Origin of the sequence: Shewanella zhangzhouensis, from assembly GCF_019457615.1 — a bacterium.
Lineage (GTDB): Bacteria > Pseudomonadota > Gammaproteobacteria > Enterobacterales > Shewanellaceae > Shewanella > Shewanella zhangzhouensis.
In genome coordinates this window covers 2969109-3026779 of record NZ_CP080414.1, presented here as the reverse complement: position 1 = coordinate 3026779, position 57671 = coordinate 2969109, and the positions used below count along the sequence as shown (strand labels likewise).

The 57671-nt window shown below is 53.4% G+C and carries 43 protein-coding genes (2 of these 43 cut by a window edge); 26 read left to right on the top strand and 17 right to left on the bottom strand.

Annotated elements, in window-relative coordinates:
* Positions 1-1551 carry the 3' portion of a GGDEF domain-containing protein gene (locus K0H63_RS13215; protein ID WP_220065077.1) on the top strand. The gene continues 399 nt to the left of window position 1, outside the view, so 1551 of the gene's 1950 nt are visible here — the last part of the coding sequence; its start codon lies beyond the left edge, outside the window; the stop codon is at positions 1549-1551.
* Between the two features lie 96 nt (positions 1552-1647).
* On the opposite strand, the gene K0H63_RS13210 is transcribed toward K0H63_RS13215, so the two are convergent.
* Positions 1648-1860: a hypothetical protein gene (locus K0H63_RS13210; RefSeq protein WP_220065076.1), complete on the bottom strand. Its 213-nt coding sequence runs from the start codon at positions 1858-1860 to the stop codon at positions 1648-1650.
* Between the two features lie 1131 nt (positions 1861-2991).
* Between K0H63_RS13210 and aceB the strand changes: the two genes are divergently transcribed.
* The 3 genes from aceB (at position 2992) to K0H63_RS13195 (ending at position 7749) form a co-directional block, all read left to right on the top strand.
* Positions 2992-4623: a malate synthase A gene (gene aceB / locus K0H63_RS13205; RefSeq protein ID WP_220065075.1), complete on the top strand. Its 1632-nt coding sequence runs from the start codon at positions 2992-2994 to the stop codon at positions 4621-4623.
* Between the two features lie 78 nt (positions 4624-4701).
* Positions 4702-6021 (top strand): isocitrate lyase, encoded by a 1320-nt coding sequence (gene aceA, locus K0H63_RS13200; RefSeq protein WP_011760492.1) that lies wholly within the window; start codon positions 4702-4704, stop codon positions 6019-6021.
* Between the two features lie 261 nt (positions 6022-6282).
* Positions 6283-7749 (top strand): HDOD domain-containing protein, encoded by a 1467-nt coding sequence (locus K0H63_RS13195; RefSeq protein WP_220065074.1) that lies wholly within the window; start codon positions 6283-6285, stop codon positions 7747-7749.
* On the opposite strand, the gene K0H63_RS13190 is transcribed toward K0H63_RS13195, so the two are convergent.
* From K0H63_RS13190 to K0H63_RS13165, 6 genes are all read right to left on the bottom strand, one after another.
* Positions 7743-8213 (bottom strand): nuclear transport factor 2 family protein, encoded by a 471-nt coding sequence (locus K0H63_RS13190; protein WP_220065073.1) that lies wholly within the window; start codon positions 8211-8213, stop codon positions 7743-7745. The two genes, K0H63_RS13195 and K0H63_RS13190, sit on opposite strands and share 7 nt — an antisense overlap.
* A 37-nt stretch (positions 8214-8250) precedes the next feature.
* Positions 8251-9075, bottom strand: a complete 825-nt coding sequence (locus K0H63_RS13185; RefSeq protein ID WP_220065072.1) for a M90 family metallopeptidase — start codon at positions 9073-9075, stop codon at positions 8251-8253.
* Between the two features lie 48 nt (positions 9076-9123).
* On the bottom strand, positions 9124-10869 hold the full coding sequence (locus K0H63_RS13180; RefSeq protein ID WP_220065071.1) for a GGDEF domain-containing protein: 1746 nt from the start codon (positions 10867-10869) through the stop codon (positions 9124-9126).
* Between the two features lie 5 nt (positions 10870-10874).
* Positions 10875-12314 carry an ABC transporter substrate-binding protein gene (locus K0H63_RS13175; RefSeq protein ID WP_258405579.1) on the bottom strand — a complete coding sequence of 480 codons (1440 nt, stop codon included), beginning with the start codon at positions 12312-12314 and terminating at the stop codon, positions 10875-10877.
* Positions 12315-12498: 184 nt separating this feature from the next.
* Positions 12499-12870 (bottom strand): CopG family transcriptional regulator, encoded by a 372-nt coding sequence (locus K0H63_RS13170; protein WP_220065070.1) that lies wholly within the window; start codon positions 12868-12870, stop codon positions 12499-12501.
* Complete coding sequence (locus tag K0H63_RS13165; RefSeq protein WP_011760485.1) at positions 12830-13573, bottom strand: AAA family ATPase; 744 nt, start codon at positions 13571-13573, stop codon at positions 12830-12832. The genes K0H63_RS13170 and K0H63_RS13165 overlap by 41 nt, the downstream gene beginning before the upstream one ends.
* 434 nt (positions 13574-14007) lie before the next feature.
* Between K0H63_RS13165 and K0H63_RS13160 the strand changes: the two genes are divergently transcribed.
* Both K0H63_RS13160 and K0H63_RS13155 read left to right on the top strand, forming a co-directional pair.
* The gene (locus tag K0H63_RS13160) at positions 14008-14223 is read left to right on the top strand and encodes a DUF3820 family protein (RefSeq protein ID WP_220065069.1); all 216 of its coding nucleotides are present in this window, start codon (positions 14008-14010) and stop codon (positions 14221-14223) included.
* Between the two features lie 92 nt (positions 14224-14315).
* A complete protein-coding gene (locus K0H63_RS13155; protein ID WP_220065068.1) occupies positions 14316-15278 on the top strand; it encodes a GNAT family N-acetyltransferase in 963 nt (320 codons plus the stop codon).
* A 9-nt stretch (positions 15279-15287) separates the two neighbouring features.
* Here K0H63_RS13155 and K0H63_RS13150 read toward each other — a convergent pair whose 3' ends face one another.
* Positions 15288-17009 carry a bifunctional metallophosphatase/5'-nucleotidase gene (locus tag K0H63_RS13150; RefSeq protein ID WP_220065067.1) on the bottom strand — a complete coding sequence of 574 codons (1722 nt, stop codon included), beginning with the start codon at positions 17007-17009 and terminating at the stop codon, positions 15288-15290.
* Positions 17010-17051: 42 nt separating this feature from the next.
* Positions 17052-18122 (bottom strand): CNNM domain-containing protein, encoded by a 1071-nt coding sequence (locus tag K0H63_RS13145; RefSeq protein ID WP_220065066.1) that lies wholly within the window; start codon positions 18120-18122, stop codon positions 17052-17054.
* A 148-nt stretch (positions 18123-18270) separates the two neighbouring features.
* Here K0H63_RS13145 and rlmN point away from each other — a divergent pair, with 148 nt between their 5' ends.
* The 8 genes from rlmN (at position 18271) to der (ending at position 27184) form a co-directional block, all read left to right on the top strand.
* Positions 18271-19392, top strand: coding sequence for a dual-specificity RNA methyltransferase RlmN (gene rlmN, locus K0H63_RS13140; RefSeq protein ID WP_011760480.1), 1122 nt, complete (start codon positions 18271-18273; stop codon positions 19390-19392).
* 32 nt (positions 19393-19424) lie between these two features.
* Positions 19425-20213 (top strand): type IV pilus biogenesis/stability protein PilW, encoded by a 789-nt coding sequence (gene pilW, locus K0H63_RS13135; protein WP_220065065.1) that lies wholly within the window; start codon positions 19425-19427, stop codon positions 20211-20213.
* Positions 20210-21217 (top strand): RodZ domain-containing protein, encoded by a 1008-nt coding sequence (locus K0H63_RS13130; protein ID WP_220065064.1) that lies wholly within the window; start codon positions 20210-20212, stop codon positions 21215-21217. The genes pilW and K0H63_RS13130 overlap by 4 nt, the downstream gene beginning before the upstream one ends.
* 27 nt (positions 21218-21244) lie before the next feature.
* Complete coding sequence (gene ispG / locus K0H63_RS13125) at positions 21245-22363, top strand: flavodoxin-dependent (E)-4-hydroxy-3-methylbut-2-enyl-diphosphate synthase (RefSeq protein ID WP_011760477.1); 1119 nt, start codon at positions 21245-21247, stop codon at positions 22361-22363.
* A 143-nt stretch (positions 22364-22506) separates the two neighbouring features.
* Complete coding sequence (gene hisS / locus K0H63_RS13120; protein ID WP_220065063.1) at positions 22507-23781, top strand: histidine--tRNA ligase; 1275 nt, start codon at positions 22507-22509, stop codon at positions 23779-23781.
* A gap of 36 nt (positions 23782-23817) precedes the next feature.
* Entirely contained in the window at positions 23818-24438 is a 621-nt protein-coding gene (locus tag K0H63_RS13115; protein ID WP_220065062.1) for a tetratricopeptide repeat protein, read from the top strand.
* Between the two features lie 11 nt (positions 24439-24449).
* Positions 24450-25637 (top strand): outer membrane protein assembly factor BamB, encoded by a 1188-nt coding sequence (gene bamB / locus K0H63_RS13110; protein WP_220065061.1) that lies wholly within the window; start codon positions 24450-24452, stop codon positions 25635-25637.
* A gap of 80 nt (positions 25638-25717) precedes the next feature.
* On the top strand, positions 25718-27184 hold the full coding sequence (gene der / locus K0H63_RS13105; RefSeq protein WP_220065060.1) for a ribosome biogenesis GTPase Der: 1467 nt from the start codon (positions 25718-25720) through the stop codon (positions 27182-27184).
* A 125-nt stretch (positions 27185-27309) separates the two neighbouring features.
* Here der and xseA read toward each other — a convergent pair whose 3' ends face one another.
* Entirely contained in the window at positions 27310-28653 is a 1344-nt protein-coding gene (gene xseA / locus K0H63_RS13100) for an exodeoxyribonuclease VII large subunit (RefSeq protein ID WP_220065059.1), read from the bottom strand.
* 120 nt (positions 28654-28773) lie between these two features.
* On the opposite strand from xseA, the gene guaB reads away from it, so the two are divergent.
* Together guaB and guaA are read left to right on the top strand one after the other, a co-directional pair.
* Entirely contained in the window at positions 28774-30240 is a 1467-nt protein-coding gene (guaB, locus tag K0H63_RS13095; RefSeq protein ID WP_220065058.1) for an IMP dehydrogenase, read from the top strand.
* 96 nt (positions 30241-30336) lie between these two features.
* On the top strand, positions 30337-31914 hold the full coding sequence (gene guaA / locus K0H63_RS13090; protein ID WP_220065057.1) for a glutamine-hydrolyzing GMP synthase: 1578 nt from the start codon (positions 30337-30339) through the stop codon (positions 31912-31914).
* Positions 31915-32355: 441 nt separating this feature from the next.
* On the opposite strand, the gene K0H63_RS13085 is transcribed toward guaA, so the two are convergent.
* Positions 32356-36915 (bottom strand): NACHT domain-containing protein, encoded by a 4560-nt coding sequence (locus K0H63_RS13085; RefSeq protein WP_220065056.1) that lies wholly within the window; start codon positions 36913-36915, stop codon positions 32356-32358.
* Between the two features lie 334 nt (positions 36916-37249).
* Between K0H63_RS13085 and K0H63_RS13080 the strand changes: the two genes are divergently transcribed.
* Positions 37250-37630, top strand: a complete 381-nt coding sequence (locus tag K0H63_RS13080; protein WP_220065055.1) for a VOC family protein — start codon at positions 37250-37252, stop codon at positions 37628-37630.
* A gap of 93 nt (positions 37631-37723) precedes the next feature.
* On the opposite strand, the gene K0H63_RS13075 is transcribed toward K0H63_RS13080, so the two are convergent.
* On the bottom strand, positions 37724-38590 hold the full coding sequence (locus K0H63_RS13075) for a GGDEF domain-containing protein (protein WP_220065054.1): 867 nt from the start codon (positions 38588-38590) through the stop codon (positions 37724-37726).
* 105 nt (positions 38591-38695) lie between these two features.
* Between K0H63_RS13075 and tadA the strand changes: the two genes are divergently transcribed.
* Positions 38696-39214 (top strand): tRNA adenosine(34) deaminase TadA, encoded by a 519-nt coding sequence (tadA, locus tag K0H63_RS13070; protein WP_220065053.1) that lies wholly within the window; start codon positions 38696-38698, stop codon positions 39212-39214.
* Between the two features lie 35 nt (positions 39215-39249).
* Here the strand turns inward: tadA and K0H63_RS20115 are convergent, their stop codons facing one another.
* Positions 39250-39372 carry a hypothetical protein gene (locus K0H63_RS20115; RefSeq protein ID WP_258405383.1) on the bottom strand — a complete coding sequence of 41 codons (123 nt, stop codon included), beginning with the start codon at positions 39370-39372 and terminating at the stop codon, positions 39250-39252.
* Between the two features lie 141 nt (positions 39373-39513).
* Complete coding sequence (mltF, locus tag K0H63_RS13065) at positions 39514-40959, bottom strand: membrane-bound lytic murein transglycosylase MltF (protein ID WP_220065052.1); 1446 nt, start codon at positions 40957-40959, stop codon at positions 39514-39516.
* Positions 40960-41187: 228 nt separating this feature from the next.
* Here mltF and purL point away from each other — a divergent pair, with 228 nt between their 5' ends.
* The 5 genes from purL to K0H63_RS13040 all read left to right on the top strand — a co-directional run bounded on the left by purL (position 41188) and on the right by K0H63_RS13040 (position 49400).
* Positions 41188-45069 (top strand): phosphoribosylformylglycinamidine synthase, encoded by a 3882-nt coding sequence (gene purL / locus K0H63_RS13060; protein WP_220067902.1) that lies wholly within the window; start codon positions 41188-41190, stop codon positions 45067-45069.
* A gap of 1112 nt (positions 45070-46181) precedes the next feature.
* Entirely contained in the window at positions 46182-47738 is a 1557-nt protein-coding gene (locus tag K0H63_RS13055; protein ID WP_011760462.1) for a cytochrome ubiquinol oxidase subunit I, read from the top strand.
* A 15-nt stretch (positions 47739-47753) separates the two neighbouring features.
* On the top strand, positions 47754-48893 hold the full coding sequence (gene cydB / locus K0H63_RS13050) for a cytochrome d ubiquinol oxidase subunit II (RefSeq protein WP_220065051.1): 1140 nt from the start codon (positions 47754-47756) through the stop codon (positions 48891-48893).
* 12 nt (positions 48894-48905) lie between these two features.
* Positions 48906-49019: a cytochrome bd-I oxidase subunit CydX gene (gene cydX / locus K0H63_RS13045; protein WP_011760460.1), complete on the top strand. Its 114-nt coding sequence runs from the start codon at positions 48906-48908 to the stop codon at positions 49017-49019.
* A gap of 102 nt (positions 49020-49121) precedes the next feature.
* The gene (locus tag K0H63_RS13040) at positions 49122-49400 is read left to right on the top strand and encodes a TfoX/Sxy family protein (protein WP_220065050.1); all 279 of its coding nucleotides are present in this window, start codon (positions 49122-49124) and stop codon (positions 49398-49400) included.
* A gap of 134 nt (positions 49401-49534) precedes the next feature.
* Here the strand turns inward: K0H63_RS13040 and K0H63_RS13035 are convergent, their stop codons facing one another.
* Entirely contained in the window at positions 49535-51535 is a 2001-nt protein-coding gene (locus K0H63_RS13035) for a methyl-accepting chemotaxis protein (protein WP_220065049.1), read from the bottom strand.
* Between the two features lie 667 nt (positions 51536-52202).
* On the opposite strand from K0H63_RS13035, the gene K0H63_RS13030 reads away from it, so the two are divergent.
* Entirely contained in the window at positions 52203-52448 is a 246-nt protein-coding gene (locus tag K0H63_RS13030) for an HP1242/YdcH family protein (RefSeq protein WP_220065048.1), read from the top strand.
* Here K0H63_RS13030 and K0H63_RS13025 read toward each other — a convergent pair.
* On the bottom strand, positions 52436-55504 hold the full coding sequence (locus tag K0H63_RS13025; protein ID WP_220065047.1) for an efflux RND transporter permease subunit: 3069 nt from the start codon (positions 55502-55504) through the stop codon (positions 52436-52438). The two genes, K0H63_RS13030 and K0H63_RS13025, sit on opposite strands and share 13 nt — an antisense overlap.
* Positions 55505-55507: 3 nt before the next feature.
* Positions 55508-56620 (bottom strand): efflux RND transporter periplasmic adaptor subunit, encoded by a 1113-nt coding sequence (locus tag K0H63_RS13020; protein ID WP_220065046.1) that lies wholly within the window; start codon positions 56618-56620, stop codon positions 55508-55510.
* A gap of 153 nt (positions 56621-56773) precedes the next feature.
* Here K0H63_RS13020 and K0H63_RS13015 point away from each other — a divergent pair, with 153 nt between their 5' ends.
* Both K0H63_RS13015 and K0H63_RS13010 read left to right on the top strand, forming a co-directional pair.
* Complete coding sequence (locus tag K0H63_RS13015; protein WP_220065045.1) at positions 56774-57394, top strand: TetR/AcrR family transcriptional regulator; 621 nt, start codon at positions 56774-56776, stop codon at positions 57392-57394.
* 57 nt (positions 57395-57451) lie between these two features.
* A protein-coding gene (locus K0H63_RS13010; RefSeq protein WP_220065044.1) for a DUF6268 family outer membrane beta-barrel protein crosses the window boundary here: on the top strand, positions 57452-57671 show its 5' portion. The gene runs 800 nt beyond the window's last position; the window shows 220 of its 1020 coding nt (coding positions 1-220); the start codon lies at positions 57452-57454; the stop codon falls past the right edge of the window.

Below are 57671 nucleotides of genomic sequence, written 5' to 3'. Positions count from 1 at the left end.
GTTTCAGACAAGGACGTACAACGCAATGCCTACATTCGGGCGGCGAGTCTCTTCTACCAGCTCGGTTTTTATGAAGAGGTGGGGCTTTATGCCCAGAGGGCGCTTCAGTTGGCTGATGAGGCCAATACCAAGGATATCTGTTACGCCAACCTCTATATTGCCGCTTATATTCAGGAGTCGGGAGAATTGCCCCGTGCTGCGGAGGCGTTCCAGCGAACCGGCGATTATTGTCAGGAACATGGCTGGCGGCTCATTACTGTGATGACCATTAAGTCTCGTGGGCTTATCAGCCATGAGTCAAACCTGATTGAGGATGCCATCACCCTGATGGAGCAGGCGCTGGCAGAGTATCGCACCCTTGGCTTCCAACTTGAAATTGCCAGTACCCAAAGCGCGCTGGCAAAGGCCTACCTCGACATTGGTGATTGGGAGAAGGCAGAGAGCGCCGCTGTCGAAGCTATCGACAGCAAAGGTGCCGACAATAAGGCACTGAAAGACGCCTGGTATGTGATGGCCACACTGAAGGCGAGAAGCAACGACTTTGTGACTGCCTATGAAGCCCAAAAACATGAAAATCATTATGCCAATGAACTGTTGAACGAAACCAAGGCCCGGGAAATGGCGTACCAGGCGGCCAAGTTTAATTTTGTTGAGCAGCAGCGGGAAATCGCCTTGCTGAACAGTGAAAGGGATAGCTATCTGGTGAGGCAGGAAACCATCTCCCGGGAGCATTCCGGCTCTTTGATGATATCTACCGTGCTGACGGGTATTACCTTATTTTTATCTGTGTTTCTGGCAACCGGATTGTCTCAGCGCAACAAGTACATGCGCCTGGCGCAGCGTGACGGCCTCACAGGAACCTATAACCGGGCCACGGGGCAGGAGAAGGGGGAAAACGCGTTGATTGGCTGTATGGCGCGAGGTGAGCCGACGGCTGCTGTTTTGCTGGATTTGGATAATTTTAAGCGGATCAATGATGCGTTCGGCCATGCCACAGGCGACTGGACTCTGAAAAAAGTGGTGGAAGTGATTCGGCCACAATTGGCCGATAATCATATTCTGTGCCGTTTTGGCGGAGAGGAATTTATGCTGGTCTTGCCTGGGCTTTCGGGGGCGCAGGCGGTGGAAGTGGCTGAGCGCTGCAGAGAGGCCATTGCCGGGGTGAACACCCATTATTCGGGACACAGCTTTAGACTGACCGCCAGTTTTGGGGTGACCGAGTGGCAGAATGGTGACTTAAGCTTGGATCCCATGATAAAGAGAGCCGATTTGGCCTTATACCGGGCCAAACATCTGGGACGCAACCGGGTCGTCAGCTACGGCTTTGCGGAGCTTGAGGGAGACCATACTCAGGCTTTCAGCGATACCAAGGAAAACTCGTCAGCGCAAAGCAGAAATCAAACGTCATCATCAGTCAGCGCTGCCCAATCAGCTGTGGCGTCAGATGGTAAAACCGGCAATGAGTCTTCCAACCAGAGCGCTACTTATGCAGGAGTTCCGGCGCAATCCCAGGTAAGCGTGGAGCCGTCTGATAAGGTCGCAACTTCTTAAGATAGAGATAGCCGTAGCGGCTAACCACTCATCAGCAAACCTCTTATGCGGTTTTGATTTGCTGGCGCGGCTTAACATTCAATGAGAGGCCTATCTTTAAAGTAGCGCGCTGGTAGTTGATGTATCGATATTGATGCTTGCTGTTTCTGCTGTTTCTGCTGTTTCTGCTGTTTCTGCTGTTTCTGCACTAATCGTCTGACAAATACGCTGGGCCTGCACGCTGATGCCATCCCATCCCGGCATCCCACTAATCTTCCGGCAGATGTGCTGATATGGCATGCAGCTGGCCAATGCCTTTCTGACGTTCATCCTCTCTTACATCAAGTCTCTCATGCATCAAGCTCAAGCACCTCTTACATCCAGGACATCTTACATCCAGCGCCTCACACATCCCCACCATTCCGGCCGAAGCCTCATCGTGTTTGTCTTTTTTCATCCGGTGAGGACTACCAATGGGCTGGATACAGAATAACTCGCACCGGTAAAGACCTGTGCAGCTCACGATTATCCGTGGCTGTGCTTTTAGTGCTTCAAGGGGGACGATAACAGTGATGTGTAAAATCAGGACTCTGGCGGGGCTGGGTTAGCTGCGCCTGACTCCCATCGAAGTGCACAATCAATATCGTCTGCCTGAGACGGCGGCCGCGATGGGGGGAAGGGCTGCTGTTTCGGCGCTCTTAATGCACATCAAGCCGTTCAATCGAGTCATCTTCCATTTTCGTTGCGGTCAAACTGTTACCCGCTCTTGGGCTTGGCTCTGAACCTCAACGGGGCGGTAAACGGCATTTGTGGTGTTCATCAGATGATTTTTTGCAAAAAAATTTAAAAATTTTGAATTTTTTCATGATTAAACCAATTGTTGCGGGCTTGTTGATCTGGCGACGCAAGTATTAAACCCCGGCACTCTCCTTGTTTGTTTTATTACGTTTACGTAAAGGTGAAATTAAAACAAGCGTTTAACTTTGTCTTTTTGTCGACCTTAATTAAGTTGTTGTAAATAAAGAGTTATGCAAGCTTACGTCGAGGGCAGCACGAAACGATTCTGGATGTTACGACCAAAGTCAAATGCGGATTTTAATGTATTAAATAATTTACGGCATGTAAGTATATTACCTAATAAATTACTTTGTTTGTGTATTGGTATGTTGGTAAGACAAATTTCACACAAGTTTTGAGTGATAATAAATTGTCATAGAAAAATAAGTTAAATAACAAATATTTATATTGGTTTTTCCTGTTTGGTCTGACCAATTTTTTCGTGAGATCTTGCTCGCAATTTCTTCGTTTGTACGACTTTTCGACTGTTGCAATTACAAATGTTTATCGCTAGTTTTTGGTCTGAAACGAACATTTGACGGTTTTTGCTGGCTTGTAATGGCGTGAAAATACGCAATATACAATCCGCAAGCCGCGGGGAAACCGACAATCGGGGATAACACCATGACAGAGCAAATTATGGAGCAGCCACAGACACTGACCGGGCTCAAGCTGGCGGGTCATCAAATCCAGGGTCAGGAAGAAGTCTTTACTGAAGGAGCAATGTCGCTGCTTGAGTCCCTGTGTGCCAGATTTGCAGGCGACGTGGATGTCTTACTGGCGAAGCGTAAAGAACGTCAGGTTCGCATTGATAAAGGTGAGTTGCCGGATTTTCTGCCTGAAACCCGCGCTATTCGGGATGGCAAGTGGACCATTCGAGGCATACCCACCGATTTGCGGGATCGCCGGGTGGAAATCACAGGTCCCGTGGATCGCAAGATGATCATCAACGCCCTGAATGCTGACGTGAAAGTCTTTATGGCCGACTTTGAGGATTCGTTGGCACCCAGCTGGGAAAAGGTAGTGCAGGGGCAAATCAACCTGCGCGACGCGGTGCGTGGCACCATAGAGTACACAGCGCCAGACACCGGTAAAGAATATCGCTTGAACGATAACCCAGCGGTACTGATTGCCAGGGTGCGCGGCTTACACCTCAAAGAAAAACACGTTGAGTTTAACGGTCAATCTATCCCGGGAGCCCTGTTTGATTTCTGCTTCTACTTCTACCACAACTACCGTCAGTTGCTGAGCAAAGGCAGCGGACCGTACTTTTATATCCCCAAGCTGGAGAGCCATCTTGAAGCGCGTTGGTGGGCCAAGGTATTTGCCTTTACCGAAGAGCGCTTCTGCCTCGAGCCGGGCACCATCAAGTGTACCTGTTTGATAGAAACCCTGCCGGCTGTGTTTGAGATGGACGAAATCCTTTATGAGCTGCGCTCCAACATAGTGGCGCTCAACTGTGGCCGATGGGATTACATCTTCAGCTATATCAAAACCTTAAAACACCACAGTGATCGCGTGTTGCCCGACAGACAGCAGGTCACCATGGATAAGCCGTTCCTCAGTGCCTATTCGCGCCTGCTGATTAAAACCTGCCACAAGCGGGGAGCCCTTGCGATGGGCGGTATGGCGGCTTTCATTCCAGCCAAAGATGCCGAAGCTAACCGCCTGGTACTTGAGCGGGTATGCAAAGACAAGGAGCTGGAGGCCCGTAACGGCCATGACGGCACCTGGGTAGCCCATCCCGGTCTGGCACAAACGGCGATGGCAGTGTTTAACCAATTTATAGGTGATGACCACTGCAATCAGCTGCACATCACCCGCGATGTGGATGCCCCGATTTTGGCCAGCGAGCTGCTGGCACCCTGCGAGGGTGAGCGCACCGAGCACGGTATGCGACTCAATATTCGCATTGCGCTGCAATACATCGAGGCCTGGATCAGTGGCAATGGTTGTGTACCCATTTATGGCCTGATGGAAGATGCCGCCACGGCGGAAATCTCCCGTGCCTCCATCTGGCAATGGATCCACCATCAAAAGCACCTGTCCAACGGCAAACTTGTGACCAAGGCCCTGCTGAAGGAGATGCTGGTGGAGGAGCTTGCCAACGTAAAAGAAGAAGTGGGCAACGAACGCTTTACCCACGGCAGATTTACCCAGGCGGCAGTGCTGCTGGAGGAAATCACGACTGCCGACGAGCTTGTCGACTTCCTGACACTGCCGGGTTACGAGCTGCTGACCAAACAAGAACACTGATTAATCCCTGAAAACATAGAACATCTTACCCGCCACATGCGTGGCGGGCAGACCCTAACACCCCAAAGGAGAGTCACCATGAGCAAGTACATCAGCCGCCAGGAACAAATTGACGCACTGAAAAAGGACTGGGCCGAAAACCCACGCTGGAAAGGTGTGCGCCGTCCTTATACTGCCGAAGAAGTGGTTTCACTGCGCGGCTCATTTGTGCCCGAGAACACTGTGGCCCAGCGTGGTGCAGCCAAACTGTGGGACCTGGTCAACGGTGGTGCCAAGAAAGGTTATGTAAACTCTCTCGGTGCCCTGACCGGTGGTCAGGCCGTACAGCAAGCCAAGGCTGGCATTGAAGCCATCTATTTGTCTGGCTGGCAGGTGGCCGCCGATGCCAACCTGGCCGGCACCATGTACCCGGACCAATCGCTGTACCCCGCCAACTCTGTGCCTGCTGTGGTTGGCCGTATCAATAACTCATTCCGCCGCGCCGACCAGATCCAATGGAGCAACGGCGTAGGCCCGGAAGATGACAAATTCGTTGATTACTTCCTGCCAATCGTGGCCGATGCCGAAGCCGGCTTTGGTGGTGTACTCAATGCTTACGAATTGATGAAATCCATGATTGATGCCGGTGCCGCCGGTGTGCACTTTGAAGATCAGCTGGCTTCGGTGAAGAAATGCGGTCACATGGGCGGCAAGGTGTTGGTGCCCACTCAGGAAGCGGTACAAAAGCTGGTTGCGGCCCGCTTGGCAGCTGACGTATCTGGGGTAGAAACCCTGGTTATTGCCCGCACCGACGCCAATGCTGCCGATCTGCTGACCTCGGATTGCGACCCATACGACAGCGACTTCATCACAGGTGAGCGCACCAGTGAAGGTTTCTACCGTGTCCGTGCCGGTCTGGACCAGGCCATCGCCCGCGGTCTGGCTTATGCACCATATGCCGACCTTATCTGGTGTGAAACTGCCAAGCCAGATTTGGAAGAAGCCCGTCGCTTTGCCGAGGCCATCCATGCCAAGTACCCGGATCAGCTGCTGGCCTATAACTGCTCACCTTCTTTCAACTGGAAGAAGAACCTGGACGATGCGACTATCGCCAAGTTCCAGCAGGCCTTGTCTGACATGGGTTACAAGTATCAGTTCATCACCCTGGCAGGTATCCACAATATGTGGTTCAACATGTTCGACCTGGCGTACGACTACGCCCGTGGCGAAGGCATGAAGCACTATGTGGAGAAAGTTCAGGAAGCCGAGTTTGCTGCCGCCAGCAAGGGATATACCTTTGTGGCACACCAGCAGGAAGTGGGCACCGGCTATTTCGACAAGATGACCAATATCATCCAGGGCGGTGCCTCGTCAGTGACCGCACTCACCGGTTCCACCGAGGAAGAACAGTTCCACTGATAGTCGTTGCTCCCTTTTACCCTGCACGGTTTCCTACGTGCCGTGCGGGGCTTTTCTCTCCCTCTGGGTGAGACTTCCCATGCTGTTGTTTTCAACCACGTTGCTTGTGTTTTGCGGCCTTCCTTGGGCCGCTTTTTTTTGATAATCCACTTTTGGTGCCGTAAATTTGACCTGCCAGTTAAAAGTTGACGCCGGGCAGTCGCCTTACCGGCAAATCCCTGTCTATAATCGGAAAACATTCTCTTCACATGTGAACCTCCATTGAAAAACAACGTTGGCGAACCCAAGGGTGTGGATTATTGGACCAAGAGGATCAGTGAGCAGGAAATGCCTGCCCTGTGCTCAACGGTAAAAACCCTGGAAAAGTTGGCAAAGGATGATGTCTCCTCTATGGCGATACTGGGCCGTAGCGTGATGCACGACAATGCCCTCACATCCCGTATCCTGCGTGTGGCAAACAGTGCTACCTATAACAAGGGCATCAGCCAGGTCACGACAGTGAGCCGCGCCGCCGTGGTGTTGGGTTTTGATACCATTCGTAATATCTGTATTACCGCCAAACTCCTCTCCAGCTTGCTGGAAAATAAAAATCTCACTCCCGGTGTGTATCAAAGGCTGCTGAAATTGATGGCACGCTCATTTCAGGCGGCCATGTTGGCCAGGATGATGCTTGCTGCCCACGATGAAGAAATGCAGGAAGAAGCCTTTATTGCCGCGCTGTTATACCACCTTGGTGAAAGCGCCTTTTGGAGCATGGGGGGCCCACTCGCCAATGAACTGGACAGAGCCCTTGACGGCGTCGAAGATCCAGCTGCAGTGCTCTCTCAGGTTCGTGAACATCTGGGGACCAGTTTCAGCCAACTGACTCAGGGATTGGCGCGTAATTGGGGGCTTGGTGAAGTGCTCATCAAGTCACTCAACAATCCCGATGAGCGGATGCCGGAAATCCGCGCCATTTTTGTGGCCAACAAGCTGGTGCAGGAGCTGGCAGAGACCTATCCCGACCACGCCGAGCTTGAAAAGCGGGTGCGTCAGGGCGCCGAAATGATGGGGTTGAAACCCGATGATTTTAAGGCCAGGGCGATTCAATGTACCAATGCGACCCACAAGCTGGCCGATGCCTATGGCGCCAAGGTATTGGTGGAGTTTTTACCAAACCCCAATCGCTTGATGGAAAACCAGGAAAGCCTCAATGAAGGGCGTTGGCGCGAAGGGGATGTGAATGTACAGCTGAAAAAGCTCCGTGAGCTCACTGGTTTCGCGGTGGCCAAGGCCGATATCAATCAGGTGATGCAAACCACGCTGGAGGGGATATTAAACGGTGTGGGGGTGGATAGTTGCGCTGTGCTGCTGTTGTCGCCCAGTCGCAAGATGCTCCAGCCCCGTATTGTGCTTGGCGACAATGCTGACAACATCAAGCGTGACTTTGTTATTGATATTACTGAGCCCGATCATCTGTTTCGTCATGTGATTGATTTAAAACAGCCCTTAAACATCGACTCCCCCGATTCGCCACGCTGGCGGCTCAATCTGGATGAGCCTTTACGCAAGCGTTTGGCCAAGAGCGGCTTTTTACTGGCACCATTGGAAATGGACGGCAAGGTGATAGGGCTGTTTTATGCTGACAGGGGCGTATCGGGCCGCAATTTTGGCGATGATGAGTTTGGCAGTTTTACCCACTTTACCCAACTCGCCAATGTGTGTTTCTCGGTGGCCGTGCGTCACTGAGCCTTTGATTTGGCCTCAAACGCCATGATTTGCCTGGCGATGTCTTTGGATACATCGTTGGGTACCGCAAAGCTCAGGTGATATTGCAAAATCCGCCAACCATCAGCGGTTTTAACCAGGGCGCCGCTGCCTCGGGTAAGGCCGTATTTTTCGTTATACAACAGCTCATCAAACATGATGGTGTCGCCGTGTTCCACAAAGTCGCGGCGACGAGGCTCATAGCGCCAGCCTTTGGTGGGACTGGCATATTGGCGAAACTCCGCCATGCCCCAGCGCTCGCTGGCGTCGGTGCCGAGAAACACCGCATCCTGAGTGTACAGCGAAAAATACGCATCCCAATTGGCGCTCGCCGCGTGCTGGTGCAGGGCGTCGAGCACTTGGGTGGCCTGCTGTTGTTCATGCTCTCCTGCCATACTCTGGCTGCTCACAAGCAGAGCCGCCAGTAACAATGCTTTTCTTATCATTGATTCATCTCGTTTTTATGGTGTTTTTGCCACCATATCATCGCCACTGGACCGGATCCAACCGGTAAAAACGCGCAAATTCTTCATAGAGCTCTGGGTGGTGGGCTGCGAAGGGTTCTGGCCGGGTGAAAAAGGTTTCGCTGACGACGGCAAAGAACTCGGCAGGTGCGGTGGCGCCGTAATAGTCGAACAGGCTTGGCTGAGCGGCGTCTGCAGCCTGGCACAGGAGGTCGTATTCCCGTTGCATGATGCTCGACCAGCTTTGGTAACGTTCACTGCTGGGCAGCGGCGGCGCGCCGTCGGCCTGGCCATCTTCCTGATCCAGTTGGTGTGCAAACTCATGGATGATGACGTTAAACCCATCGAAGGGGTGCCGGCAGTCTTCAGTGACATCGTGCCATGAGAGCAACACCTGTCCCTGGCTCCAGGACTCACCGGAAAGCAGGGCATGGCGCTCCCACACCACGCCGGCGGCGTCCCGCTCACTGCGATTTACATAGAAGGCGTTGGGATACACCAGAATTTGCCTGAGGCCCGGGTAGAAATCGCTGTCTCGGTTAAGCAGTAGCAGGCACGCCTGAGCGGCAATGGTAACTCTGACTTCGTCGGTGATTTCAAAGCCATTGCAGCCAATAAATTGTTTCTCTCCGAGAAAAATCAGAATTTTTCGCCTGAGCTCCTGTTGCAGGTGATCCGGCAGCAAAGGGTAGTGGGCTACCCGTTTCTTGAGTATGGCGCGCCAGCTGGCTGGAAATACGCCCCTGGCAAGATTCTGGTGTCGTTTGTGGCGACGGGAAGGGCCCGAGGCTATCCAGTAAATACCGAGTATCCCCAGAAAACTGACGATGATAAGTGCCGCCATGTTGCTCCCAATTGATTTCCTTTTAACCTCAATGGGGTTTGGTGACAATTAAATCAAGGGATCACCGGGTTTGGGCTCGTAGCCTGAGCTGACAACCATGAATTCACAACAGTTTTTGCCACGGCGTTTTGCCCGGTACAATGCAGTATCTCCGGTTGCAATCAATTCCTGCGCCGTAACCTGCTGATCTTGTGGCAGGTGTGCTATGCCCATGCTCAGAGTCGCTATACCTTCGGGGGCCCCGCGATGGGGAATGGCCAGGTTGGCAACACTCTCACGGATCTCTTCGGCGATCTGCCGTAAGGCCCGCCAGTCGTAGTCCTGCAGTAGCAGAACAAATTCCTCGCCGCCATAGCGGGCAAAGGTTTCACTGCCATTGGGCAATAGCTGCTTTATCCGGTTTACCACATCTTTAAGACATTGATCCCCGGCCAGATGGCCGTAGGTGTCGTTGAATTGCTTGAAATAATCCAGGTCAAACATGATTAGCCCGAGTTGGATGTGCTCCCGACTGTGACGGGCAAGCGCGGCATCGAGCTTGAGGTCAAAGTAGCGCCGATTGTGAATGCCGGTCAGGCCGTCAATTTCTGAGATGGCTTTTACCTGAGCGGCGTAGCTCTTGAGCGTTTCGAGTGAACTGACCATCTGCTGAAGCTCTAAATTGTCGGCCTTGGGCAGAACAGTATCCAGCTTCTCATTGACTATGTCGTTCATGGCATTGCGGGTGGCAATCACGGGATTGATGATCCCTTTGGCAATAAAGTGCCAGTTGGTGAGCCAAATCAGCCCGCAATATACGATGCCGGCCACAACAATCAACACCAAAAAAGCCATGGCATCCCGCTTGAGGTCCAGGCCGGCGTTGCGGATGTCTTCATCTCTGTGACGGAACTCTTCCTGGAAGAAGTCTGCACTTAGGCGGGCCATACTCGCATGCTCGTCAAAATGCGTCCCCGCCACGGCGCGGCGCTTTTGTTGGTTGCGGCTGAGCTCAAACAGGTTGTCAGTACCGACCATTTGATATTTCAGCTGTGCCAGCCAATTGTTCGCCGATTCCTTGTCATTGAGCTGTGTTACCAAGGGCTCCATTTCCCGCAAGAGTCTCAGGCTTTGGCGCTGCAGCGTATTGATCTCCATCGAGGGCATATGCTCTGTGGTTCGCAGCAGAGTGGCAAACAACCGTTCACCCAGATGCAAAAACTCCGAGTTGATACGATGGTCTGCGAGCAGGGTATTCAGAGCCGGAATGTTGCCCTTGGCCATGGCATCCCGGGCTTGTTCATCCAGAGTTCCGAGGTAGTCTCTGTATTCCTTGACAAAACCGGCCTGCATGTCGTTGAGGTTCTGAATAAGGTTGGCGACCTGTAATCGGGATAGCAGCGCCTGGCTGCTTAACTCGTCCAGTCGCGCCAGTGTGCTCAGCATCTGCTGCTGCATCATCGCCTGCTCACCAAGCGCCGATGTCTGGTCGTCACTGTGGTGAAAGCTGCCAAGTTTTTGAGTGCCGGTCAGTAATTGCTGCCACTGGGCCGACAACTCCCTTAGCAGGGTGCTGCGCTCCTTGTCATCGACCACGTTTTCGAGTTTGGCGACGGTCGTCTGCAATTGCTCTGCCAGCCTCACCTGGGACATGGCCAGACGAACCTCTGCCAGATCGTTGGCCACCATGGCATCCACCTGCAATTTCAGTGACTGCGACAGAGAAACTGCAATAATCCCAATCCCGACTGTCATTAAAGCAATCAAGTAAAACAGTATGGTGAGTTTGCGCTTCAGGCTCTGTAACTGTCGCATTCGGGCTATTTTTCCATTGCCGCGGTTTCTCCCAGGCTATTTTGCAGTTCCAGGATGGTGTGGTTGAGCTCGCCGAAGTATTGACTGGCATGGTTGGGTTGGCGGCTCACGGCAAAGCAGGTTTTTGCCAGCTCGGGGTAAATCTGACCCATGACAGAACTGGTAAAGTGTCCCATGGTGCGTATCTCACCGGCCCAGGCCAGGTTCGCCTGGTGGCTCGCCATAAAAGCGCCACCTATGGCTTTCAGGGCGGGATTTTGGAAATCGGTGTGGGTAGCCACATCCATACGACAGGGATTACCGCCGCCCATGGCGTAATCATATTGCGCCTGAAACGATCCCATGTATTTCAGAAGCCAGTACGCTGCCTCCGGGTTGCGGCTGTCGTAACTTACTGCAAAGGCATAGGCACCGACGTAGGGTTTGCCTCCTGCTACCTGAGCCACGTCGAGACGTGCACCTTCCACTTTTTTCTCAACGACGGCGGACTTATACCATAAGTTGTTATAGGCAAAGGGCCACATGGCGACCCGACCATTGGCGAGGGCATCGGCGGCTTCGTTAAAGGCAAAGGCGTCGTCGGCGGGAATGGCAAAACGCTTGAGGGACTGATAGTAATCTGCGACTTGCAGTTTTTTCTCCAGGGAACGGCTGACGTCGAAGTGATGTAGCCGGCCGTTATCTTCATAAACAGGAATAAGCCAGCGACCACCCATGCTCCATAAAATGGCTGAAAATTCATCGTTGATGTGGGGCTTGTTACCAGACATCAGCGCAACCCCATAAAAAGGCTGTTTCAGCAGCTTACCTGCCAACAGGTCACCTGGTTTTCGGGTAAAAAACTCAGCAAGATCTTTAAGTTGTGCAAGCGTGGTTGGCGCTTCGAGGGGATAGCCATAGCGTTCGGCAAAATGCGTTTTCTCGTCAGCATTTTCAAACAGATCGCGCCGAAAGTGATTGCCCATCACGTAATTGTTGTAGGGGATGGCGTGAACTTCTCCCCGATAAGACAGAATGCTCAGCAGCGCGGGGTAATAGGGCTCCAAGTAATGTGCCATGGCTTTGGCACCGCCCGGATCGTATAGCCCTGCCAGCTCTTCCAGCGGCACTGTATATCCATTGGCCGCCCATTCTTTTGCCCAACCCGCCTCCATCGACAGCAGATCGAACTCTCCTTTGGCCATCCTGAGGGAGGTTTGTTGCAAGCTGAACATGTTGTCAAGCGGCGTACTGACTACCTTGACGTCAATACCAGTTTGCATGGTGAAGGCCGGTAGCATTTGTGTCTGCAGATAGTCAGTCCAGAAGCCGGTTTCGGCTACCAGAGTGATGGGAGTTTTATTGCTGATAGGTGGGATTTCGCTTAAGGAGAACTCTGCCCATAAAGAGGTAGATGTCAGGAAAAGCAGTATTCCCACGCTACTGAATTTGGGTAAAAGTGCCATTTTTTGTCGTTTTTACAGTAGCTTCTGTTTTGATTTTGGCGAAGGAGAGCGTTTGGAGGGATTATGTACGTAACTCAGGGTAATTGCCAGATGGTATGTTGAACAAATGAAAAAATCTGGCAGCTCAATGTTAAAAACCTTGTATGCTGCCAGCAAAAGGGGCGGGAGGTTGATGCTGAATCTTTCAATCTATAGTGAGGGCGCGCTCTATGTGCTGACGTTCCTCTGTTGTTAACTGGTAGTGGTGTTCGATTAAAAAGCGCACCAGCTTTGATTTTGCGACATCACAGTCACTGGCCATTTCGGCCAGATGGGCGATGGCGGGCTCGCTTAAGGTAAAGGTCGCTTTTCTGAAATTGGGCCTGCGCTTCTTCGCCTGGGGTTTTACCGTCCCCTGACGCAACCGGTGGTTCTCCAGTGATATCACCGCACCACGCTGTTGTGGCAGCCCCATGGCATACAGGTTGGCCCCTTCGATAAAATCTTCAATACAAGTGGCCAACGTCAGCCGGTTATCAGACGGCGTAGAGTTTTTCTTGAGATCTGCCAGTCCCATATTGACCTCTCATTTTACTGATTTGAGTCTGCTGCAACTGATTACGCACTTCCTGAGCATTGGCAGCACCCAGCATTTCACAGGCAATGGCGCGAATTTCATCGGCGGCTTTGCCTTCGTGATCGATTTCTATCACCGACAGGCCAGACTCTTCACTGTCGTCATAGATATTGCGTGAGTAAGTGATGGCGTCGAGCACATTAATGTCGTAAGTACGGCAGACTTCCTTGGCTTCCAAAATCCGGTTGGACTGATTGGGCAGCGTCGGGCACTGAGTAATGACAAAGGATGCCTTCATCTTGGGGTTTATCATCATACAGGTGGCAACCACGTCGTCCATGTGGCTCACGGTCTTGAGATCGCGGCGCTTGGGACGCAGTGGCATCAGGATATGAGAGGCCACAGACATGGTGGCACGCAGCGCCAGGTTGTCCTGACCACCACAATCCACGATGACATAATCGTAGTGCTGTTCGAGGCTCAGCAAATCGTTACGAATTTTGCCATACAGCTGCACACAATTGATTGCGGGAAGCTTGGGATTATTGTTGCGGGCCTGGATCCAATCTGAGGTGGTACGCTGAGGATCACAGTCAACCATGATCACAGACCCTCCGCATTCCTTGGTAAGAAACACGGCTATGTTTTGTGCAAGACAGCTCTTGCCGCTGCCACCTTTTTCACCGCCGACCAGAATAATCATCTTTTTACCCCTGTATTTGCTTTTGGGCCTGTGATTTACAGTGAGGTCCCTGCTTACGCACAACCTACGGTAAGCTCAATCTAGTGCCTGGGGTGTATATGGTCAATTACCTGATTTTTGACGCTTTTTTATTTTTGGCGCCGCGTCATGACTTTGGCATTTTTACGTCAGAAGTCAAAAATATGTCGTGCATCGCATTGAACGGTAACATATGGATAATATTGTTAACAAACAAACTGTTAACTGTGAATTTCAGGCAGAGTTAACTCATTCATTTGATTGATATCGGTGTGATTAGCTTACGTCTTTCAAATAGTTATTGATTGTGGTTATTAAAATATAAAAATATATTCCCAAATGTTCTTAATGGGGCCGGGTGAAACTGGGGGAGCTGAAGTACCCTTTGCCCCAACAGATGCCAGTATGGAAAGTTAATGGACACCAAGTCTTTGAAAGTGGCGATAAATCGCAAAATGCCCTTTGGTAAATATGCTGGACGGCGGCTGCTGGAGTTGCCAGAACCTTACCTGGTGTGGTTCAAGTCCAATGGATTTCCAGAGGGGCGTTTGGGGGAAGAATTGGCCCTTATCTATGAAGTCAAACTCAACGGGCTTGAGGCCATGCTGCGGCCGTTGCTCGATGATGTTTGAAGGCGTTTTCATCATACCGACGGCAGCGTTTGTGCCATGAATATAAAACTTATCAATATCGAATCACTCACCCTTTGATAGCCAGAACGCAGATGCAGATAGTTTCCCTCCATTCAAGCCATTACCCTCACATTGCCAAAGTATTTCATCAGGCGGTGCGGGCAGCAGCCGGTAAAGGTTATACCCAGGCGCAATGCGAAGCCTGGAGCTGCGGCATCAGGGATAGACGCTATTGGCGCTCAAGGCTTGGCCGCAGTCTGGTGTTGGTGGCTCAGGATGTTGACGAGGTGGTGGGATTTATTGATTGCGAGCTTGGATATCCTGACAAGGGGTATATAGGTCATCTTTATGTTGCACCGGCACATCAGGGCAGAGGTGTTGGCGGTAAACTCCTGGATGCACTTGTCCGTCAGGCGCCCGCGCTGGGCATTGGCTCGCTCACCACAGATGCCTCATTACTCTCCGCGCCACTTTTTGCCGCCAAAGGCTTTATTAACGAGGGCCGCTATTTTCAGCAAAAGTCCGGGGAAGTATTGCCCGGATTTGCCATGACATTGCCTCTGCCATTTTACATAGCTGAAATGCGCCCCTCGGATCTGGCGCCAATTGCCCGGCTGTTCCACGAGGCGGTGCAGGGAGCATCTGAGTATTACAGCGAGGCCGAGCGGCGAGCCTGGTCACCGGCGCTTCGGGATGAAGCAACCTGGCTGGCGAGGTTGGCGCCTTCAAAGGTATGGGTTGCCCGGAGGGATTCTGGGATTGTGGGTTTTATCAATTTGCTGCCAAAAGACATTGGTGAAGCGGAAATTGACTGTTTATTTACTTCCCCAGCGTTGGCGCGCTGCGGCGTGGCAACCAGTCTCTATCGGGTACTTGAGCAGCAGGCCAGGCGTGACGGCGTGCAGCGGTTAAGCGTCGAAGCCTCTTATTTTGCCAGGCCATTTTTTCTCAGAAGAGGATTCACTGAGCTTTGCCGGAATGAACACCCAAGACATGGGCAAATACTGGTGAATTTCAGTATGAAAAAGTGGCTCAGCCGCCCGGAAGGCGGATGAGCCGTGCTGTCAGCCAAGATGACTCACGTAAGATAACTGCGGCGCCAACTCATCGGCGATTTCGCCGTGGCGTTGGATAAAGCGGATAAAAGCGCCGGGCAGTGTGAGGCCATCGATGGACTCCTGCCAATGGCAGCAGGCGAGGGCATCATACCCTTCTTTACCCGATGCGGTGTACGCCGATGAAACCCCCACATATACCTGTTGGCGCCTTACTGGTACCCAAAGGCCATTTTGCGCGACCGTTAACGACAACACCCTTTCCCCCATGGGACGACGGCCATCGTAGTGATACTTAAGACCGAAGGTATAGGGAAAACTCCCCGCACCTGTGCCAACCACACTGTTATTGGTGGCACTGTTGATAGCCGATTCAAGGGCCTCAAACAGATACTGACCTTCGATGGCGTATTTCACCAGTGGCAGTTCAAAGGGTAATAAGCGGCCAAGCACATCGGCAAGGGTAATTTGGCCGCGGCTGAGGGACTGCCTGACGCCGCCGGCGTTATGCAGTGCAAATTGCACTGCACCATCCAGAATGCGGGACTCTTCGTACATGGCGCGGCTTACCCAGGGGGCGACTTCACTGCCATGGGGCAGGGCCTTGCTGGGCAAGCGGGTGTGTACCAGTTCTCTGGGCACCATGGCCAGCACCTGATGATCCAGGGCGCGGATAGCGGGCCGGAATTCTGTCTCTATCACCTGCTGAACGTGAGGATGTTGCACCGGCCAGAGAACGCTTGGATGGGCCTTCAGCTTGGCGATGATGGCACTTCGTGTCATTTCATTGCCGCCATCGATTACCAGATGTTCATCCAGCATCAGGTAATTGGCACCATCAAGTGCGGTAACCTGTCCGTTCTTGTCAAAGCAGATGCCGGCAAGTCCGAGTGTTTCGGCATACTTGCCCGCATGCAAAATGGGAACGCCATTGACGCGTTCCCCCCAGGGCGCAGCGGATAATCCCAACTCGGCAAAATCGCCCATCAGGGTATGGCTGTGGCCACCAACGATAAGACTTATACCTTCCACGGCAGCAGCCAGTTTGCGGTCGCCATCGAGACCAAGGTGGCTGAGCACCAGAATATGATCTATGCCTTCAGCCTTGAGTGATTTCACCGTGCGCTCACAGGTTTCCACCGCATTGGCGAAATGGGTATCCGGATCGGGTCTGGCGATAACACTCATCTGATCCAGCGTGATGCCGACAATGGCGAGCTCTCTGTCACCGAGGGGATGTTTTATGACTCTGGCACATCCTGTGCTCGGGTCGAGGCAATAGAGATTGGGCAAGCGGGCCAACGGGAATGCCTTGGTGGGATCTTCGCCGCTCAGGTCCATGTTGCCGGCCAGCATGGGGAAATCAATGGCTTCAATAAAACGGTGGAGTGGGGCATTGCCACTGTCGATTTCATGGTTGCCCAGCACTATTGCGTCGGGTCTGAGCATGTTCAACAGTTTGGCGTTGGCGCGGCCTTTAAACTCGTTAAAGTAAAGGGTGCCCTGGAAGGTATCGCCACCATGGAGAAACAAAAAGGCCTGGTTATCGCGCCGGGCCTTATCGCGGGCTTGATCGAGCAAGGTTGCGATGCGGCCATATCCGCCGCTGTGGCAGCCGACGCGCACCATGGTGTTTTCATGAGGTACTGACAGGCTCAGGGCGACGGGATCGAAGTTACTGTGGCAATCGTTGATGTGTGCCAGTTGCAGGTAATAAGCTGGAGTCTGCACAAAACGCCTTATTAATAATGCCCGGCAAGTGCCGGGCAGAAATCAGAATGAGTGAAGGTCTCCGTCCTGGTCATCTGACAGTCGAATGCCTTTCTCCTTGATGCGTCTCTTCCATAATTGTCTGGCAAGACGCTGCATATCGATGGCCGGGTCGTTCAGGTCAACAATCTCCAATCCGAGCATGGACTCAATAATGTCTTCCTGGGTTACCAGACCCTGAGCCGAGCCATATTCATCCACCACTACAGCTATCTGGGTATTGCGCTTAATCATCAGCTCAAGCAATGGCAAAATTTTGGCCGTTTCGGGAACTGCCAGCAGATTGCGCTTGAGGCTGGCCATGGTGTTTTCGGGATTGTCACGAACCCCGAGCAAAATGTCGGTGCGGTTTACAAAGCCCTGAATGTCATCGTTATCTTCGCCAAATACCGGCAGGCGACTAAAGGGCTTGGCCATGTGCTTACTGGCAAAGTCTTCCAATGTCATCGACATGGGCACGGAGAACATCACGGTTCTGGGCGTCATGATGCTGGTGACCGGCATTTCTTTTACCGACAGAATTTGCGTCAGAATACGGGATTCCTGGGCATCCAATTCACCGGACTCGTGCCCCATGCGCGCCATGGCACTCATTTCCTGGCGAATGTATTGGCCTTCTTCGCCTTTACCCAACAGTTTGGTGACCTGCTGCGACATCCAGATTAGCGGCTTGGTAGCGCGCTCCATCCACAGCAGCGCGAGGCTGACTGACGGTGCCAGGGTACGCCAGTAGTTGGCACCCAGGGTTTTGGGGATGATTTCAGAGAAGAACAGAATAATAAAGGTAAGCACTGCCGAAAAGACACCCAGCATGTGGTCACCAAATACATGGGCGGCCTGGGCACCAGCCACAGCCGCACCCACGGTATGGGAAATGGTGTTTAGCGTCAGAATGGCCACCAGAGGTGCTTCAACATTGTCTTTTTGGGCGCGCAGACGGCTGGCTGCAGCGGGATTATTTTCGTCCAGTGAGGCGATATAACTGGGAGTCACAGACAGAAGCACGGCTTCGAACACGCTGCACAGAAAGGAAACGCCCACGGCAACGAGTATGATAATAATGAGGGTAACCATAAAAGGCTAAAATAGCTCCATAGCATAGGCCAAAATCGGCCGGCGGCCATGGTACCATAGACTTGGTTTGGCTGCTGGCGAATTTCGTGATGGATCGGTATAATTCGCGGCCCCCCGTGGTGGGAATAACTGGTTTGAGGTTTGTCTGATGAGTGAAAAGAAGATCAATTTGCTGGACCTGGATTTGCCGGGACTGAAAGCGCTGCTGACTGAAATGGGCGAAAAACCCTTTCGTGCCCAGCAGATAATGCAATGGATCTATCATTTCGGTGTCAGTGACTTCGAACAGATGACCAACATTAATAAGGCCATGCGTGCCAAGCTTGCCGCACGTTGTGAAATTGTCGCGCCTGAAATCACCAGTTACCAAAAATCGTCTGATGGCACCATTAAGTTTGCCATTAACGTAGGTCAGGGTCAGGAAGTCGAGACTGTGTACATTCCCGAGGACGACCGCGCCACCCTGTGTGTGTCATCTCAGGTGGGCTGTGCCCTCGAGTGTACCTTTTGCTCCACCGCGCAGCAGGGGTTTAACCGTAACCTCACAGTATCCGAAATCGTTGGCCAGATTTGGCGGGTATCGCACTTTTTGGGCTTCCAGAAGGAAACCGGCGAGCGCCCCATTTCCAACGTGGTGATGATGGGCATGGGTGAGCCTTTGCTTAACCTCGCCAACGTGGTTCCCGCCATGAATATCATGTTGGATGATTATGGTTTTGGCTTGTCCAAGCGCCGTGTGACCCTGTCTACTTCGGGTGTGGTGCCTGCGCTGGATAAACTTGGCGATGTAATTGATGTGGCGTTGGCCGTGAGTATTCACGCACCAAATGATGAGCTCCGGGATGTACTGGTGCCCATCAACAAAAAGTATCCGCTGCAGGAATTTTTGGCCGCCATCCGTCGCTACCTTGAGAAGTCCAACGCCAACCGTGGCCGCGTGACCCTGGAATATGTGATGCTGGACCATATCAACGACAGCACAGATCAGGCCCATGAATTGGCCAAGTTGATGAAGGATACGCCCTGTAAAATCAACCTGATCCCCTTTAACCCCTATCCGGGGTCTCCATACGGGCGTTCTTCCAACTCCCGTATCGACCGTTTCGCCAAGGTGTTGATGGAATACGACCTGACCGTGATTGTGCGCAAAACCCGCGGTGACGATATCGATGCTGCCTGTGGTCAGCTCGCCGGGGATATCCGTGATCGCACCAAGCGTCTGGCAAAAAAACGCATGCAAGAAAGCCAGATTTCAGTCACAATGAATTAACCCATTGTTTGCACAGATTAATAGGTCTGAACATGAAGCAAGGATTGCCTTCTTTAACCCTGATCGCCATCCTGTCGGGACTGGTGACGGGCTGCGTTACCGAACAAACCTACTCAGGCACGGATATTCCTGTGTCCGAGCGCACCTTCGATAAGGTGGCGGCGGCAAAAGAACGTACCCAGTTGGGGCTGACCTATTTACAACGTGGCAATACAGAACAAGCTAAATTCAACCTCGATAAAGCCATGGCCTACGCACCGCAACTTGAAGAAGTGCATGTGGCCATGGCCTATTTCTATCAGACAGTAGGAGACGTTCCCCGCACCGAAGAGGCCTACCGCAACGCTGTGCGTTCCAATAACGCCAGTGGTGACTCTATGAATAACTTTGGGGTGTTTCTGTGCCAGCAAAAGCGCTACGGCGAAGCCGAAGAGATGTTTTTAAAGGCCATTGACCAACCCAAGTACACTCGCACTGCATCCAGCTATGAAAACCTTGGCCTGTGCAGCCGCGATGCGGGACAGATAGAAAAAGCGCGACACTACTTTGATATGGCGCTAAAGTATGACCCTCGGCGAGCCACCTCACTGCTGGAAATGACCGAAATTGCCATGGATAGCAAGGATTTCCAGGGAGCCAAAAGAATGCTGGAGCGTTTGCATTCGGTTATCCCTGAGTCGGCTTCCAGTCTCGCCCTGGGTGTAGAAATCGAACGCCAACTGAATAATCGAGATGCCAGCAGCCGATATGGCATTATGCTGCTGGCGAAATTTCCCGCTTCACCAGAAGCCAAAGAATATCGGGCCAGTTTGAATCAATGAATGAAGAATTAACGCCTTCTTCCGAAGAGCAGGAAGCGCCAGCGACAGAATCGCTGGGGCAAATCCTCAAGGCCGCCCGCGAAGCCAAGGGGATGTCGGTCGCCGATGTGGCGACTGCGTTGCATTTGCGCCCCTCCGTTGTTAAAGATCTCGAAGCTGACGACTTCAGCAATATCTCATCTGCCACTTATATCCGTGGATATATCAAAAACTTTGCCCGCATAGTTGAAGCCGATAAACAGAAGGTGGAAGCCTGTCTTGCCAGCCAGGTGCCCGGTGTCAGCCAACCGGCCATGCAAAGCTTTTCCAGAAAAACCGTGCGTCAGGCCAGAGATAAGCGCTACTTGATGCTCACCTATCTGGTGATCCTCATCCTGGTTGCCTTATTGGTGTTTTGGTGGCTGCAAACCAGTAAGTTTTTTAATACCGCGGCCGTGGATTTCTCCAAGCCGACAGCAGAAGAAGTGGCAGCCGCCGGGCAAACGTCTATTCAGGACGACCTGATGCATCGTCTGGGGAATGACACCCAGATGCAAACAGACACGTCCCAGCAGCCAGAGTCAGAGGCCGCTTATGAGCCATCTGTGAATGGTGATGATATGCCGGTGGCCGGGCAAGAGGTCACAGCGGGCAGCGCTGAGCTGCCTTCTGCGCAGCAGGGCACCACGTCGGCTGCCGACACTACCGCCTCTGACATCAGAGCAAACAACACTGACGCTGCGCCACAGGTTACAGCCAGTTCCCCGGCCGCACCCGGACAGTCTGCTTTAGTCATGTCATTCAGCGCCGATTGCTGGGTACAGGTAAAGGATGCCACAGGTAAGGTACTTGTGAGTGACCTGCGTAAGGCCGGACAGACCATCAATCTCAGTGGAAAGGCGCCTTTCAGCTTTATTCTCGGTGCCCCACAGGCTGTACAGCTCAGCATCAACGGTGAGGCCATGAGCCTCGACGAGTTCCCCAAGGGCAGGGTGGCCAGATTCAGTCTGCCCAAAAACGGTTAAGCGCAACAGCGTGAGAAGTATTTGACCATGTTCAACGAAAATCCCATCAAGCGTCGCCCCTCCACCCGCATTTACGTTGGTAACGTGCCTATTGGTGACGGCGCGCCTATTGCTGTCCAGTCCATGACCAACACCCGTACCACGGATGTGGCTGCTACAGTAGCGCAGATCCGTGCCCTGGAAAATGTTGGCGCCGACATAGTGCGTGTCTCTGTGCCTACCATGGATGCCGCCGAAGCCTTCAGGCAGATCAAGCAGCAGGTAAAAGTGCCGCTGGTGGCCGATATCCACTTTGACTACCGCATCGCCCTTAAAGTGGCCGAGTACGGTGTGGACTGTCTGCGTATCAACCCCGGTAACATCGGTAACGAAGAGCGGATTCGCGCCGTGGTTGATTGTGCCCGTGACAAAAACATTCCCATCCGTATCGGAGTGAATGGCGGCAGTCTCGAAAAAGACCTGATGGACAAGTACAAGGAGCCAACGCCTGAGGCGCTGCTCGAGTCCGCCATGCGCCATGTGGACATTCTTGACCGCCTCAACTTCGACCAGTTCAAGGTAAGCGTAAAGGCGTCAGACGTTTTCCTGGCAGTGGAGTCTTACCGACTGCTTGCCAAACAAATCAAACAGCCACTGCATCTTGGTATCACCGAGGCCGGTGGCGCCCGTGCCGGTGCGGTGAAATCCGCCGTTGGCCTGGGGATGTTGCTCGCCGAAGGCATTGGCGACACCCTGCGTATTTCCCTGGCGGCCGATCCGGTTGAAGAAGTGAAAGTGGGTTTTGATATCCTCAAGTCACTGCGTATCCGCTCCCGTGGTATCAACTTTATCGCCTGTCCTTCCTGCTCCCGTCAGGAATTTGATGTGATCTCAACCGTTAACGAGCTTGAGAGGCGTCTTGAGGACGTGACCACAGCGATGGATGTGTCCATCATTGGCTGTGTGGTTAACGGTCCGGGCGAAGCTTTGGTGTCCCATTTGGGGTTGGCAGGCGGTCACAAGAAGAGTGGTTACTATGACGATGGTATCCGCCAGAAGGAACGTTTTGATAACGATAACCTGGTGGATGCACTGGAAGCCAAAATTCGCGCCAAGGCCAGCCTGATGGCCAACCGGATACCCGTACAAGAGGGTGATGCAGACTAGGGCTGGCGCTGGTTTTACCTTTGGCCCCCAACCCCCTATAATGCTAACCGCTTTGCCCGGCTCAATCGGGGAGGGCATCTCGGTTGGCGTTAGGTCAACATTTTGAATTTCTGAAATATTAGCTATCCAACGAGTCGATTACAGTGGCAAAACAGATCCAAGCGATTCGCGGAATGAATGACATTCTGCCAACCCAGTCTCCCGTGTGGCAAAAGCTCGAAGCAGTGCTGCGCGACGCCGTCGCCGCCTTCGGTTACAGCGAAATCCGCACTCCCATCGTGGAAAGCACCGATCTCTTCAAGCGCTCTATCGGCGAAGTCACTGACATCGTTGAGAAAGAAATGTATACCTTCGAGGACAGAAACGGCGACAGCCTGACTCTGCGCCCCGAAGGCACTGCGTCTACCGTGCGTGCCGGTAACGAGCATGGTTTGCTCTACAACCAGGAGCAACGTCTGTGGTACACAGGCCCCATGTTCCGTCACGAGCGTCCACAGAAAGGACGTTATCGCCAGTTCCACCAATTTGGTGTTGAGGTGTATGGCATTGCCAGCGCCGATATCGACGCCGAAGTGCTGATGCTGTCCAACATGCTGTGGCAAAAACTGGGGCTGACCGAGCATGTGGTGCTGGAAATCAACACCCTGGGTGACAGTGCCGAGCGTGCAGCGTACCGCGACGCCCTGATAGCCTTCCTGGAAGTACACAAAGACAAGCTTGACGAAGACAGCCAGCGTCGTATGTACAGCAATCCGCTGCGGGTATTGGATACCAAGAACCCCGAAATTCAGGCCATTCTCGGTGACGCGCCGGCTCTGATGGACTACCTCGGTGAGGAGTCCAAGTCACATTTTTCTACCCTGCGTGAACTCTTGGACGCCGTTGGCATCCAATACCGGGTTAATCCCCGTTTGGTTCGCGGGCTGGATTATTACAACCGGACTGTGTTTGAATGGGTCACCGATAGCCTGGGTGCCCAGGGCACTGTACTCGCCGGTGGTCGTTACGATGGTCTTGTGGGCCAGCTGGGCGGTAAAGATACCCCTGCCGTGGGTTTTGCCATGGGGCTTGAGCGCATAGTGCTGTTGCTGGAAACCCTGGAGCTTGCCAAGGACGTACCGGCCGCAGTGGATGTGTATGTAACCGCCATGGGCGACAGCTGTGTACCGGCAGCCTTTGCGATTGCCAATGAGCTGCGTCAGGCGTTGCCCGGAGTGCGCATTATGAGCCACTGTGGTGGTGGTAACTTCAAGAAGCAAATCAAACGCGCCGACAAGAGCGGTGCAGCCCTGGCCCTTATCATTGGTGATAATGAGCTGGTCGAGGGCAAGGTGGCCATCAAGCCGCTTCGCAATGACAACGAACAACAGCTGGTGGCCCGCGAGGCGCTGGCAGAAACAATTAAAGCATTGATTTAATTCCCACATCGGAATTGATTACAAGGGGAAGTGCGCGTGGAAATCTATAGCACAGAAGAACAACAGGTAGAGGCCATCAAGAGCTTCTGGAAAGAATACGGTACCTCTATCCTGGTAGGTGCAGTGGTTGGTCTGGGTGGCCTTTATGGCTGGAATACCTATTCCGATATGAAAGTGGCCAAGGCAGAAGCCGCCTCCGTGGCTTATCAGCAGCTCAGTGCCAACACAAGCGACGAAGCCGCCATACTGAAGGCCGCCGAAGGTTTCAAGGCTGAGCACGATCAGCAAGGTTACAGCCTGCTGGTTGAGATGATGGTGGCAAAGAGCGCCGTCGAAGCCAAAGACTACGCCAAAGCAGAAGAGTCTTTGAAAAAGGTGATTGCCGCCAAAGACGCGGGTAGCCTGGGTAGCGTTGCTACATTGCGCCTGGCCCGTATTCAGGCTGAACAAGGTCAGGGCGCTGTGGCGCTTACTACCCTTGACTCTATCACCGACACCGCCTTCGAAGCTCAGCGCGACGAAATCAAGGGCGACATCCTGACCAGTCAGGGTGAAACCGACAAAGCCAAGGCTGCCTATCAGGCTGCGCTGGACAAGGGCGGTATCTCTGCCAGCCCACTTCTTAAAATGAAGTTGGATAACCTGAATCAGGCATAAGGAAGTCGCCGATGAAGTCTTGGTGCAAGAATTTGCTGGCAGCCGGCCTGAGCTTGGCCGTGTTGTCTGCCTGCTCCTCCAATGACGTGGACGAAGAGCCCGTCAGTGAACTCAAGGAGCTTAACGCAACCGTTTTCCCTGAAATCAACTGGAGCGCCAGTGTGGGAAGCGGTGTAGGTGACTATTACTCGCGCCTGCGTCCCGCAGTGGAATACGGCAAGATATTTGCCGCCGAGCGTAACGGGCTGGTCGTTGCGTTCGATGAAGCCAGCGGCGAAAAGCTGTGGGAAGTGGACTTCAGCGATTTGTTTAAGGACAGATTGCTGGGCAAAAACAAAGGTGCCCGCCTCGCAGCCGGCATGACAGCCGCGCGCGGCAAGGTGTTTGTGGGTGGTGAGAGTGGCCTGTTGGCTGCGCTCGATGCCGAGACCGGCGCCGTGGTGTGGAGTGTTCAGGCATCGGGCGAATTGCTGTCGGCACCTACCGTGGGTGAAAACACCGTGGTGGTCAACGCCAGCTCAGGTTCACTGGATGCTTTTGATGTAGATACAGGCGAGAAGCGCTGGAGCTACGAAAACGCACTGCCCAACCTGACCCTGCGTGGTACAGGTGCTGCAGCCTTCCAGGCTGGTGGTTTCTTTGTGGGCACCGCCGATGGCAAGGTTGCCGTGGTCGTGAAAGATAATGGTCAGCCCGCGTGGGAACAGCCAATTTACACCCCAAAGGGTGGAAATGAGTTCAGCCGCATGGCTGACGTGGATATGACACCACTGCCTGTGGGTGACAACCTGTATGCTGTGAGCTACAACGGTAATCTGGTGTCCATGGAAATGCGCTCTGGTCGTGTTCTCTGGACCCGTAAGTATTCCAGTTTCAACGAGCTCGCCGCCAGCGGTGTGCAGTTGTATCTGGTCGCAGACAGCAGCCGTATTTATGCACTTGACCGTCGCAACGGTCTGGAGCTGTGGAGCAATTCAGAGCTGGCCAACCGTGAACTGACTTCACCCGTAGTGTTTGATGACTACCTGGTAGTGGGTGATTTTGAAGGTTATTTGCACTTTATCAACCGTAACGACGGCAGCATTGTTGGCCGCATCGAAGTCGACAGCGACGGCCTTTACAGCCAGCCGCTGGTCGTCGATGGTAAGATATACGTGCAGGGCCGCAGCGGCAAACTGGCCCGCATCGCACTTCCTTAAGTCAAGGTTTGACCTTGCCAAGCCCCTGGAAGTGTGTTCCGGGGGCTTTTTATTGAAAAGATTGTTATAGAGGCAAAAGCATGATCCCTGTAGTGGCCCTGGTGGGTCGCCCCAACGTGGGCAAATCGACCCTGTTTAACCGACTCACGAGAACCCGGGATGCCTTGGTGGCGGATTATCCGGGGCTGACCCGTGACCGCAAATACGGCCGGGCTCATCTGTCTGGCTATGAATTTATTGTGGTGGATACCGGCGGTATCGACGGCAGCGAAGAAGGTATCGAGACCAAGATGGCCGAGCAGTCATTGGCTGCCATTGAAGAGGCCGATGTGGTGCTGTTTATGACCGACGCCCGCGCCGGCCTCACTGCCGCCGATTTGGCCATTGCTCAGCACCTGCGCAGCCGCGATAAAATCACTTTTGTGGTGGCCAACAAGGTTGATGGCATCGATGCCGACTCCGCCTGTGGTGAATTCTGGCAGCTGGGCCTGGGCGAAGTGTACCAGATGGCTGCTGCCCAGGGCCGTGGTGTGACCGGTCTGGTGGAATATGCACTGGCGCCCTTTGCTGAAGCAATGGGTTTGACCCGCGACGACGACGGCGAAGTAGTTGCCGATGAGCGCCAATACACCGAAGAAGAAGCCGAGGCCGAGCAGCAGCGTTTGGCAGAGTTGCCCATTAAGCTGGCCATTATCGGTAAGCCCAATGTGGGCAAGTCTACCCTGACCAACCGTATTCTGGGTGAAGAGCGGGTAGTGGTATACGACCAGCCCGGCACGACCCGAGACTCTGTGTACATCCCCATGGAGCGTGAGGGGCGTAACTATGTGCTTATCGACACTGCCGGTGTGCGTCGCCGCGCCCGTGTACACGAAGTCATTGAAAAGTTCTCGGTTATCAAAACCCTCAAGGCCGTGGAAGACGCCAACGTGGTGCTGCTGGTCATTGATGCCCATGAAGGCATTGCCGAGCAGGACCTGGGGCTCCTGGGCTTTGTGCTCAACTCAGGCCGCGCTCTGGTACTTGCAGTCAACAAGTGGGATGGTTTGGATCAGGACGTGAAAGACCGGGTGAAAACCGAGCTTGACCGTCGTCTGGGCTTTATCGACTTCGCCCGCATTCACTTTATTTCTGCGCTTCATGGCACAGGAGTGGGTCACTTATTTGAGTCTATCGAAGAGGCCTACGACAGCGCGACCCGCCGTGTGAGCACTTCCATGCTGACCCGTATCATGCAGATGGCACAGGACGATCACCAGCCGCCCATGGTGAATGGTCGCCGTGTGAAGCTCAAATACGCCCACGTGGGTGGCTACAATCCCCCCATCGTCGTGGTTCACGGCAACCAGGTAAGCCGACTGCCTGACTCCTATAAGCGTTACATGATGAACTACTATCGCCGTGCGCTTAAGGTGGTGGGTACGCCAATCCAGCTGCGTTTCCACGAGGGTGATAACCCGTTCGAAGGCCGCAAGGAAAAACTGACCCTTAGCCAGGAGCGTCGTCGCAAGCGGATGATGAGCCATATCAAGAGCAAGAAGGCCTGATATTGCCGGTTGGCAACCAATAGGACCAAAGCGTCAATAAAAAAGCCGGGCAGATGCCTGGCTTTTTTATGTCCTCAATTTATGTCCTTAAGAGGGCTGGAAAACCCATGCACCCGTCAGTTGTGTTACTCCGGCTTAACTTCAATGACACGGGCCAGAAGTGAGCCCTGTTCCAGCTGAGTCTCCAGGGTATCACCGGCTTTCATGCTGCTTGCATGGGTCAGCACCTTGCCATCAACCCCACGGGTGATGGAGTAGCCGCGGCTTAAGGTCGCCAGAGGGGAGACGCTGGCGAGAGAGTGGCTGAGCCCCCCGAGGCGTGTTTGGGCATGCTCCAGCATATCGTCCATGGCGCCTTTCAGTCTTTCATCGAGATAGCTGAGCCGCTGCCGCTCCAGCATCAAGCGCTGGGCAGGTGAGTGGCGCTCGAGCCTGGCCTTTAAGCGCTCTGTGGTCAGTATGTGGGACGAGAGGCGCCTCTGAATGCTGGATGTCAGCCTCAGCTCCAACTCATCGAGGCGCTGTGATTGCTGCTGCAACTGGCGTTTAGGGTCTTGCCGGTCGAGCCGTGATTGCAGAGCTATCAGCCCTGAGTGGCGCTTTAGCGCATAATGGCGCCAGCCCTGGGTGAGTCTGGCAAGGGCGCCGGCAAGTTTTTGCAGCTTGTGGCTCTGGTCGCCCGACAACAGCTCTGCGCCCGCTGAAGGCGTTGGGGCCCTGACATCGGCGACAAAGTCGGCAATGCTGGTATCCACCTCGTGGCCAACAGCGCTCACTATGGTCAGAGCGCTGTTGTAGATGGCGTGAGCCAGGGCTTCACTGTTAAAGCACCAGAGGTCTTCAAGGCTGCCGCCACCCCGGGTGAGCAGCAGCACATCCACTTCAAGGCGCTCATTGGCAAGCTCGATGGCTCGAATGATGTCTTTGTCTGCCCCGGAGCCCTGCACTGCGGTGGGGTAAATTACCACCTCGATGCTTGGGTCGCGCCGCTTGAGTACATGGAGTACATCGCGGATGGCCGCACCCGTGGGGGAGGTGATAACCCCAATGCGCTGAATCGACTCAGGCAATGTCCGCTTGGTATCTTGGGCAAACAAGCCTTCGGCGGCGAGTTTCATCTTCAGGGCTTCAAACTGGGCTGCCAGCAGGCCGTCGCCAGCGGGAAACATGGCTTCAATCAGCAGCTGATAGTCGCCCCTGGGCTCATACACGCTGATACTGCCCCGCACCAACACCTGCTGGCCGTTAATGGGCTTGAATGCCACCGTGGTATTGCGGCCCTTGAACATGGCGCAGCGCAGCTGTGAGTGGCTGTCTTTGAGGGTGAGGTACCAATGGCCGGATGAAGGGGATGAGAAATTGGATATTTCGCCGGTCAGCCAAATCCGACCCAATTGTCCCTCCAGAAGTTGCCGTACTTCGCCGTTGAGACGGGACACGGTATAAACATCGTTTTTAGGGACTTGCATTGAAAATTCCGGGCAAATGGTAATTTTTCACAATTTTGCATTTACCGACCCCCACTTGCAAGGTATAATGCCGCCGCAATATTTCACCTCTACTTATCCTACCCAAGGGGAGATGTTGCAATGCTACGTTTAATCAAAGAAGCGCTGACTTTTGACGATGTGTTACTGGTCCCAGCGCACTCAACCGTCCTCCCTAATACCGCAATCCTCAAGACTCGACTGACTCAAAAAATCGAGCTCAACATTCCTTTGGTGTCTGCCGCCATGGATACCGTGACTGAAGCCCGTTTGGCAATTGCCATGGCTCAGGAAGGTGGTTTGGGCTTTATTCATAAAAACATGAGCATCGAGGCCCAGGCTGAAGAAGTCCGCAAGGTTAAAATCTACGAAGCCGGTGTGGTACAGGACCCTGTGACTGTGACTCCGGGTACGACCCTGGCTGAGCTGCGTAAGCTCACCGAGCGTAACGGCTTTGCCGGTTATCCCGTGGTGAACGACGCCAACGAACTGGTAGGCATCATCACCGGCCGTGATGTGCGCTTTGTGACCGATTGGTCCAAAACCGTACAGGAAGTGATGACGCCAAAAGATCGTCTGGTGACCGTGCCTGAAGGCACCAAGCTGGAAGACGTGCAAAAGTTGATGCACACCAACCGTATCGAAAAGGTACTGGTGGTAGACGACAACTTCTGCCTCAAGGGTCTCATCACAGTTAAAGACTTCGAAAAAGCCGAACGTAAACCAAATGCCTGTAAAGACGAGCTGGGCCGTCTGCGTGTGGGCGCTGCCGTGGGTGCCGGTGCCGGCAACGAAGAGCGCGTTGACGCCCTGGTGAAAGCCGGTGTGGACGTACTGCTTATTGACTCTTCCCACGGTCACTCTGAAGGCGTGCTGCAGCGTATCCGCGACACCCGCGCCAAATACCCTGAACTGCAAATCATCGGTGGCAACGTGGCTACAGCCGAAGGCGCTCTGGCGTTGGTTGAAGCCGGTGTGAACGCCGTGAAAGTGGGTATTGGCCCAGGTTCTATCTGTACCACCCGTATCGTAACCGGTGTGGGCGTACCGCAAATCACTGCCGTGTCTGACGCCGCCGCTGCGGTGAAGCACCTGAATATACCTGTGATTGCCGACGGCGGTATCCGCTTCTCCGGCGATCTCGCCAAGGCACTGGCTGCCGGCGCTTCTTGCATCATGGCAGGCTCCATGTTTGCCGGTACCGACGAAGCCCCGGGTGAAACCGAGCTCTATCAGGGCCGCGCTTACAAGTCTTACCGCGGCATGGGTTCTCTTGGCGCCATGAGCCAGGGGTCATCTGACCGTTACTTCCAGAGCGACAACGCCGCCGACAAGCTGGTACCCGAGGGTATCGAAGGTCGCGTGCCTTACAAGGGCAAGCTCAAGGAAATCATTCACCAGCACATGGGTGGTCTGCGTTCCTGTATGGGTCTTACTGGCTGTGCCACCATCAAGGAGCTGGGTGAAAAAGCTCAGTTCGTGAAGGTGACCTCCGCCGGTATGGGCGAATCGCACGTGCACGATGTGACCATCACCAAAGAAGCCCCGAACTATCGTACCGGCGGCTGATTGAAAAGGGCGGCTGCGTGTCGCCCTTGCTGTACCTGATGTCCGGGCCTTTGGGCGCCGGAACAAGATAAATGCCAAATGAGATAAAGGTTTTCCATGAGCAACATTCATGAGCACAAGATACTTATTCTGGATTTCGGCTCTCAGTACACTCAGCTGATCGCCCGCCGTATTCGTGAAATCGGTGTGTACTGCGAACTCTGGGCCTGGGATGTGACCGAAGCGCAGATCCGCGAATTTGCCCCTAACGGTATCGTTCTGGCCGGTGGCCCCGAGTCCGTAACCGAAGAAAACTCTCCCCGCGCCCCCGAGTATGTGTTTAACGCCGGTGTGCCCGTGCTGGGTATCTGCTACGGCATGCAGACCATGAGCGAGCAGCTGGGCGGCAAGGTTATCCAGGGTGTTGGCGAGCGTGAGTTCGGCTATGCCCAGGTGGAAGTGCTGACCGACAGTGCGCTCTTGCGTCATATCGAAGACGGCATTTCCGATGCCGGCAAGCCGGTGCTGGACGTGTGGATGAGTCACGGTGACAAGGTGTCGGCCATCCCCGAAGGCTTTGTGGCCGTCGCCAAGACCGAAACCTGTCCGTTTGCTGTGATGGCCAACGAAGAGAAGAAATTCTACGGCGTGCAGTTCCACCCCGAAGTGACCCATACCCGTCAGGGCAAGCGCATGCTGGAACACTTTGTAATGGACATCTGTGGTTGTGACAACAAGTGGCAGCCAGCCTCCATCATCGAAGATGCGGTTGAGCGCATCAAGGCTCAGGTGGGCGACGATGAAGTGATCCTCGGCCTCTCCGGCGGTGTGGATTCATCCGTGACTGCCATGCTGCTCCACCGTGCCATCGGCAAGCGTCTGACCTGTGTGTTCGTTGACAATGGCCTGTTGCGTCTCAACGAAGCCAATCAGGTACTGGAAATGTTCGGTGACCACTTTGGTCTCAACATTGTGCACGTTGATGCTGAAAACCGCTTCCTCGAGGCCCTCAAGGGCGAAAACGACCCGGAAGCCAAGCGTAAGATCATCGGCCGCGTATTCGTGGAAATCTTCGACGAAGAAGCCTCCAAGTGCGTGAACGCCAAGTGGCTGGCCCAGGGCACCATCTACCCTGACGTGATTGAATCTGCAGGCAGTGCCACCGGCAAGGCCCATGTAATCAAGTCGCACCATAACGTGGGCGGTCTGCCGGATGACATGGAGCTGGGCTTGGTAGAACCGCTGCGTGAACTCTTCAAAGACGAAGTGCGCAAGATTGGCCTGGAACTCGGCCTGCCTTACGACATGCTCTATCGCCACCCATTCCCAGGCCCGGGTCTTGGCGTACGTGTACTTGGCGAAGTGAAGAAAGAGTACTGCGACCTTTTGCGCCGTGCCGATGCCATCTTCATCGAAGAGCTGCACCGCGCCGATCTGTACAACAAGGTCAGCCAGGCGTTCACCGTGTTCCTGCCGGTTCGCAGTGTGGGCGTGATGGGTGATGGCCGTAAGTACGACTGGGTTGTATCGCTGCGCGCAGTAGAAACCATCGACTTTATGACTGCACACTGGGCGCACCTGCCATACGATTTCCTTGGCCGTGTATCCAACCGCATCATCAACGAAGTCGACGGCATTTCCCGCGTGGTGTACGACATCTCCGGCAAGCCACCTGCCACCATCGAGTGGGAATAATTGCGCTTATTCAACTGTCGCAGTTAGCCTGAGTTAGACGAAATAAAGCCCATGAAATCATGGGCTTTATTTTTTGGTTACCTGGACAATTGCCATTCCGTCCAATGGCTTGGTCGTCGCTAAAAACGTCGGGGCCTTCTGCCCACACCCGACCAAGAGGGAAAAGCGCCTGTTTCCCTCTTGGATCTCCCTCGGCGCCCCAACCGGAGCTGACAACCTCTCGGCCTTTTGGGAAAAATGGCCACCACAACAGACTCGCGTCCTGCTCGACTGTTGTTACCTCGGCATCCATGCCTCGGTTGCTGTCATTTTCTCCCAACGCCCTCGGCAGCTCCGAAGGGGAGTGTGTATCCTGCAACTCTGCTAATTATTTTTGGCGAATGCAGTATTGAGTTAAACATGTTCAGTCTTTTGACTTTGAAGCAAGACTACAACTATGAACTAGTCAATGGTCAAAAAGATTGCCTCTGGTGCTTTTTGTCCAAGAAGCCTCTTCATTCGTTCCTTGTTTCGAGCTTTAATTGCGTCCTGTCTTACCCTGTGAAACGCAGGGGCATAATGTGACCACTTGCAGCTGGTGGGAGATTGTGTACGCACACGTGCATCCATTGCGGCTTTTGCAATTATCAGACACCTCCAGAACTCTTCAGGTGATGGTGCGTTCCACATATCATCTATCCATTGCTTAGCCCATGAGGCGTTCTTATGCTCTGAGAGTGCATATTTGGCTGCTTGGGCACACATACCTTTACCATCGATGTGTTTACTGATGATATCAGTGAGTTCATCTGATTGGGTCGAATAACCTGCCATCGATATTGCGTATGCTTGGTTCAACTTATCTTCGCTAGAGGAAAATTCTAGAATTAATGACTTAATGAAATTTCCGGCACCAAATCGTTCTGCTGCTAGCACTTCTCTGGCAAGAACTTCGTCATTTTCCGAAGCCAAAAGTCTTTGACGCCATAATTTTTCTATTGGCTTAGATGCAACGCATCCCCAAATTGCTTGGTGTTCAAGGGTCAACCCATCCCCCAAAGCGATAGTCATAAATCCTTGCGTCAAAAGGGCACGGTCTAGAAGTACTAACGATTTTTCTGGAGATTTTGCGGAAATCAGGTTTGCCACGGCGAAGGCTAAATTCTTAAGCCAAATAAATTGAATATTGCTCGCTTGGTTTAAAATCTCGCTCAATTCATCCAACAGTGTGGGCACCTCAGCTACGAGGCATTGGAGGCTGTCAATAGTGATTTCTCGGACTAAAGATTTTGCATCCGAATCTTTCAGTTCTTCAAAAAAAGCTTCCTTCACTCTGTTTAGTCTATTTTGTTTTTCGTCGAAATCGTCGGTTACTCCCAGAATGTCCCTAAGTCTCTGTTGCTTAGGGAAGCGTTCGTCAGCTCTGCTAGATTCTTCGACAGACATTAGGGCATATGGAGTCTGTTCAGTCATAGAGAGTTTTAGATTTGCTAGAGGAGGTTGTATTTTGCTGGCAGCAGCTATCCCGTCACGAAGTCGTTGCAGGAAACAATTTACCATTGGCTCCGTAAATGTAGTGCCTAACCTGTCGGCTGACGCAAACCATGTCTTATAGCTTGTTCGATTGAGGAGTTCTTCAATGGACACCTCATTTCGGAAACATGCCTCGACTAGCAAAATCGAACCATACCAACCCTCATAGGTTTTTTCGTCTGCTGAGTTTGCTTTCCATCCACCACGAGTGTGCATTTGTCGAACGCTATCTAAATCCTTGAGAAGCGCTAATTGATACGTCACGGCGCGAAGCATCGATGACTCAGAAAGAGAACACTTTAATATGAGCTTTTCAAGTTCACTATTTATCTTCGTGTTTCCATATAGCGCAGCCGTGAAAGCTCCATACGCGGCGTCTTCATTGTTATTTTCGAGAGCGTCCTTAATTGCTGTGATGATTTTTTGTGTTGGTTGAGGCTTAAGGCTTGGAAAAACACTTAATAGGTAATTTGAGCCAAAGACTTTGCTTGTCATGCATTTGAGTTGCTCGGCTGCGGATATCTGTGGGGCGGCATAGTAGAACGTGAGCATTCTACAGATAGACTGATCATTTTCTGGAAGAGTTTCAAAGACTTCACTCTGCATCGCTCTTTTTATCAATTTTTTTGCCAAGTCAGGTGTAATTAATGGAATGTGCTCCTCACTGTTCATAATGACTTGTCGTAAAGGAAATTCAGTTCTTGTAAGTAATCCTGCAAGGAGGCTTTGAGTTTTTTGAGCAGCAACTTTTGGTTCAAATTTACAAGCAACAGGCAGAAACTCCCGAAAAATGTGGTCCTCGCTTCCAACACCCATTGTTTGCAACATATTGTTGGGCTCGAGAGCAATGAATTGCTGTATTCCGCCATCCATGTCTATAGGTCTTGTGGCATCTGGATTGGCCACCTCGGTCTGTCGCCATTTGTCTGGTGAGGGTTGTCCAAAGAACTCCCAATCCTTACGTAGTTCTTCAGCAATCGCATTAGCTGTTATAGCATCTGCTTCATCACCCGTAGCACCAAGCATTCGAACAACCGTCCACTGGCCACCTTTTGAGGTGGTGTTATTGCGTAACGGTTCGATTGCCTGTAGGAAAGCCGTTCGAGTCGCGGAGCGCGCGACTCGATTAAAAGTTGTAAGTTGCTGAAATGCCTTCCGGGCTGAATGCGCATCCTTGTCAAAAGCAAACGCTAAACCCATTGTGACAAAGCTATCTGCGAAGCTGACGAGAGAGTGGCCTGCCAATAATCGAAGCGCAACTGTAAATAACTCATCACACTCGCCCGGTACTTCTGTCATCTCCTCCAGAAATTGCATTTCAAAATCGGAGAGAGAAGATAGTGTCTCTTCGATTTCTAATTTTCTCGTTTCTAACCGTTTGTTGTACTCTGAGTCATTTCGCTTATGGTGGCGGTTGATTTGTTTACAGTAATCTTTGTTGTAACAGCGAAGCCACTGATGGATGGCGATTTCTGCCACTTTCCACCCTCTTTCTGATTGCGCGACTTCAAACGCCGCGTGGACAAACCAGTCTTGATTTATTCTCCTACCGCTTTCGAGGCAAAGAATTTTTAGCACATCAAATAGGGCCTGTGGCTGATGCATGACGATGCCAACAAATTCTTCGAAGCGATGGTCATCTACATTTTGGAGGTTGGCAAATGCATCCAGTAGAGCAGTGAAGATTGTCTTATCGAACCTGATGTCGTCGAGTGCGCAGATTAATAGAGATGCAAAGAGCACATCTGTGGTCCGATCCATAGCCCTGATAGGCTCAACAAGCTGGCTTATTCGTTCGGCCAAATCTTGTTGCGTCAAAAGCGTTTGCCAAAGTTGGTCAACCAGTGCGAATCCGAGTGCGAGAGTCAAACCCTCTTCACGTAGTTCATATTGCCCACTAGGCCCCCGTAGTGGTAGGTAGAATCTGGTTTCAATGACTGCATTGGAGTCAGCCTGAAAGTTCTGTGGTGGTGTGTTCGAAGATGATTGAACCCGGCGCAACACTTCTGCTGCATGCTCACTGAGGCGCTTGGTCAATTCATCGAAGGTCTCATCTTCGAAGTTTTCACGCTGCGACGCACGGAGGTGTTCCATCAATAATCTATCGGTCGTTAGTCCTTTCCAAGTTATGGCCTCCTTATGAGGCAGTGTCGCAACGGCAATGCTTAGCAACCTCGGGTTTTGGAGGGTCTTTAGTGTTTGTTGGTCGAGCCAATCAAGGGATATACCGTGATATGTAAGTAGCGTATCGCGTTCTACTGGTGACCATTCAGGAACTTCAATTACTTCTGGGGTAAATAATATTCCTCTGGCTATTGTTTTTCGCCAAAAGTGAGGCCTGACAGTCACAACTAGCCTACCGCCAATTTGGAATAAAATACTTTGTATTTCGTTAAGTAATCGATCCCAACGGAGATTTTGGCGTTGGTTTAAGCCATCAATGACGACCAACAACTGAGCTTGTGGTGGTTCAAATTTCCATGCCTGAAGGCGATGTCTCCATCGACTCTTGAGTGTTTTATTCGGCACTTCGTTGGTTTGCTTAATCAAAAGAGCAATCAGGAAATCATCTAGTTCATCTACAGACATCCCGTCAAGTTGCTCTGCGCTGACAAATAGTGCCAAACCTTTTGTATCAGAACATAATTGTGCTGAAAGCCATGATTTTCCATGGCCCTCATCACCCACCAGTATGACTTCTTTGCCAGCTTGAATTACTCGTGCGATTCGGCCTCTTAATTCTTCGCGCATTGACGGAAAGGACTTATTTTCTAGTACCGCTAGCCCTTGCCCTAAACGCTGCTGTGCTAAACGCGTGTCGCAAAACGTTTCAATTAGCCACTCTAAGTTCAAATCAACAGCTCGCTTTAACGCCAGCTTCGAAACATTTAGGTTCGACTTGATTCTTTGAAGGAGGCTTTCGAATTCTGGGTGGCCGGAGATAGTCAGGAATGATGCCTTAAGTTCAACATCAGTCAGCCTTCTTTGCTCATTTTTCCCGGAATAATTTTTGACGATGAAATCGATGACTGGATCGCCTGCGGCAACCACCGCTATGGCAAGCAGAGGCAGTGGCATTTCGGTCCAATCCAAAATAAGTGTGGAGATAGCGTTTCGGTCGCCGTCTTCCTGTACCGCAGCTGCAAGCTGTGTATTGACCTCGGTTGTTGCACCAAGTACCCACAAACGATCTGCATCATTTTGTTTGCGGCTTAAATCTGCGATTTTCGCTAAAACGTCATTTCTATGAATATCGCCTGTGTATCGCTTGGCTTCGAAACAAATGGGGTCACCCGGCATTGCAGCATCTCCATCCATGCCACCTTGCAGTCCACTTGCCGCAAGACGGAATGGGGTACCAGTCAAATTTGTCAGTACAATGCGAAGTAGCCCTTCAAAGCCGTCAGCGCCCGCTGCTTTGAGTGATAGAATCCCGGTCTTGATAGTTTCCAGGTTTTCTGTGTATACGCAGATGGTAGCTTTATTCATACATTTACTCTTTTTAGCTAAGTAGTGGCATCCCATTCATAAAGCTATTTATCATTAAAAGTTAGTTGATTGGAATCGTAATTAGACTGTTTTTAAATCAGTCACCTACAGATTGTGGTAAACAGATTTGAACCAAGGATACTGATGAGATGATCAACTTTTCGAGTTTTGTGTAACGTATTCTGAAAATGGACCAATCCGTTGGGAATAAGCCTAGCGGTGAACTTAATGGGCGCCAAGCAGGGCTCAAGCATTGCGGCTCACCGCAGGGGCGAAACACAGAGTCGAAATACAGTGCTTAATACAGGGCCTAAACACAGGGAATAGTTCGCTTATGAAGATTGACCACATCACCCTTCTGGTGTCATCGCTGGAACTCAGCATGCCTTACTACGAGCAATTACTGCCTTTGCTCGGCTTTTCAAAAAAGAAAAACCACGTATGGACGGATGGCGAAGGCTTTTTCTTTCAGTTTTTGCAGGCAAAAGCCGGTACCTCTGCCTACGAGCGTTACGGTGCAGGTATGAATCACCTGGGCTTTGGCGCGTCATCGCCTGAGCAGGTTTATGGGGTGCGTGCCGCGATGGCGGAGGCGGGGTTTGAGGTACCTGAGGTGCAAAACCTCGGTGGTGCGGTCGCCTTGTTTATGAAAGACCCTGACGGGGTGCGCTTTGAAGTTACCTATTACCCACCCGGGATGGCCGTGGTTGATTGACTTAAATAGGTATACCGCTTCAACCCAAGCAGCCATGTCTGAGGGGTAAACTTTTCAGAACCAATGCCTTAAAGGCACAGAATAACGCTGTGTTTATGCCGCCATTTCAATTCGGTTACGGCCGTTGCCCTTGGCGCGGTAGAGCGCTTCATCGGCTGCCTTCAACGCCTTTTCGAGCCCCCCATGGCCCGGTGAAACGGCGGCGAGCCCAGCACTGACGGTGATCTTGATGGCCTGACCATTGAGATTGAAATGGCTGGACTCAACCAGTTGGCGCAGGGATTCCATCCTCTTGCTTGCCTGTGGTAACTCGGCTTGCCTGAATTCCAGTAAAAACTCCTCACCACCCCACCGAAAAAACTGATCCTCTTCACGAATGTGGCTGCTGATAAGTTTGGCGAGTTCAACCAACACAAAATCACCGGCATCGTGGCCATAGGTATCATTGATGCGCTTGAAGTGATCCACGTCCACCAGTGCAAACACAGTGCTGCCACTGTGTGTTTTGGGAGCTTTGAAGGCACGGCGGTTCAATGCTCCGGTAAGGGGGTCGGTGGCAGCAATTTTTTTAAGCAGACTTTGCTGTACCAACTGATGATGAAAAAGCAGCAATAAGCCGGTGGCGGAGAGGAGAAGCCCGATTGACTGCAGTACGTCTTCCACAAAGCCAAATTCCGTTGGAATGGTAATTTCATCCAACCAGTCCATCAGACTGGCAAAGAAGGAGACGATTGCACCGCTCAGGAGCAGGGGATAGCTGTAGTTTAGGTGGCGTATATAGTGGCAGCTGAACATAATCACCAACCAGAAGAGTACCGGCACACTCTCAAGGATCAGTTCCAGGTGTTTTAGCTGAGGTTGGTGCTCTGTCCACTTAAGATACAGGGCTGCATAAAGGAGCCCGAGGAACAGAGTGATATATTGAATGTATAAGTGTCCGGATTGCTTATGAAAATGCATTAGCAGCGGCCTTTGAATTGTCTGACTAAAGTCTAGCCACAGCCGCAGATTTTGCCAGGCACGGGAGGCGGCAGTTATACTGTGCCCGTCAAAAATTGGCTGGAAATGACATTGCAACAATCAGAGCTGGATAAGCATTTTATGTCCCTCGCGCTTGAGGCGGCCAAAGAGGCTGAGGCGCGCGGTGAAGTCCCGGTGGGGGCTGTGTTGGTCAAAGAGGGCAAGGTGATAGCGACGGGCTATAACCATAACATCGGTCTTAACGACCCCAGTGCCCACGCGGAAATGCAGTGTCTGAGGGAGGCCGGGCGCATGCTGGGCAATTACCGGCTGCTCGATACCACCCTTTATGTGACCCTCGAGCCCTGTGCCATGTGTGCGGGTGTTATGGTGCACAGTCGTATCGAGCGTCTGGTGTTTGGCGCAAGAGACGAGAAAACCGGCGCTGCCGGCAGTGTGGTTGACCTGGTGAGGCACCCGGCCTTTAACCATCAGATCCAAGTGGAGGAAGGTGTGCTGGCTGAGGAATGCTCTGGCATGCTCAGTGATTTTTTCCGTCGGCGCCGTAAGGAACAAAAAGCCCTTAAGCAGGCTGCCCGTGATACGCAGTCTGCTTCGGAATAAGGATACGTTGGAAAGTGGGCGCAGGCCCGGTGGGATTAGTCTTCGGTTTGAATAAGACTGAAGAAGAGTTTTTGTCTGCGCAGTAAACGACTGTGGCGGAACTTGACCAGAGTGCGGCGTCTTGCTGCAGTACGGTTATTGATGGTTTTTCTTTTCATGTAAGGCCCCTTGTAACTCATTGGTCCTTAACGGCCAATTCTTTTTCTATACCGCACATTAGCAGTGGTCCGTGAGACTGGCAAGAGCAGGGGATCATAGCCACAGTCGCTGTGGTGAATTTCTGTTCACCAGTAAAGGGGTTATTCGCGGGGAGCCGCTGTTGGTGGCTCTGCGGCACTGCTGGCGGCGGTTTCTTCTACCTGAATCTCATCCGGAAGCAGGGGCTCATCTTTGGGTTTTTGATTGTCGACCCACACCAGGGTGTCGTAATAGCGGCGGATGGAGTCCACATAGTGCACAGCTTCACCTCCCCTGGCATAGCCATAACGGGTCTGGCTGTAAAATTTGCGTTTTTGCAGCAATGGCAATACCTGCTTCACATCCCGCCAGGCGCTGGGATTCAGCCCCTGCGCTTCAGCCAGTCTGCGCGCATCTTCCAAATGACCCAGTCCGATATTGTAGGCCGCCAGCGCAAACCACATCCGCTGATTCTCGGGAATGGACTCAGGCAGGCGATTTATCAAGTCCCGAAGATAATCGGCTCCACCGCGGATGCTTTGACGCGGGTCTAGGCGATTGGTGACACCCAACTGGCTGGCGGTGGCGTTGGTCAACATCATCATGCCCCGCACCCCGGTGGGGGAGCGGGCGTTTGGGTTCCAGTGCGATTCCTGATAACTGGCTGCGGCTAGCTTTCGCCAGTCCAGATCCCCGGCATATTCTTCAAACAAGGGCCGGTAACGGGGCAGCTTGGCGTCGATGGCGCGGATAAAGGCGCGGGTGTCCACATAATCGAAGCGCTTCACGTGGCCGAAGTATTTTTCATTGAGGTGGGCCAGGGTGCCGGCGCGTTTTTCCAGATGCCAGAAAGCCAGCAGCTTGCTCATGAGGGCATCGCTGTTTTGGGCGGGCAACAGCCAGACCACAGGGACTTTTTCCTCCAGCACCAGGCCGCTTCTCAGCTCCGGCATATAGCGGCGGTTGATGTCCAGACTTGTTGACTGCGCCAGGGTGTAATTAAGCTCGCCACTGGCAATCATGGCAATGAGTTCGTCGTTGTCTTTTTCGCTGGTTTGCTCCCAGCTCAGATTGGTGTGAGTTTGCTGCAGTCGGGTGAGGGTTTCCACAAACGCCGAGTCGGCCACCACCATCAGGTTGCCGCTGAGTTGTTCTATGGATTCGGGCGCCCTGTTACCCTGACGGTAAACCACCACCTGATCCACCCGGTAAAGGGGCGGTCCCATACGAAAACGATTACGGCGGTTGGGGCTTTCGGTGATGCCGGCGGCAATGAGGTCAATTTCGCCTTTGGCCAGCGCATCATAAAGTTCGCTTCTGTTACTGTAAGGCTGCATTTCCAGAGGCTTACCCAGATAGTCGGCAAACTTCTGGGCCAGCTCATAATCAAAGCCAGATAAGCCCTGGCCCGAACTCATGTAGATTTGGGCGCCGTACAGGGTGCCCACGCGAAGGGTCTCGGCTTCCGCTTTGGGTTGGGATTCGTCCACAACAACCCCTGGTGGCTGACAGGCTGTCAGCACCAGTACACTGGTCAGCAAAAAAAGGACTCTTCTTAATCTTATCAATCAATTAACCCCAGGAAATTCAGTTAAGGCTGGTCGAAAACGGCGCAATTCTACCCGATGCATCCTGAGCCCTCGCTGAACAGTCCGGCAATCCGTGCCAGAACCGGAACCCAATATTACAGGAAACACTGTTTTGAGTAAGCATGGCAGGTGATTTACGGGGCGCATTTCCCTATAATAGCGCCACCTCTGACCCTGTAATTATAAAAAGTAAGGTGAATTGACGTGATGGAGATCATCCGTGGAGCTCCTGCACTCTCGGCGTTTAGAGTGCAAAAGCTGATGGAAGCCTGTGAAAATGCAGCACTTCCTGTACGCCAAATCTATGCCGAATATATCCATTTGGCGGACTTGAACGAGGCGCTCAATGCTACCGAGCAAGAAAGACTCGGCAAGATCCTGACCTACGGTCCCGCCATTGAGCCCCATGCCCCCACAGGAACCCTCCTGTTTGTCACTCCCCGCCCCGGCACCATTTCTCCCTGGTCCTCCAAAGCTACCGACATCGCCCACAACTGCGGCCTTGACAAGATCAAGCGTCTGGAGCGTGGTGTAGCCTACTATGTTGAGTCGGATGCCCTGAGCGACGCTCAAACCAAGGAGCTCAAAGCCCTGATCCACGACCGCATGGTGGAAGTGGTACTGGCGAACTTTGATGATGCGGCGGTGCTTTTTGCCCACACCGAACCCAAGCCTTTTACCAGCGTGAACATCCTCGGCGAAGGCCGTGCTGCGCTGGAAGTGGCCAACCGCAACATGGGTCTGGCACTGGCGGAAGATGAAATCGACTATCTGGTTGAAAACTTCACCCGTCTGGGCCGTAACCCCAACGACATCGAGCTGATGATGTTTGCCCAGGCAAACTCTGAGCACTGTCGTCACAAGATTTTCAACGCCGATTGGACCATCGACGGCGCCGAGCAGCCCAAGTCGCTGTTCAAGATGATCAAAAACACCTTCGAAAAGACCCCGGACAATGTGCTGTCTGCCTATAAGGATAACGCCGCCGTGATGGTGGGTACCGAGGCTGGCCGTTTCTTCCCGGACGCAGACGGTGTATACAACTACCATCAGGAGCCGGTGCATATCCTGATGAAGGTGGAAACCCACAACCACCCAACCGCTATCAGCCCGTACCCTGGTGCTGCCACCGGCTCCGGCGGTGAAATCCGTGACGAAGGCGCCACCGGCCGCGGCGCCAAGCCAAAGGCAGGTTTGACTGGTTTCAGCGTATCCAACCTGAAGATCCCGGGCTTTGTTCAGCCTTGGGAAGGCAACTACGGCAAGCCAGACCGCATCGTGACGGCACTGGACATCATGACCGAAGGCCCTCTGGGCGGCGCTGCCTTTAACAACGAGTTTGGCCGTCCGGCGCTACTCGGTTACTTCCGTACTTATGAGCAGGAAGTATCAAGCCATAACGGCGTGGAAGTCCGTGGTTACCACAAGCCGATTATGCTGGCCGGTGGTATCGGTAACATCCGCGAAGATCATGTACAGAAAGGTGAAATCACTGTTGGCGCCAAGCTGGTTGTGCTCGGTGGTCCTGCGATGAACATCGGTTTGGGTGGCGGCGCGGCTTCTTCCATGGCCTCGGGTCAGTCCAGCGAAGATCTGGATTTTGCCTCGGTGCAGCGCGACAACCCTGAGATGGAGCGTCGCTGTCAGGAAGTGATTGACCGCTGCTGGCAGATGGGCGACAAGAACCCAATCCAGTTTATCCACGACGTGGGTGCCGGTGGTTTGTCCAACGCCCTGCCTGAGCTGGTAAACGATGGCGACCGCGGTGGCCGTTTCGAGCTGCGCAAGGTGCTGTGTGACGAGCGCGGCATGAGCCCGCTGGAAATCTGGTGTAACGAGTCCCAGGAGCGCTATGTGCTGTCTGTGGCTGCCGAAGATATCGACACCTTTGCCGCCATCTGTGAGCGTGAGCGTGCGCCATTTGCCGTAGTGGGTGAAGCCACTGCCGAGCCGCACTTAAGCCTCAATGACGAGCACTTCGACAACACCCCAATCGATCTGCCACTGGAAGTGCTGCTGGGCAAACCGCCCAAGATGAGCCGCCAGGTTGAAAGCAAAAAGGCCGTGAGCCCTGCGCTGGATCAGAGCAAGATTGCCGTTGGTGAAGCCGTGAAGCGCGTATTGTCGCTGCCAACCGTGGCCGACAAGACCTTCCTTATCACCATTGGTGACCGCACAGTAACTGGCCTGGTGGCCCGCGATCAGCTGGTTGGTCCCTGGCAGGTACCTGTGGCCGACTGCGCCGTAACCGCCGCCACCTTCGATACTTACGCCGGTGAAGCCATGTCCATGGGTGAGCGCACGCCGCTGGCATTGCTGGACTTTGGCGCCTCTGCCCGCATGGCGGTGGCCGAGTCCATCATGAACATCGCTGGTGCCGATATTGGCTCGTTCAAGCGCATCAAGCTGTCTGCCAACTGGATGGCCGCCGCCGGTCACCCGGGTGAAGACGCAGGTCTCTACGAAGCGGTGAAAGCCGTGGGCGAAGAGTTGTGTCCTGAGCTTGAACTCACCATCCCTGTGGGCAAGGACTCCATGTCCATGAAGACCGCCTGGGAAGTGAACGGTGAGAAGAAAGCCGTGACCGCGCCTATGAGCCTTATCATCTCCGCCTTCGGTGCCGTGAACGATGTGCGCAATACCGTGACTCCTGAGCTGCGCTCCGACAAAGGTGACACCAGCATCCTCTTTATCGACCTTGCCAATGGTCAGAACCGTCTCGGTGGTTCGTGCCTGGCGCAGGTGTTTGGTGAGCTGGGTGATGTGGCGCCGGACCTGGATAACGCCGCCAGTCTGCGCGGTTTCTTCGAGACCATGCAGAAGCTGGTTGCTGCCAAGCAGGTAATGGCATACCACGACAAGAGTGACGGTGGTCTTTTCACTACTCTGGTGGAAATGGCCTTTGCCGGTAACACGGGTCTGGATATCAATCTTGCTGGTATCGCAGGCTCCGACCTTGAGCGTCTCTTCAACGAAGAGCTCGGCGGTGTTATTCAGGTAAGTGCTGGCGATGAAGCTGCTGTACGCAGCGCTTTCGAAGCTGCCGGTCTTGCCGTACACGCCGTTGCCAAGCTGAACAGCGATGGTCAGGTTCGTATCCACGATGGCGAGCGTCTGGTGTTTGCAGACAGCCGCGTAACCCTGCGCACTCTGTGGTCCGAGACCACTTACCGTATGCAGGCCCTGCGTGATAACCCTGAATGTGCCCGTCAGGAGTTTGAGCTTAAGCAGAAAGCCGACGAGCCAGGTCTGACCGTGAAGCTGGGCTTCGACCCAAGTGACGATGTGGCTGCGCCTTATATCCTCAAGGGCGCCGCGCCCAAAATGGCGATTCTGCGCGAGCAGGGCGTGAACTCCCACGTGGAGATGGCAGCTGCGTTTGATAGAGCCGGTTTTGAGAGCCGCGACGTGCACATGTCCGACATCCTCTCTGGCCGCATCAGCCTGGAAGAGTTCCAAGGCCTGGTGGCTTGTGGTGGTTTCTCTTACGGTGACGTGCTGGGCGCCGGTGAAGGTTGGGCCAAGTCCATCCTCTTTAACCAGCGTGCCCGCGACGAGTTCAGCCGCTTCTTCGAGCGCGACAGCAGCTTTGCCCTCGGTGTGTGTAACGGTTGTCAGATGATGTCGAACCTCAAGGACATCATCCCCGGTGCCGAGCACTGGCCACGTTTCGTGCGTAACCGCTCCGAGCGCTTTGAAGCCCGCTTCAGCCTGGTGGAAGTGCAGTCGAGTCCATCACTGTTCTTCTCTGGTATGGAAGGCTCTCGCATGCCAATCGCCGTGTCACACGGTGAAGGTTTTGCCGAGTTCGCCAACGCCGAAGCACTGGCGCGCGCCGAAGCCACAGGTACTGTGGCGCTGCGTTATGTGAATGGTCATGGCGAAATCGCCACCCAGTACCCGCAGAACCCCAACGGCTCGCCAAACGGCCTGACCGGTATCACCACGCTCGATGGTCGCGTCACCATCATGATGCCGCACCCAGAGCGGGTATTCCGTACAGTGGCCAACTCCTGGCACCCAGACAACTGGGGCGAGGACAGCCCATGGATGCGCATGTTCCGTAACGCCCGGGTGAAACTGGGTTAAGCGACGCTGATATTCGGTGAATAAAGCTGACAAAAAAGGAGCGATGAGAATCGCTCCTTTTTTATTTTCATAGGGAATTGAATTTCAAGAATTATTTATCGACCATTTTTGCGACTTTTTGTTAACTGAGACTTTTGCCACGTCAAGGTTAATTTGCCAGCGAAGCCGCCATATCCCGAATCACGCCCATAAAAAAATGCCCCGCACCTTTTCAGGGCGGGGCCGTTTTGCGCTAACAAAACATCAATTCACTTCAAGGGAAATCGGGTACTGCTTACAGCGGGCGAGCGTTGTACAGTTCAACGAAAACGCGCTTATAAGCCTTAATAACACGGTCAAAGAAGTTTTTCATGGCACATCTCCACAGTCAGTTTCAGGGGTTGCGGAGTGAGCCCCGGAACACGTCAATTGGGGGCATCTCCTCGACTTGTGCGTATATTAGCCACTCATCTCGTTGGTCTCAAACGAGAAAAATTGAAATAATTCATTAAAAAAACTTATCGAATAAAGCTTATGTTTGGCGATGATAATAAAAAAGTATATATAAAATAAGTGCTTGAAATTCGATGTCGTAAATTTGTTGTAGATATATTTATGTTTTACTTTGGCTTATTGGTTAATGTATTGGTCTGTACGGCTCTATCCGTTTTATGTGCAAAAATACGCATATTTCATCGGGCGAGGGTGCTTGCCTATTCCATTGGAACTGGGGTGTCAATCACGCCGCCTCACAAAATGTGTGCTCGCTTGCAAATTCCACTTAAAGCCCCTGCATTGATTGATTTACGTCAATTCAGGGTGGTATAAAATTGCTGCTGAAATCCCTTAAAACCAGGTGTAATTACCTGATTGCAATAATTTTTGGGTGTTTCACACCCGGTGACGCCGGGTGGTCATCACAAACTGCTGTAAAAGTGTGAGTTGAGTCTGGATTATCGGGGCAAAAACACGCAGGCAGGGAAGATGGACCAGGACGTCAAAATGTCTGCCCTTGGACCAATTCAGAATGCCGGGGCATCAATAACTCAAATTTTACTATCCTACAAAGGTTGCTGCGCTTATCGATGGGGATCGGATAAGAGTAGCAGGACGCACCAAGTAAGGAGTCGCTGATGATTGTTGAAGAGGTTGTTGAGCTATCGCGCCTACAGTTTGCGCTGACGGCCATGTATCACTTCCTGTTTGTACCCCTGACCCTGGGCATGGCCTTTCTGCTGGCTATCATGGAATCGCTTTACGTGATGACCAACAAGCAGATCTACAAGGACATGACCAAGTTCTGGGGTAAGCTGTTCGGGATCAACTTTGCCCTGGGTGTTACAACGGGCCTGGCCATGGAGTTCCAGTTCGGAACCAACTGGTCTTACTATTCTCACTATGTAGGCGACATCTTCGGTGCGCCGCTCGCCATTGAAGGCTTAATGGCCTTCTTCCTCGAATCTACCTTCGTGGGTATGTTCTTCTTCGGTTGGGACAGATTCTCCAAACGTCAGCACCTCACGGTAACCTGGCTGATGGCGCTCGGTACCAATATGTCCGCACTGTGGATTTTGGTGGCCAACGGCTGGATGCAAAACCCTGTGGGCTCTGTGTTTAACTACGAAACCATGCGCATGGAAATGACCAGCTTCGCCGAAGTGGTCTTTAACCCGGTTGCCCAGGTGAAGTTTGTACACACAGTGGCTTCTGGCTACGTGGCCGGTGCCATGTTCGTGCTCGCTATCAGTGCTTACTACATTCTGAAGAAGCGTGACCTGCCATTTGCCCGTCGCTCTTTTGCGATTGCTGCAAGCTTTGGTATGGCCTCTATCCTGTCGGTTATCGTGCTCGGTGACGAATCAGGCTACAAGGTCGGTGAAGTGCAGCGTGTGAAACTGGCTGCCGTTGAGGCCGAGTGGCACACAGAGCCGGCTCCAGCTTCCTTTACCGTGGTTGGTTTCCCTAATCAGGAAACCATGCACACCGATGGTGCCATCAAAATTCCTTATGCGATGGGGATTATCGCTACCCGCTCATTGGATGAGGAAGTGACAGGTCTGCGCGATCTGGTTGATGAGCACGAAGTGCGTATCCGTAATGGTATGAAGGCTTACGCCATGCTCGAAGAGCTGCGTGCCGGTAACAAGGACCCTGAGCTTAAGGCGGCTTTTGAGGAAGCCAAGATAGACCTGGGTTATGGCCTGCTGCTCAAGCGTTACACCGACAAGGTGGTCGATGCCACCGAAGAGCAAATCAAGGCCGCCGCCAAGGATTCTATCCCAAGCGTGGCACCGCTGTTCTGGTCGTTCCGTGTGATGGTGGGTCTGGGCGTTATCATGCTGTTTGTGTTTGCCGCTGCTTTCTGGCAGAGCACCCGTCACCGCATTGAAGAGAAGAAGTGGGTACTCAAGGCCGCGCTCTATAGCCTGCCGCTGCCATGGATTGCCATCGAGTGTGGTTGGTTTGTGGCCGAGTACGGTCGCCAGCCATGGACTATCTCTGAAGTGCTGCCAACCTTTATGTCGGCCTCCAGCCTGAACCCCAGCGATCTCTGGTTCAGTATCGCCTCTATCACATTGTTCTACTCTGTGCTGTTGGTGATTGAGCTCTTCCTGATGTTCAAGTATGCCCGTCTTGGCCCAAGCAGCCTCAAGACCGGCCGCTATCATTTCGAGAAGCTGGAAGCCTAAGGGAAGGATAAGACTATGTTTGATTACGAAGTATTGCGTTTTATCTGGTGGGCGCTGGTGGGGGTACTCTTTATCGGCTTCGCTGTCACCGACGGTTTTGACATGGGTGTGGGTGCCTTGCTGCCGATTATTGGCAAAGATGACACCGACAGACGGGTAATGATCAACACAGTTGCCCCCCACTGGGACGGTAACCAGGTGTGGCTTATTACCGCCGGTGGCGCGCTGTTTGCTGCCTGGCCCATGGTGTATGCCGTGTCTTTCTCGGGCTTCTATGTGGCCATGGTGATTGTGCTGCTGGCGCTGTTCCTGCGTCCGGTGGGCTTTGACTATCGCTCCAAGATTGAAGCGCCACAATGGCGTAAGTCCTGGGACTGGGCGCTGTTTGTGGGCTCCTTCGTGCCGCCGCTGATCATCGGTGTGGCCTTTGGTAACCTGCTGCAGGGCGTGCCATTCAACTTTGACGAGTTCCTGCGTGCCAAATACCACGGTGGTCTGTTCGGCCTGCTCAATCCATTCGGTTTGCTGGCCGGTTTGGTCAGCGTAAGCATGTTTATGATGCAGGGTGCGACCTGGCTGCAAATGAAAACCGAAGGCGAGCTGCGGGTGCGTGCCACCAATGCCGCTCAGCTGCTGGCGCTGCTGTTGGTAGTGCTGTTTGCCGCCGCCGGTTTCTGGGTTGCCAATGGCATCGATGGTTATGTGATTACCTCTGCTATCGATACCCATGCGGCGTCAAACCCAGTGGGTAAAACCGTTGAGTTGGTGAGCGGTGCCTGGATGGCGAACTATCAGACTTACCCCATCACCATGGCCTTCCCTGCACTGGGTCTGGCGATGCCTGTGTTGGTGATTCTGTTCAGCCGCATGAACCGCAGTGGTTTTGCCTTCCTGTTCAGCTCGCTGGCGGTAGCCGGTGTGATTCTGACCTGCGGCGCGGCCATGTTCCCGTTCGTGATGCCATCTTCTCTGGAGCCGGGCGTGAGCCTGACCATGTGGGATGCCACCGCCAGTGAAATGACCCTGACCGTGATGACCTGGGCTGCTATCATCTTTGTTCCGATTGTGCTCTCGTACACCATCTGGACTTACTACAAGATGTATGGTCGTCTGAGCCGTCAGTTCATCGACAACAACAAGCATTCACTGTACTGATAAGGAGTCGCTATGTGGTATTTCACCTGGATTCTGGGCGTACTCTTGGCCTGTTCCTTCGGAATTATCAACGCCCTGTGGCTTGAAAACACCGAGAACATGGACCGCAAGTCAGACGACGAATAAGCGCCTGTCACTTCACAAACCCCGCCAAGTGCGGGGTTTGTTCTTTCTGGCGGCTGATTTCCAGATGCTATGATGGGCAAATTGCCTGTCTGGGAGAATTCCGTGACCCCCATTATAAATGCCGCCAATCTTGGCCCCAGGTCTGCGGCTTGGCTCAGTGAGATAGGCCTGTCCAGCCTTGAAGAGCTGAGGGAGCTTGGCAGTATCGAAGTGATGCTGCGCCTGAGACATGCTGGAATTCCGGTGAGCCTCAATCTGCTCTACGCGCTCGAAGGTGCGTTGGAAGGGCGCCATTGGCAGGACATCAAGCGGGAGAGAAAAGGGGAGTTGGTGCTGATGTGGGACGCTGCATTAAGCCTTGATACTCGGCACAAGCCCTGACTTCAGCCCAGAGATTCAGCCCTGACAGTCAGTAAAGTAAAGGAAGCTTTTGGCAGAGCACTCACTCGGCAATTTGCCGGCCATTCAGAGAAACAAAAAAGCCGCCTTTGGCGGCTTTTTATTGTGGGTGAGGATCAGGTTCTGAACACCCCAATCCGCGCGGTCAGATCCCGCGCCAAGTCCCTCAGTTGATTGGCGCTGTCCACCGTCGCCCCGGCGCGAAACTCTCCTTCCCTGGCGAGGTCACTTATCAGGTGCAGATTGCGGGTAATGTCTTCGGCGACAGTGCTCTGCTGCTGAGTGGCACTGGCGATGCTGGCTGAAACCGTGGCCAAGTCTCCGATACGGCCGGTAATGGTGTCCAGTTCCTCGCCCGTGATACTGCCCTGCTCGGCGCAGCTTTGGCCCAGTTCGTGGGCTTTTTTCATCTGGGCAGAGGTGTTTCGCACCTTGTCCTGCAGGTTGGCTATGGTTTTGCCGATTTCCTGAATGGAGCTTTGGGTACGGCTGGCAAGGGTTCTGACTTCATCGGCAACCACCGCAAAGCCGCGGCCCTGCTCACCGGCACGGGCCGCTTCGATAGCGGCATTCAGTGCCAGCAAATTGGTTTGTTCGGCAATGCTGTTAATGACTTCAGTGACCTGGCTGATGGCTTCGCTCTCTTTGGAAACCTGTTCAACCGCATCGTGGCTTGCAGCCAATACCTCACTGAGGCGGCCGAGGTCCGCAACCATGCCATCCAGTCGTTTCTGACCCTCCTTGGCGGCAGAGTCTACACTCTGGCTCTGCTGCGCCCCGTCACTGGAATGTTCAGCAACATCGCGGATGGAGGTAGACATTTCTTCTATGGCGGTGGCGATCTGGTCGGTTTGGGCCATCAGGGCAGTGGCTTCGTCGCCATTTTGTGCGGCGATTTGCCTTGCATCCTCGGCCATGGTGCCCAGGGTGGTGACAGATGATTTCAGGGATTCGATAAGGGTTTTCAGATTGCCTGCCATGGTGGCAACACTGTTACGGATATGGTTCACCTCGTTTTGGGTATCGGCTGGGCTGGTTTGCCAATGCTGATCCAACTCACCCCGACCCAGACCCTCGAGCTGCGTTTTCAAGTCGGTCAAAGGTTTAAGTGCCCGCAGCAACACCCAAGACAGGCTCAGGGTGATAAACAGAATAGCGCCCACCGACAGCAGGGTATTGACCTTGAGCAGGGCCACACTCTCCTCATGGAGCTCCGCCATGGGGACTGATGCTATCAAACGCCAGTGCCAACCGGGAATATCGCGGGTGATAAGGTATCTTTCCTGCCCCTGGATGTCGGTAAACTCCATCTCGTCGTTGCCCGATGGCAAATCAGCAGGAGAAAGGCCCTCAAGCATAGTGGCATTCAGGGCCTCGCCGGCCTGACTTTCCTGGGCGTATACCACTTCACCCTTTTGGTTTAACAACATGAAGTGGCCGGTTTTTTCAACCTTCAGGCGGCTGACGGCGGCTTTTAGCTGGGTCAGGGAGTCGCCGATATCAAAGCCGATATAGAGTACGGCCACCACTTCTCCGGCCGGATTTTTAACGGCCCGATACACTGTCATATAGTCGCGACCAAAGAGTTGGGCGTAGCCCTCATATTGTCCGCCCTGAAGCAAAACGTTGTATGCCGGGTGGGTTTTACCGAGATAAGTCCCCAGAGCCCGGCTGCCGTCGGCTTTTTTGAGTGACGTAGAAATCCGTAGAAAGTCATCACCGTCTTTCACAAACACGGTGGCGGTGCCGCCGGTAAGGTTGGCGTAGCGGTCGACCTTGCTCTTGGTCGAGTTGATTTGTTCTTTATCGTGCATCAGCGCAGGTGTGTCCTGGCCGAGCACTTTCACCTTATGCCCGGGTTTATAAAAACTGCCGGGATACATTTCTCTGAGGACGTCGGCATTGCGGTGGGCGAGGGAGGCAAGGCTTTGGTACTGCAGCGCCAGCATGTCGGTAACGGCGTCAGCCTTGGATGACATGGCGTGGGTACCTTTTTGCTGCAGCGCATTGGATGCCGATTTGTAGGCTATCAATCCCATCAGGGCAAACACCACCAGGGTAAGCAGTGTTGCTAATATGCCTATCTGTTTGGCCAGAGGCCATTCTTTATAGTTCATTGTTATTCCTTACAGATTCGCAGGGTGTGACTAATGTACATCGGCACGGCGTACGAAAAATTGACCAAGCTCCAACTCTGAATTTACCTTTTGTTAATTTAATCACGCGTGATGAATTTGAGTTGATGTATGCAATCTGTAGTGGTGCTTAGTATCCGGAGCACCGTTAATCGGCAATAGAAGGAAAGAAAGCGTGATGAGAGCAAAGCGACCTTGCCTCTGAGGACGAAGCGTATCTGGGGAAGGTTAGGTATCTACAGCCGTTGGGTTATATCAAAGGCGCCTGAGACCATTATCAATTCGACAGTGCCGGGCCCAGATTCTCAGTGACAGCTTGTCGTGGCAAAGCAGTGTGTCCTTGGGGCCAACCTGACGTATGACTATCTGGAATTTGCCTGCGAGTGCACTTACAAAGGCAATTTTCAGGATATTGATGGTCGTACTCTCTGGGCGGCATCCCGCCAGTCGTTCCAGGCAGAATCTGAAAGAAGCCAAAGGCGCCCGAGGGGCGCCTTTTTACCGGTTCAAATTTGCACAAGTCAGAGGTGCGGCTTATGGTGAATGGGTTGTTCGTTTTTTGTACTGCTTTCCTGTTTGGGGCCAGAAGGCCAAATCAGGTGGGCGGCATACAGAGTTACATTTATCACCCACCCATATGGAGGTCATCATGCTGGGAGAAAATCACCTTCTTTCCAACGAGTTCCCCGATTACAGCGAGCTTATCCAGAGTCTTAAGTCCAGTGACAGCGACTTCAGTGCCAAAGCCAGACGCTATCACGAGCTGGACCATAAGATCCGTGGTCTGGAGGTCAACAAAGTGCCCACCACAGATGAACACTTTTCAGCCCTCAAACTCGAGCGCGCCGAGCTGAAAGACAAAATTTATCACACCCTCAAGGCTCACACAGGCTGAGCCGAGAATTGAGCCTGCCCCCGTTGTTGCATCAGCAGGCGATACATCACTGGTACCCACACCAACGACAACAGGGTCGTCAGCACGGTTCCGCCGGCAATGGCCACCGCAAAAGGTGGCCAAAACCCGCCTCCGGCAATAATCAGCGGTAAAAATCCCCCCACAGTGGTGATGGTGGTCGATGTGATGTGGCGGGTGCAGCTGGCCACGGTTTTCACCAGCGTCTGTAATGACATCTGTCTGGCATCGGCCACATCCTCAAGCTCTGCCAAAATCACGATGGCGGCATTAATGGCAAGCCCCATTAACCCCAGCAAGCCGATGATCACCGTAAAACCAAAAGGGTAACCAAAGAGATATACCGCAAGCAGCCCAAGTCCTGCCGACTGCGCTGCGCTGAGCAATATGATGCCGGTCAGGCGGAAGGAATTGAAGCTGAGCACCACGGTGGCAAGCAGCAAGGTGATCACCAGCGCCACCGATGAGAGCAGATTGCCGACTGCTTCATTGCGCTTGGCGCTCTCGCCGCCCACTTCGATGTGGTATCCCGGCGGCAGAGGCAGGGCATCAATGCGCTCACGGACATCGGCGAGGACCCTGGCCGGTAACACATCGGTCTGAATATACGCCTCAAGGGTATTGACCCGCTGACCGTTGCGCCGGGGAATGGCACCGCGGCTGACGGTAATGTGCGTGTGGGACAGGGCCGACAGCGGGATACCACTGCCTGCACGGGATACCAGCTCAATGGCAGCAAGCCGCCCTTGCTGCTCACGCATGCTGTCATCCAGGCGCACCCGCACCGGCAAAGACTCGGTTTGCTCGAGAATACTGCCGCCGCTTCTGCCTGTGGTGGCCATTTGTACCTGATTGGCGATATCTGTAAGCGTCAGACCGCTCATCAGGGAGGCATCTTCGTCTACCGCCAGCTGCACCTTGGGAGCCCCCGGGCTCAGGGTGGCACGGGTATGGATCACCTTGTCGTGTGAGGCAAGAATGGCGCGGATTTCATCTCCGAGGCGTCTGAGTTCTTCTAAGGACGGCCCATACACCATCATCTCCACAGGGGCATTGAAGGGGGGGCCCTGCTCGAGTTTACGCACCAGTACCTGTGCCTCGGGGAACGCCTTGTCGAGGGTGCGCTGCAGTGTTGGGATCAGGGCATTGGCGGTGTCGAAGTCCCGCACCTTGACCATGGCTTGGGCATAGTTGGCCGCTCCCTGCTGGCGCTGGGTGATGTTGTAGTAAAACGAGGGAATGTTGCCACCCACGACCCAATCGATGCGTTCGATGCCATCGGTTTGCTCCAGCAGCTTGTCCATGGCAGCCACCGTGATGTGGCTGCGCTCCAGACTCACCTGGGGGGCCAGGTACACTTCAATCTGGAACATATCCCTGTCGGAAGGCGGGAAAAATTGTTCCGTCATACGGCCTGCGGCCATAAAGCCAAGCAGCGGCAACAAACCTATCAGGAGTGCGCTGGCCAGGGGGCGTTTCAATACCTTGCCAAGCAGCCCTTCGTAGGCAGCAGCCAGTTTGGGCATGCGAATACCGTGGGCACGCCAGTCGTGGCCTTCACTTGCGGGGCTAAAACGTCCGGCTAATCCGGCAATCAGGGTATGGGAGATAAGGTAGGAACCGGCGAGGGCAAACATCACGGATATGGCAATGCCACCGACAAACTCACCTGCTGCACCCGGCATCAACACTATGGGCGCGAAGGCGAGAATGGTGGTAATGGTGGAGCCTGCGAGCGGCAGCCACAGGTGCTTCAAGGTGTTGCTGACGGCTTCCAGTCTTCCCTGTCCTTCCTGTCGCCGCTGTGAAATGGCATCCACTATTACGATGGCGTTATCCACCATGATCCCCAGCGCCACCACCAATCCGGTGACTGACATCTGATGAATGGGTAAGTCCACTGCGCGCATGCAGGCGAGGGTAAAGAGTGCGGTGAGGGGTAACGACAGCGACACCACAAAGGCATTGCGAAGCCCCAGGGTGAGCATTAACACCAGCAGTATGATGATAAAGCCCTGCAGCAGGTTCATGGCCAGTTCACCCAGACGGGTTACCGTGTAGCTCTCCTGTTCAAACAGCCACTGCACCTCGATATTGGCGGGCATACCGGCTTCGAGCTCGGCCACTGTGCTGCGAACCTGAGTCAGCCATTTATCTACCCGGGTGTTATTGAGCATACGGGCACTGACCATGATGCCGCGCTCGCCGGACAGGAGTGCCAGGGTATCGGGCGGCGTCTTATATTGGCGACTGACGCGGGCAACGTCACCCAGGCGTATTATCTGGCCGGAGGAATCTACCTTGAGGGGCACCTGACGGATGCGGGTTTGGGAGTCCAGCTCACCGGACACCTCCACCAGAGCACGGAAATGGCTGTTGTGGATTTCTCCCGCAGCAATTTTACTGTCGGCCGCAGACAGGATTTGCGCGATGGCGCCTGGGGTCAAGGCCAGTTGATTGACCTTGTTGCCATCGAGCTCCACCAGGATTTCTTCGTTGGGGGCACCATAGAGGTGGGCAAAGTCAGTTCCCGGGAGCAGGCGCAGGCGGCTCTGCATCTCTTTGGCATAGCGCCCGAGAATATCGACTCTGGGCTCGCCACCGCCGCGCCACGCAAGACCCAGGATAACCGTGTTGGCATAGCCAATCTGATCGTCCAGCGTAGGGTTAAGTGCGCCCTCCGGCAATTTGGCCCGGCTGTCGGCCATTAGATCCCTGGCCCGGGACCAGACAGGATCGGTTTCGGTAATATCATCCTTCAGCTCCAGCTGAATAACCGATATGCCGGGTCTGGAAGTGGACTGGATAAGCTTTAATTCTTCCAGCCGCCTTAACTGGTTTTCCAGCACCTCAGTAACAAGGGCTTCTACCCGCTCTGCCGAGGCGCCCGGATAGTGGGTGATAACCGAGGCATATCTGTTGGTGATATGGGGGTCTTCCAGTCGGGGCAGGGCACTCATGGCGCCAAGCCCTGCAACCAGCAAGAGCGCAATAAAAAGCGCCGCCAGTCTGCCGTTTTCCACAAAGGCTTTAATCATGGCTTACCTCGTGGCAAGGGCAGTCATGGGCTGCACATGCTCGCCAACCACCAGTTTATGTAATCCCTGAGTGACGATTTGGTCCCCTGCATTGAGGGCGCCAACGAGATACGCCCTGTCTTTATCGGTAAAGAGGATTTCCACATCACGGCGCTCGACCACAAATTGGTTTTCACCGATGGGTTCAACTACATAGAGGTTCCAAAGGCCCCGAAGACCATCGGTGAGTGCTGACACGGGCACCCAGTAACCGGGCGTATTCACCTGCTGCTGATAATGAAGGTAGGCAATTTCACCGTTAAGGACGCCGGCATCGGACGGAAGCGACAGCCTGAGCCCAACGGTACGAGTCACGGGGTCGATGGAAGGGTTAATCCCGGCAAGCACAGCGCGGTAGTGCTCGCGGCCAACACGTAAGTCCATCAGTTGTCCCTGGGTGAGGCTTTTGGCGATGTCAGCCGGTACGCCGACGTGGGCCTGGGCGGCTTTGTTTTCAACCAACACGAACACCGGCTGCCCCAGGGGAACGACTTCACCCAGGTTGAAACTGCGGCTGCTGATACTGCCATCGAATGGGGCCAGCAGCTGGGATTTTTCCAGTTTAAGGGTATTGGCATACAGGCTGGCTTTCAGGCGCTCACGGGCACCTTCGAGGCTTCCGAGCCGTCCTTGGAGTTCATCCAGTTGCTGGCTGGACACATAACCTTGCTTTTTCAGTTCCAGGCTGCGCTTGAGGGTGGATTGCGCCAGGCTGAGATCGGCGCTGTTCTGGCTCAGTGCAGCCTGAAGCTCCTGCTGCTCGGCTTTGAGTAAACTGGTATCGAGGGCCGCAAGCAACTGACCTTTTTGTACCCTGTCACCACTGTCGGCATAAAGGCCACTGAGCTTGCCCGCCAGTTCAAAGCCCACCCCTGTGGTGTTTGCGGCGCGGATGGTGCCACTGAATTCCAGTGGCCTTTGATAACCCTCGCTGAGACTCAGGCTCTGGGTGATAACGGTGGGCGGGGTATTGTCATTGAATGGCCCGGCATCCTTTTCCTGACAGGCGGACAGTACTCCCAGCCCCAGTAGCAGGGGCAGGTGTCTTATCCACCTGTGGCAATTCATCACGTTCATGTTTGTTTCCTGTCGGTATCACTCCGGTAGGGCGCCGGTTAAAAAGTGGTGAAACTGGACTGTCTAGTCTATTTTGGTGAAACTGGACTGTCTAGTCTATTTTATGCTTAAATTTAGACTGATTTTTTCGCTTAACCTGACCGAGTGTTATGAATGACATCCATACAATCTTCCAGCCCCAGTCGCAGTGAACAAAAGCGCAGTGCCATTTTGGAGGCCGCTATCGCGCTTTTTTGTGCCCAGGGCTTTCCCAATACCAGTATGGATGAGGTGGCCAAAAAAGCCGGGGTGTCCAAGCAAACCGTGTATGCCCACTTTGGTAACAAGGACGATTTGTTTGTTGCCTCTATTGAGTGCAAATGCGATGTGCATGAAATAGCACCTGAGATGCTGGCGGATGTGGCGCATCCCGAGCAGGTGCTGTTGCAGTTTGCCAGCCGGTTCGGCGACATGATTGTCAGCGAAGAGGCCTTGACCGTTTACCGGGCCTGCGTGTCACAGTCAGAGACCCATCCGGAAGTTTCCCGTTTGTATTTTGCGGGCGGGCCAAGCCGGATCCTGGCCATGCTCAGCGACTATTTTTCCCGGGTGGAAGCGACAGGGGCTTTTCGGTTCGGCGATGTGCGCCATGCGGCAATCCGTTTATGCCTGATGCTGTACGGGGAAAGGCGCCTGATGTTGGAGTTGGGATTACCGCTGCAGGAAACAGACAGCGAACGGGCCCGCTATCTTGCAGACACAGTGAAAATGTTTTTGGCTGCCGCAAAAAGCTGATCCCAGGCGCGGCGGCTGCGTATTGGCTCCCAGAATTTTTTACCACGGATGATACCCATGAAAATGCCGAACTTGTCGCTGCAAATCTTAATTAAGTCAACCACATCAGCTGCATCAGAGGATGTCACTGAAGCGGCCGGTACAAATCAGTATGCGCTCTGCGAGACTAGAGCTCACAACAGCCACCGTAAATCCGGCCATCCAAACCTGATGTCCACCCTCTGTGGTTTTGCCTTGTTGATGGGATGCATTGTGCCCGATGCCTCGGCGCAGGGGC

Bases quoted from the DNA above. Each gene is read 5' to 3' on its own strand.
- K0H63_RS13210 (WP_220065076.1), bottom strand. From the start codon at position 1,860: ATGAACGTCAGAAAGGCATTGGCCAGCTGCATGCCATATCAGCACATC.
- aceB (WP_220065075.1), top strand. From the start codon at position 2,992: ATGACAGAGCAAATTATGGAGCAGCCACAGACACTGACCGGGCTCAAG.
- aceA (WP_011760492.1), top strand. From the start codon at position 4,702: ATGAGCAAGTACATCAGCCGCCAGGAACAAATTGACGCACTGAAAAAG.
- K0H63_RS13190 (WP_220065073.1), bottom strand. From the start codon at position 8,213: ATGATAAGAAAAGCATTGTTACTGGCGGCTCTGCTTGTGAGCAGCCAG.
- K0H63_RS13185 (WP_220065072.1), bottom strand. From the start codon at position 9,075: ATGGCGGCACTTATCATCGTCAGTTTTCTGGGGATACTCGGTATTTAC.
- K0H63_RS13180 (WP_220065071.1), bottom strand. From the start codon at position 10,869: ATGCGACAGTTACAGAGCCTGAAGCGCAAACTCACCATACTGTTTTAC.
- K0H63_RS13175 (WP_258405579.1), bottom strand. From the start codon at position 12,314: ATGGCACTTTTACCCAAATTCAGTAGCGTGGGAATACTGCTTTTCCTG.
- K0H63_RS13170 (WP_220065070.1), bottom strand. From the start codon at position 12,870: ATGGGACTGGCAGATCTCAAGAAAAACTCTACGCCGTCTGATAACCGG.
- K0H63_RS13165 (WP_011760485.1), bottom strand. From the start codon at position 13,573: ATGATTATTCTGGTCGGCGGTGAAAAAGGTGGCAGCGGCAAGAGCTGT.
- K0H63_RS13160 (WP_220065069.1), top strand. From the start codon at position 14,008: ATGGACACCAAGTCTTTGAAAGTGGCGATAAATCGCAAAATGCCCTTT.
- K0H63_RS13155 (WP_220065068.1), top strand. From the start codon at position 14,316: ATGCAGATAGTTTCCCTCCATTCAAGCCATTACCCTCACATTGCCAAA.
- K0H63_RS13145 (WP_220065066.1), bottom strand. From the start codon at position 18,122: ATGGTTACCCTCATTATTATCATACTCGTTGCCGTGGGCGTTTCCTTT.
- rlmN (WP_011760480.1), top strand. From the start codon at position 18,271: ATGAGTGAAAAGAAGATCAATTTGCTGGACCTGGATTTGCCGGGACTG.
- pilW (WP_220065065.1), top strand. From the start codon at position 19,425: ATGAAGCAAGGATTGCCTTCTTTAACCCTGATCGCCATCCTGTCGGGA.
- K0H63_RS13130 (WP_220065064.1), top strand. From the start codon at position 20,210: ATGAATGAAGAATTAACGCCTTCTTCCGAAGAGCAGGAAGCGCCAGCG.
- ispG (WP_011760477.1), top strand. From the start codon at position 21,245: ATGTTCAACGAAAATCCCATCAAGCGTCGCCCCTCCACCCGCATTTAC.
- bamB (WP_220065061.1), top strand. From the start codon at position 24,450: ATGAAGTCTTGGTGCAAGAATTTGCTGGCAGCCGGCCTGAGCTTGGCC.
- der (WP_220065060.1), top strand. From the start codon at position 25,718: ATGATCCCTGTAGTGGCCCTGGTGGGTCGCCCCAACGTGGGCAAATCG.
- xseA (WP_220065059.1), bottom strand. From the start codon at position 28,653: ATGCAAGTCCCTAAAAACGATGTTTATACCGTGTCCCGTCTCAACGGC.
- guaB (WP_220065058.1), top strand. From the start codon at position 28,774: ATGCTACGTTTAATCAAAGAAGCGCTGACTTTTGACGATGTGTTACTG.
- guaA (WP_220065057.1), top strand. From the start codon at position 30,337: ATGAGCAACATTCATGAGCACAAGATACTTATTCTGGATTTCGGCTCT.
- K0H63_RS13085 (WP_220065056.1), bottom strand. From the start codon at position 36,915: ATGAATAAAGCTACCATCTGCGTATACACAGAAAACCTGGAAACTATC.
- K0H63_RS13080 (WP_220065055.1), top strand. From the start codon at position 37,250: ATGAAGATTGACCACATCACCCTTCTGGTGTCATCGCTGGAACTCAGC.
- K0H63_RS13075 (WP_220065054.1), bottom strand. From the start codon at position 38,590: ATGCATTTTCATAAGCAATCCGGACACTTATACATTCAATATATCACT.
- tadA (WP_220065053.1), top strand. From the start codon at position 38,696: ATGACATTGCAACAATCAGAGCTGGATAAGCATTTTATGTCCCTCGCG.
- K0H63_RS20115 (WP_258405383.1), bottom strand. From the start codon at position 39,372: ATGAAAAGAAAAACCATCAATAACCGTACTGCAGCAAGACGCCGCACT.
- purL (WP_220067902.1), top strand. From the start codon at position 41,188: ATGGAGATCATCCGTGGAGCTCCTGCACTCTCGGCGTTTAGAGTGCAA.
- K0H63_RS13055 (WP_011760462.1), top strand. From the start codon at position 46,182: ATGATTGTTGAAGAGGTTGTTGAGCTATCGCGCCTACAGTTTGCGCTG.
- cydB (WP_220065051.1), top strand. From the start codon at position 47,754: ATGTTTGATTACGAAGTATTGCGTTTTATCTGGTGGGCGCTGGTGGGG.
- cydX (WP_011760460.1), top strand. From the start codon at position 48,906: ATGTGGTATTTCACCTGGATTCTGGGCGTACTCTTGGCCTGTTCCTTC.
- K0H63_RS13035 (WP_220065049.1), bottom strand. From the start codon at position 51,535: ATGAACTATAAAGAATGGCCTCTGGCCAAACAGATAGGCATATTAGCA.
- K0H63_RS13030 (WP_220065048.1), top strand. From the start codon at position 52,203: ATGCTGGGAGAAAATCACCTTCTTTCCAACGAGTTCCCCGATTACAGC.
- K0H63_RS13025 (WP_220065047.1), bottom strand. From the start codon at position 55,504: ATGATTAAAGCCTTTGTGGAAAACGGCAGACTGGCGGCGCTTTTTATT.
- K0H63_RS13020 (WP_220065046.1), bottom strand. From the start codon at position 56,620: ATGAACGTGATGAATTGCCACAGGTGGATAAGACACCTGCCCCTGCTA.
- K0H63_RS13015 (WP_220065045.1), top strand. From the start codon at position 56,774: ATGACATCCATACAATCTTCCAGCCCCAGTCGCAGTGAACAAAAGCGC.